The 56,915-nt window shown below is 72.1% G+C and carries 49 protein-coding genes and 3 pseudogenes (1 of these 52 running past the window's edge); 32 read left to right on the forward strand and 20 right to left on the reverse strand.

Features of this window, described 5'->3' with window-relative positions; translation table 11 throughout:
- Positions 1–124: 124 nt before the first annotated feature.
- Positions 125–1,489 (reverse strand): M14 family metallopeptidase, encoded by a 1,365-nt coding sequence (locus tag ACFCY1_RS31930; protein ID WP_375876797.1) that lies wholly within the window; start codon positions 1,487–1,489, stop codon positions 125–127.
- A gap of 416 nt (positions 1,490–1,905) precedes the next feature.
- On the opposite strand from ACFCY1_RS31930, the gene ACFCY1_RS31935 reads away from it, so the two are divergent.
- From ACFCY1_RS31935 to ACFCY1_RS31945, 3 genes are all read left to right on the forward strand, one after another.
- Positions 1,906–2,487, forward strand: coding sequence for a hypothetical protein (locus ACFCY1_RS31935; RefSeq protein WP_375876798.1), 582 nt, complete (start codon positions 1,906–1,908; stop codon positions 2,485–2,487).
- 147 nt (positions 2,488–2,634) lie between these two features.
- Positions 2,635–3,483, forward strand: a complete 849-nt coding sequence (locus ACFCY1_RS31940; protein ID WP_375876799.1) for a DUF4389 domain-containing protein — start codon at positions 2,635–2,637, stop codon at positions 3,481–3,483.
- 154 nt (positions 3,484–3,637) lie between these two features.
- Positions 3,638–4,270, forward strand: coding sequence for a peptidase inhibitor family I36 protein (locus ACFCY1_RS31945; RefSeq protein ID WP_375876800.1), 633 nt, complete (start codon positions 3,638–3,640; stop codon positions 4,268–4,270).
- Between the two features lie 40 nt (positions 4,271–4,310).
- Here the strand turns inward: ACFCY1_RS31945 and ACFCY1_RS31950 are convergent, their stop codons facing one another.
- Positions 4,311–4,502: a hypothetical protein gene (locus ACFCY1_RS31950; RefSeq protein WP_049652898.1), complete on the reverse strand. Its 192-nt coding sequence runs from the start codon at positions 4,500–4,502 to the stop codon at positions 4,311–4,313.
- A gap of 152 nt (positions 4,503–4,654) precedes the next feature.
- Here ACFCY1_RS31950 and ACFCY1_RS31955 point away from each other — a divergent pair, with 152 nt between their 5' ends.
- Together ACFCY1_RS31955 and ACFCY1_RS31960 are read left to right on the forward strand one after the other, a co-directional pair.
- Entirely contained in the window at positions 4,655–6,013 is a 1,359-nt protein-coding gene (locus tag ACFCY1_RS31955; protein WP_375876801.1) for a hypothetical protein, read from the forward strand.
- A gap of 66 nt (positions 6,014–6,079) precedes the next feature.
- Positions 6,080–7,375: a hypothetical protein gene (locus ACFCY1_RS31960; RefSeq protein WP_375876802.1), complete on the forward strand. Its 1,296-nt coding sequence runs from the start codon at positions 6,080–6,082 to the stop codon at positions 7,373–7,375.
- Between the two features lie 124 nt (positions 7,376–7,499).
- Here the strand turns inward: ACFCY1_RS31960 and ACFCY1_RS31965 are convergent, their stop codons facing one another.
- The 3 genes from ACFCY1_RS31965 to ACFCY1_RS31975 form a co-directional block, all read right to left on the reverse strand.
- Entirely contained in the window at positions 7,500–8,798 is a 1,299-nt protein-coding gene (locus tag ACFCY1_RS31965) for a nucleotidyl transferase AbiEii/AbiGii toxin family protein (protein ID WP_181970421.1), read from the reverse strand.
- On the reverse strand, positions 8,795–9,526 hold the full coding sequence (locus tag ACFCY1_RS31970) for a hypothetical protein (protein ID WP_117486152.1): 732 nt from the start codon (positions 9,524–9,526) through the stop codon (positions 8,795–8,797). Before ACFCY1_RS31970 ends, ACFCY1_RS31965 begins: the two co-directional genes overlap by 4 nt.
- A gap of 145 nt (positions 9,527–9,671) precedes the next feature.
- Complete coding sequence (locus ACFCY1_RS31975) at positions 9,672–10,079, reverse strand: RidA family protein (RefSeq protein WP_375876803.1); 408 nt, start codon at positions 10,077–10,079, stop codon at positions 9,672–9,674.
- Positions 10,080–10,307: 228 nt separating this feature from the next.
- On the opposite strand from ACFCY1_RS31975, the gene ACFCY1_RS31980 reads away from it, so the two are divergent.
- On the forward strand, positions 10,308–10,934 hold the full coding sequence (locus ACFCY1_RS31980) for a C40 family peptidase (protein ID WP_375876804.1): 627 nt from the start codon (positions 10,308–10,310) through the stop codon (positions 10,932–10,934).
- Between the two features lie 22 nt (positions 10,935–10,956).
- Here the strand turns inward: ACFCY1_RS31980 and ACFCY1_RS31985 are convergent, their stop codons facing one another.
- A complete protein-coding gene (locus ACFCY1_RS31985; protein ID WP_375876805.1) occupies positions 10,957–11,454 on the reverse strand; it encodes a MarR family winged helix-turn-helix transcriptional regulator in 498 nt (165 codons plus the stop codon).
- Between the two features lie 81 nt (positions 11,455–11,535).
- Between ACFCY1_RS31985 and ACFCY1_RS31990 the strand changes: the two genes are divergently transcribed.
- Complete coding sequence (locus ACFCY1_RS31990; RefSeq protein ID WP_117486156.1) at positions 11,536–11,964, forward strand: VOC family protein; 429 nt, start codon at positions 11,536–11,538, stop codon at positions 11,962–11,964.
- A gap of 69 nt (positions 11,965–12,033) precedes the next feature.
- On the opposite strand, the gene ACFCY1_RS31995 is transcribed toward ACFCY1_RS31990, so the two are convergent.
- From ACFCY1_RS31995 to ACFCY1_RS32025, 7 genes are all read right to left on the reverse strand, one after another.
- Entirely contained in the window at positions 12,034–12,318 is a 285-nt protein-coding gene (locus tag ACFCY1_RS31995; RefSeq protein ID WP_375876806.1) for a hypothetical protein, read from the reverse strand.
- 230 nt (positions 12,319–12,548) lie between these two features.
- The gene (gene thrS / locus ACFCY1_RS32000; protein ID WP_375876807.1) at positions 12,549–13,850 is read right to left on the reverse strand and encodes a threonine--tRNA ligase; all 1,302 of its coding nucleotides are present in this window, start codon (positions 13,848–13,850) and stop codon (positions 12,549–12,551) included.
- 224 nt (positions 13,851–14,074) lie between these two features.
- Positions 14,075–14,797 (reverse strand): leucine-rich repeat domain-containing protein, encoded by a 723-nt coding sequence (locus ACFCY1_RS32005; protein ID WP_375876808.1) that lies wholly within the window; start codon positions 14,795–14,797, stop codon positions 14,075–14,077.
- 23 nt (positions 14,798–14,820) lie between these two features.
- Positions 14,821–15,372 carry a GNAT family N-acetyltransferase gene (locus ACFCY1_RS32010; RefSeq protein WP_375876809.1) on the reverse strand — a complete coding sequence of 184 codons (552 nt, stop codon included), beginning with the start codon at positions 15,370–15,372 and terminating at the stop codon, positions 14,821–14,823.
- A gap of 151 nt (positions 15,373–15,523) precedes the next feature.
- The gene (locus tag ACFCY1_RS32015) at positions 15,524–16,321 is read right to left on the reverse strand and encodes a hypothetical protein (RefSeq protein ID WP_375876810.1); all 798 of its coding nucleotides are present in this window, start codon (positions 16,319–16,321) and stop codon (positions 15,524–15,526) included.
- Between the two features lie 153 nt (positions 16,322–16,474).
- Positions 16,475–17,734 (reverse strand): serine hydrolase domain-containing protein, encoded by a 1,260-nt coding sequence (locus ACFCY1_RS32020; RefSeq protein WP_375876811.1) that lies wholly within the window; start codon positions 17,732–17,734, stop codon positions 16,475–16,477.
- Positions 17,735–17,903: 169 nt separating this feature from the next.
- Complete coding sequence (locus ACFCY1_RS32025) at positions 17,904–18,392, reverse strand: carboxymuconolactone decarboxylase family protein (protein WP_074002918.1); 489 nt, start codon at positions 18,390–18,392, stop codon at positions 17,904–17,906.
- A gap of 93 nt (positions 18,393–18,485) precedes the next feature.
- Between ACFCY1_RS32025 and ACFCY1_RS32030 the strand changes: the two genes are divergently transcribed.
- The 3 genes from ACFCY1_RS32030 (at position 18,486) to ACFCY1_RS32040 (ending at position 21,282) form a co-directional block, all read left to right on the forward strand.
- Positions 18,486–19,445 (forward strand): pirin family protein, encoded by a 960-nt coding sequence (locus tag ACFCY1_RS32030; protein ID WP_375876812.1) that lies wholly within the window; start codon positions 18,486–18,488, stop codon positions 19,443–19,445.
- Between the two features lie 469 nt (positions 19,446–19,914).
- Positions 19,915–20,970, forward strand: coding sequence for a site-specific integrase (locus tag ACFCY1_RS32035; RefSeq protein ID WP_375876813.1), 1,056 nt, complete (start codon positions 19,915–19,917; stop codon positions 20,968–20,970).
- A 69-nt stretch (positions 20,971–21,039) separates the two neighbouring features.
- Positions 21,040–21,282 (forward strand): hypothetical protein, encoded by a 243-nt coding sequence (locus ACFCY1_RS32040; RefSeq protein WP_375876814.1) that lies wholly within the window; start codon positions 21,040–21,042, stop codon positions 21,280–21,282.
- 292 nt (positions 21,283–21,574) lie between these two features.
- Here the strand turns inward: ACFCY1_RS32040 and ACFCY1_RS32045 are convergent, their stop codons facing one another.
- On the reverse strand, positions 21,575–22,264 hold the full coding sequence (locus ACFCY1_RS32045; RefSeq protein WP_375876815.1) for a hypothetical protein: 690 nt from the start codon (positions 22,262–22,264) through the stop codon (positions 21,575–21,577).
- On the opposite strand from ACFCY1_RS32045, the gene ACFCY1_RS32050 reads away from it, so the two are divergent.
- Positions 22,224–22,484: a hypothetical protein gene (locus ACFCY1_RS32050; RefSeq protein WP_375876816.1), complete on the forward strand. Its 261-nt coding sequence runs from the start codon at positions 22,224–22,226 to the stop codon at positions 22,482–22,484. The two genes, ACFCY1_RS32045 and ACFCY1_RS32050, sit on opposite strands and share 41 nt — an antisense overlap.
- 426 nt (positions 22,485–22,910) lie before the next feature.
- Here the strand turns inward: ACFCY1_RS32050 and ACFCY1_RS32055 are convergent, their stop codons facing one another.
- The 4 genes from ACFCY1_RS32055 to ACFCY1_RS32070 form a co-directional block, all read right to left on the reverse strand.
- Positions 22,911–24,635, reverse strand: coding sequence for a hypothetical protein (locus ACFCY1_RS32055; protein ID WP_375876817.1), 1,725 nt, complete (start codon positions 24,633–24,635; stop codon positions 22,911–22,913).
- Positions 24,636–24,736: 101 nt separating this feature from the next.
- Positions 24,737–28,732: a discoidin domain-containing protein gene (locus tag ACFCY1_RS32060; protein ID WP_375876818.1), complete on the reverse strand. Its 3,996-nt coding sequence runs from the start codon at positions 28,730–28,732 to the stop codon at positions 24,737–24,739.
- 15 nt (positions 28,733–28,747) lie between these two features.
- Positions 28,748–30,946, reverse strand: a complete 2,199-nt coding sequence (locus ACFCY1_RS32065; RefSeq protein ID WP_375876819.1) for a hypothetical protein — start codon at positions 30,944–30,946, stop codon at positions 28,748–28,750.
- A gap of 35 nt (positions 30,947–30,981) precedes the next feature.
- On the reverse strand, positions 30,982–34,932 hold the full coding sequence (locus ACFCY1_RS32070) for a DUF6603 domain-containing protein (protein WP_375876820.1): 3,951 nt from the start codon (positions 34,930–34,932) through the stop codon (positions 30,982–30,984).
- 655 nt (positions 34,933–35,587) lie between these two features.
- Here ACFCY1_RS32070 and ACFCY1_RS32075 point away from each other — a divergent pair.
- Together ACFCY1_RS32075 and ACFCY1_RS32080 are read left to right on the forward strand one after the other, a co-directional pair.
- Positions 35,588–36,619: a tyrosine-type recombinase/integrase gene (locus ACFCY1_RS32075; protein ID WP_375876850.1), complete on the forward strand. Its 1,032-nt coding sequence runs from the start codon at positions 35,588–35,590 to the stop codon at positions 36,617–36,619.
- Positions 36,574–36,906 (forward strand): annotated as a pseudogene (locus ACFCY1_RS32080) (restriction endonuclease); the annotation flags it as partial. The gene ACFCY1_RS32075 and the pseudogene ACFCY1_RS32080, both read left to right, overlap by 46 nt.
- A gap of 634 nt (positions 36,907–37,540) precedes the next feature.
- On the opposite strand, the gene ACFCY1_RS32085 reads toward ACFCY1_RS32080, so the two are convergent.
- A complete protein-coding gene (locus ACFCY1_RS32085) occupies positions 37,541–38,245 on the reverse strand; it encodes a DNA-methyltransferase (protein ID WP_375876821.1) in 705 nt (234 codons plus the stop codon).
- Positions 38,246–38,819: 574 nt separating this feature from the next.
- Here ACFCY1_RS32085 and ACFCY1_RS32090 point away from each other — a divergent pair.
- The 16 genes and pseudogenes from ACFCY1_RS32090 to ACFCY1_RS32165 all read left to right on the forward strand — a co-directional run bounded on the left by ACFCY1_RS32090 (position 38,820) and on the right by ACFCY1_RS32165 (position 54,473).
- Positions 38,820–40,001, forward strand: coding sequence for a C40 family peptidase (locus tag ACFCY1_RS32090; protein WP_375876822.1), 1,182 nt, complete (start codon positions 38,820–38,822; stop codon positions 39,999–40,001).
- Positions 40,002–40,076: 75 nt separating this feature from the next.
- Positions 40,077–40,385: a DUF6112 family protein gene (locus tag ACFCY1_RS32095; protein WP_063346628.1), complete on the forward strand. Its 309-nt coding sequence runs from the start codon at positions 40,077–40,079 to the stop codon at positions 40,383–40,385.
- Positions 40,385–41,080, forward strand: a complete 696-nt coding sequence (locus ACFCY1_RS32100; RefSeq protein ID WP_375876823.1) for a hypothetical protein — start codon at positions 40,385–40,387, stop codon at positions 41,078–41,080. Before ACFCY1_RS32095 ends, ACFCY1_RS32100 begins: the two co-directional genes overlap by 1 nt.
- A 15-nt stretch (positions 41,081–41,095) precedes the next feature.
- Positions 41,096–42,544 (forward strand): ATP-binding protein, encoded by a 1,449-nt coding sequence (locus ACFCY1_RS32105; RefSeq protein ID WP_375876824.1) that lies wholly within the window; start codon positions 41,096–41,098, stop codon positions 42,542–42,544.
- A 143-nt stretch (positions 42,545–42,687) separates the two neighbouring features.
- Positions 42,688–44,157: an SCO6880 family protein gene (locus ACFCY1_RS32110; RefSeq protein ID WP_375876825.1), complete on the forward strand. Its 1,470-nt coding sequence runs from the start codon at positions 42,688–42,690 to the stop codon at positions 44,155–44,157.
- Positions 44,158–44,193: 36 nt separating this feature from the next.
- Positions 44,194–44,643, forward strand: a complete 450-nt coding sequence (locus tag ACFCY1_RS32115; protein ID WP_375876826.1) for a DUF6238 family protein — start codon at positions 44,194–44,196, stop codon at positions 44,641–44,643.
- Positions 44,644–44,666: 23 nt separating this feature from the next.
- Positions 44,667–46,172 (forward strand): ATP-binding protein, encoded by a 1,506-nt coding sequence (locus ACFCY1_RS32120; RefSeq protein WP_375876827.1) that lies wholly within the window; start codon positions 44,667–44,669, stop codon positions 46,170–46,172.
- Between the two features lie 240 nt (positions 46,173–46,412).
- On the forward strand, positions 46,413–47,120 hold the full coding sequence (locus tag ACFCY1_RS32125) for a hypothetical protein (RefSeq protein WP_375876828.1): 708 nt from the start codon (positions 46,413–46,415) through the stop codon (positions 47,118–47,120).
- 28 nt (positions 47,121–47,148) lie between these two features.
- A complete protein-coding gene (locus tag ACFCY1_RS32130; protein WP_375876829.1) occupies positions 47,149–47,646 on the forward strand; it encodes a hypothetical protein in 498 nt (165 codons plus the stop codon).
- Between the two features lie 76 nt (positions 47,647–47,722).
- Positions 47,723–48,232, forward strand: a complete 510-nt coding sequence (locus ACFCY1_RS32135; RefSeq protein WP_375876830.1) for a hypothetical protein — start codon at positions 47,723–47,725, stop codon at positions 48,230–48,232.
- Positions 48,233–48,310: 78 nt separating this feature from the next.
- Positions 48,311–49,588 (forward strand): hypothetical protein, encoded by a 1,278-nt coding sequence (locus ACFCY1_RS32140; protein ID WP_375876831.1) that lies wholly within the window; start codon positions 48,311–48,313, stop codon positions 49,586–49,588.
- Between the two features lie 42 nt (positions 49,589–49,630).
- Positions 49,631–50,050, forward strand: a complete 420-nt coding sequence (locus ACFCY1_RS32145) for a hypothetical protein (RefSeq protein WP_375876832.1) — start codon at positions 49,631–49,633, stop codon at positions 50,048–50,050.
- Positions 50,051–50,150: 100 nt separating this feature from the next.
- Positions 50,151–51,942: pseudogene (locus ACFCY1_RS32150) on the forward strand (type IV secretory system conjugative DNA transfer family protein).
- Between the two features lie 193 nt (positions 51,943–52,135).
- Entirely contained in the window at positions 52,136–53,011 is an 876-nt protein-coding gene (locus ACFCY1_RS32155) for a hypothetical protein (protein ID WP_375876851.1), read from the forward strand.
- A 62-nt stretch (positions 53,012–53,073) separates the two neighbouring features.
- Entirely contained in the window at positions 53,074–53,298 is a 225-nt protein-coding gene (locus ACFCY1_RS32160) for a hypothetical protein (protein ID WP_375876833.1), read from the forward strand.
- Complete coding sequence (locus tag ACFCY1_RS32165; protein WP_375876834.1) at positions 53,298–54,473, forward strand: DnaB-like helicase N-terminal domain-containing protein; 1,176 nt, start codon at positions 53,298–53,300, stop codon at positions 54,471–54,473. The genes ACFCY1_RS32160 and ACFCY1_RS32165 overlap by 1 nt, the downstream gene beginning before the upstream one ends.
- Here the strand turns inward: ACFCY1_RS32165 and ACFCY1_RS32170 are convergent.
- Positions 54,455–54,880 carry a hypothetical protein gene (locus tag ACFCY1_RS32170; RefSeq protein WP_375876835.1) on the reverse strand — a complete coding sequence of 142 codons (426 nt, stop codon included), beginning with the start codon at positions 54,878–54,880 and terminating at the stop codon, positions 54,455–54,457. The two genes, ACFCY1_RS32165 and ACFCY1_RS32170, sit on opposite strands and share 19 nt — an antisense overlap.
- Positions 54,881–55,053: 173 nt before the next feature.
- Between ACFCY1_RS32170 and ACFCY1_RS32175 the strand changes: the two are divergent.
- The 3 genes and pseudogenes from ACFCY1_RS32175 to ACFCY1_RS32185 all read left to right on the forward strand — a co-directional run.
- Positions 55,054–55,236: pseudogene (locus ACFCY1_RS32175) on the forward strand (DNA cytosine methyltransferase); the annotation flags it as partial.
- A complete protein-coding gene (locus ACFCY1_RS32180) occupies positions 55,151–56,260 on the forward strand; it encodes a DNA cytosine methyltransferase (RefSeq protein ID WP_375876852.1) in 1,110 nt (369 codons plus the stop codon). The pseudogene ACFCY1_RS32175 and the gene ACFCY1_RS32180, both read left to right, overlap by 86 nt.
- A 155-nt stretch (positions 56,261–56,415) precedes the next feature.
- Positions 56,416–56,915, forward strand: the 5' end (the start) of a protein-coding gene (locus tag ACFCY1_RS32185) for an MFS transporter (RefSeq protein WP_375876836.1). 706 nt of this gene lie beyond the right edge of the window; only the first 500 of its 1,206 coding nucleotides appear in the window; its start codon is at positions 56,416–56,418; its stop codon lies beyond the right edge, outside the window.

Raw genomic sequence — 56,915 nt, forward strand, 5'->3', positions numbered from 1 at the left:
GGTCGTACACCGGCCCGGCCAGGCCCGCGCCGCCTCCGTCGCCTCCGTCGCCGTAGCGGGGGCCGGGCAGCGCGACGGGCGACCAGCCGAGCGCACGCGGAGTGCGCGTGCCGAGGGCGGGTGCTCAGGCGGAGACGCCGCAGTACTGCTGCTGCTTGCCGATCGCGCGGTAGACGCAGTCGGCCGTCTCCACCAGGCGCAGGACCGCTTCGCGGTTGCGGGCGGTCTCGCGGCCGATGACCTCGTCGGGCGGGTAGAAGCCGCTGCCGCCGTTCGGGCCGGGGTACATCTCGAAGGTGTAGGCGAAGACCCGCTGGGCGCCCCACAGCCAGTCGTCGATCGCGCCGTCGGTGATGTAGAGCTCGCTGGACTGCTCGGGCGTGTAGCCGTTGGTGCCGGCCATGTCCCGGCCGATGGTGGCGAAGGTGTTGTACTCGTCGGCGGTCATGCCGGGGACGGTCTCGGCGGTGGTCCAGCCGAACGGCCAGAGCACCAGTTCGCTGTAGGTGTGGAAGTCGATGGCGGCGGTGATCTGCTGCTTGCCGCCGACGACCCGGCTGCGGACGAAGTCGGCGACCACCTTGGTCTCCTTGGCGGACTCCGGGGCGCTGCCCCGGTAGGTCTCGTTGGAGGTGGAGCCGGAGGAGCCGCCGCAACAGCCCCACTTGTAGTTCCAGTTGCGGTTGAGGTCGGTGCCGACGCTGTTGCTGCCGGAGTTCGGCTGGCGGTCCTTGCGCCAGCTGCGGTAGCGGCCGGTGGCGATGTCGTACTCGCCGCCGTCCGGGTTGAGGTCGGGGATCACCCAGATCTCGCGGCTGTTGACGGCGTTGGCGATGCGGCTGTCGGTGGCGTACTTGTCGCCGAACTCGTGCAGCAGGTAGAGCGCCATCTCGACGGTGAGGTGCTCGCGGGCGTGCTGGTGGGCGGTGAACAGCACCTCGGGCTCGTCCTCGTCGGTGCCGACGTTGTCGCTGATCTTCACCGCGACGATCGGACGGCCCTCGTAGGAGGTGCCGATGACGCGCTTGCTCATGATGTCCGGGTGCGCGGCGACGACGGCGTCGATGTCGGCGGTGGCCTCGGCGTAGTTGTGGTAGCCGGAGTCGGCCGGCGGGAAGTCGTACACCGGCCCGGCCAGGCCCGCGCCGCCTCCGTCGCCTCCGTCGCCGTAGCGGGGGCCGGGCAGCGCGACGGGCGACCAGCCGAGCGTCCGCAGCCGGGCGGCCTCGGCGGGGGTGGCGGTGACCACCACCGCGTCGGGCAGGACGGCGTCGACGGAGGCACCGGTGGCGGCGACGGCGGTGCGCTCGGCGACGGTGCGGGGGCCGTCGAGCCGGTACTGCCGCACTCCGTCGTTGTCGGCGGCACCGACGGTGAACGGGACAGGGGTGCCGGTGTCGGCGGCACTGGCGGTGAGCGGGGTGGCGAGGGCGAGGGCCAGCAGGACGGCGGTGGCCGCGGCGGGCTTCCCTCGACGGGGCAGTCGCATGACTGTCCTCCTGTGGGGGTCCGTGGGGGGCGGAACGGTGGAGGAGGTTCGGCGCGCGCCAGCTTGATGGTCCGCCAGTGTCATGGGTTCGTCAAGACATCGGAAAGCCCGCGATCCGGCGACGGCCGGCACGGGCGAAGCAGAAGGCCCGACGGACCCCACAGGTCGCCAACCCGCACCGGCGCCGCCGGCCGCTCGCGTCCAGGAGGAGGTCGTCAAACGCTTACCGATGGACCTGACGCCGTCCCTCCTGCCCCACGGGTGAACAACCGGAGAGCGAGCACTGGCTCGGGACACGGATCGCCCAGCGGGAGGCTTCGGGCGGCGGCGGCCCGGGGATCGTGGTGAGAATCCGGTCGGGGGCGACCGCCAGGCTGGGCCCCCGCACATCCGACACCTCGCCAGGAGGACCGATCATGCGAAGAATCCTGCTCACTGCCGCGGCCACGGCGCTGGCCGCCGTCACGGGTCTGGCGGCCGCTCCGGCCGGCGCCGCGACCGTCCCGCCCGCCTCCGCCGCTTCCTCTGCCGCTTCCTCCGACGCGCCCGGGGCCGTCGCCGGTCAGGGCGGGTGGGAGGCGTGGCCCACGCCGGCGTCCGACCTCCCGGCCGGCTCCCGCTGCGACTTCCCCGTGCACCTGGAGCCCGTCATCGACGAGGGGCAGCGGCGGGTGCTGGAGTACGCCCCCGACGGCACCACCGTGCGGCGCGCCGCCTTCCGGGGCGCCCTCGTCCTGCTGATCACCAACACGACGACCGGCGCCTCGTACGTCGCGGACGCCGGCGGCCGGGCCGTCGTCGACTACCGCGCCGACAGGTCCCAGACCTGGCACGCCCACGGCCCGGTCCTGCTCGGCGTCGGCCCGAACGGCGGCAACCTGCCCCGCGACCTCTACCTCGTCGACGGCGTCTACACCATCGACATCGGCTCCACCGGCTACAAGACGCTGACCCTCGGGCACGGCTCCGCCGAACCGCTCTGCGCGAAGCTCGCCTGACAGCCACAGGAGCATCCCGCCACTCCTGCGGCTGCCCCGTCCGGCGCAGCGTGGCGCGCGCCGCGGGCGGGGGGCTGCGATCTTCGGAGGGCACCCGGTCGCCGCCCGACGGCCGGGTCCCGTCGTCCCGAGACCGTGGAGGCCCGGATGTGGCAGGCTCCTCCCGCCCCCGTCAGCCGTGAGTGGCTCCCGGTGCTGGACATGCCGGCGCCCGCCCCGCAGAACCGCTGGACGGTGCTGCTGCGCGCGCTGCTGCTGATCCCCCAGTTCGTGGTGGTGTGGGTGCTGTCGGTGGTGGCGTTCTTCGTCACCGTCGTCGGCTGGTTCGGCGCGCTGGTGCTCGGCCGGCTGCCCGACTTCGTGGCGGACTACCTCACCGTGTTCGTCCCGTACGACACCCGCGTCACCGCGTACCTGATGCTCACCGTGGACCGCTACCCGCCGTTCCGGTTCGAGGTCCCCGAGTACCCGGTGCAGGTGGAGCTGCGGCCGGGCGAGCTGAACCGGCTGGCCGTGCTGTTCCGCATCGTCCTGGTCGTCCCGGCCTCGATCGTGCAGGGCCTGGTGTACGCGGGGTGGTGGACGGTGTCGTTCGTCCTCTGGCTGGTGGTGCTGGTCCTCGGCCGGATGCCGCGGCCGCTGTACGAGGCGACGGCCGCGATCCTGCGCTACCGGGTGCGCTACACCGCCTATCTGACGATGATCTCGTCCGCCTACCCCAAGCGCCTGTTCGGCGACGAGCCGGGCAGCGAGCCTGCGGGCCCGGTCTCGGCCACCCGCCCGCTGGTCCTGAGCGGTGCCGCGCGCGGCCTGCTCATCCTCTTCCTGCTCCTCGGGCTGGCCTCCTCGCTGACGGGCTCGATCACCGCCTCGGTGACCTCGGACGACGACGACAGCGACGACAACGACAGCACCGCGCCGACCCAGCGCGTCACCGCGCCCCTCGTGCCGGGCCCCGCCGACCGTACTCCTCGGGGGCCGCTCGGCGAGGCGTAGCGAGTAGCAGGTAGCAGGTAGCGGGTGACGGGTAGCGGGTAGCGGGTACGCCCGATCCGGGGGCGCGTACGCACCGGCGCACCGCTGCCGCGTACGCGCCGTCTGATCGAGAAAGCAAGGTTACCGGCGGTATGTGCGCGGCTACGTTTGGCATATGACGCACTCTCGAGTCCGCCGACTCCTCGTCCGTACCGCCGGGGCCCTCGTGCTCCTGGTCGCTCCCCTCGGGGCGCAGGCCGCCGCCGCGCCCAGCCAGGCCGGGGACCAGAGAGCCATCATCACCTCCCTGAGCGACGGCGACCGCGACGTGCTGCAGCAGGCGGTGGACGCCCAGCTCGCCGCGGGCAAGGGCGGCCGGCAGACCGCCGCCAACGAGATCACCTTCCCGGACGGAGCGGTGCTGGTGCTCCCGCTGCCCGGGCAGGCGCAGGCGCCGCCGTGGAGCGGCGACCACCGCCGCCGCACCGTCCGGAGCCCGGACTGGAAGCACTGCCCCACCCCGGTCAGCGAGCCGTCCTACTACTGCTTCTACGCCGACCGGAACTGGGGCGGCCGCCGGCTCCAGTTCAACCTCTTCCACGAGGACGCCGCCGTGTACTTCACCGACTACGGCTTCCGCGACCAGGCGAGCAGCTGGGTGAACACGGCGCGCGGCCTGGAGGTGATCGTGGACAACGACCCGGGCGACGGCCAGTGGCAGATGCTCTGGAAGGAGCCGGCGGAGTCACTGTCCGCGTCGGTCGCGTACGACAACATGGCCGACCGGTTCTGGGCGGTCCGGCAGTAACGGCCGCCCCCGCCTCCGGACACCGGCCGCCCGCTACCGGCTACCGGCTACCGGCCGAGGCAGCCGAGGCCGGGGGCGAGACCGCGCCGGTGGCGACCGGCTCCGGCGTGACCGTGATGTAGGTCGGCGCCGGAGCGGTCTGCCGGGAGTCCGCCGCGAACCAGCCGGCACCGAACGCGACGATGCCGAGCAGGAGGCCCGCGAGGACCAGCGTGACGATGTGCTGTTTCATGGCCCAAGGGTAGGGGCGGAGCGTCCAACTTCCTTGCAAACACGGCCCGCTGGGCACGGTAGGCGTCAATCGGCGTTGACGCTGCGGCGGCCGCCGCCCCGCTCGGCGGGACCCGTCCGCGGACCGTCGCCGCCGACTGGGAGAATCTCCGCATGACCTCCCCGCTCCACCCCGTCCGCGTCCTCCGGGTCTTCGGCGACCGCCCGTTCGCCGAGGTCGGCCGCCCCGTCCTCGCCGTGCCCGACGAGGCGCGCGGCCTGCTCGCCGTCGCGGGCGAGCGCGCGTTCGCCCGGACCGCGACGGTGGGGGTGTACGGAACGGGGGACCTCGACTGCCGGGCCGTGCTCCGGACGCGTTTCCCGGTGCACGCGCTGGCCTTCCACCCCACCGCGCCCCTTCTCGCCGTCGGCACCGGCGCGTACGACGGCGGCTACTTCTTCGAGGGCGAGCTGCTCCTGCTCGACTGGGAGACGGGCACGACCACCTCGCTCATCGAGCACGACTTCGGCCGCAGGGTCCTCGGACTGACCTGGCTCGACGACCAGGCCCTGCGCGTGCTGATGTCACCGCCGGACGACTGGAAGGACCGGAAGGCGCACGTCGAGGGCCACGTCGCCGTCGTACGGCGGCCCGACTGGCGCACCGCCGCGCCCCGTTCGCTCACGTTCGACGACCTGGCCGGCCCGCGGGTCCCGGCCCCGCGGGCCGACGGACGCGAGGAGGCCCACCGGGCGCTCTCCGCCCTGAGCCCGGACTGGGAGCCCCGGCGGCACGTCCTCGCCGTCGAGGAACGACCGGACGGCGCGGTCCTGGCCACCCTCGCCCGCGAGGAGGACGACGAGGAGGGCGACCAGGACGACGCCCCGGAGCAGCCCGGGGGCACCACGCTCCCCGACGGCCTGCTGCTCCGGCACCGCACCGTCCCGTACCTCGACGTGCACGACCGCCTGCGGATCCGGCGCGGGAGCCGGGACTACGTCAACCAGGCCCCGCCGCCGGGCCGTCGGGAGACGGAGCCGTACGTGCTCTCGGTGCGCTCCCCCGACGGGGCGGACCTCCAACCCCTGTTCCCGTTCTCCTGGGAGCCCGGGGAGACGCACTTCCCCGGCCCGGGCGTGGAGACCGCCGACGGCGACCTGGTGTACGCCGGCACCGTCTACAGCGGCCACGGGCTGCAGCCCGGCGGCTCCTTCGTCGTCCGCCGCTCGGGCACCGACGGCACGCCGCGCTGGGTGTTCCGGACCGACCACGTCGCCCTCGACCTCGACACCGACCCGGACACCGCCCACGTCGCCTACCGCGACGGCGAGCTCCTGGCCCTCGACCTCCGCACCGGCGCCCTCCGCCGGCGCCACCGGCTGACCGTCGCCGGTGTCCCCGTCGTCCCGACCGCGCTCACCGCCACCGGGGCCGGCCGCCTGCTCGTCGGCACGGCCGACGGCCGGGTCCTGGAGTGCACGACCGGTTGGCCCTCCGGGCCCGGGGCGGCGGACCGGGAGGGCACCGTCTGAGCTTTCCTCCGGCATCGGCGAACTCCCCTTGTATAAAGGGACGGAGGGGACCGAGGAGGTCGCAGCATGCACTCGAGCGAACAGCCGCAGAAGGCCGGGCCGCCTCATCGCGACGCGGGCCCGGCCCGGCGCCCCGGCACCGGAGCACGCTCCGAAGGGGACACGCCCGCGCGGGGCGCCGCGGCCCTGCAGCGCACCGTCGGCAACGCGGCGACGGCGCGCATGATCGCGGAGCAGCGGGACGGCACCGGCCGGGACGACCGCCGGGCGGCCGTGGGACTCCAGCGCGCACCGGGCGACCAGGCCGCCCCGCGCCGGCCCCGGGTGCAGCTGGACCAGAACAACGTGCTGAGGATCTGCGAGGCCGCCACGCCCGACGGGCAGGCCGCCTCCGGCGGACGGGCGGCCGACCTGCGGACCATCGTGTGGGAGGACCACTGGGCCGCCATCTCCGAGGTGTGCCGGAAGCACAAGTACACCATCGCCGTGCGGGAGACCGGGGAGCACTCGATCCGGCGCATCGCGGAGGGCGCCAAGCCCAAGCCGCACACCATCCTGGAGAAGTCCATCAAGCCCTCCTCCGTCCGCAAGAAGTACGGCGCCGGGCCCGGGCAGGCCGAGGGCGACCCGGCGACGGTGCTGCGCTGGCTGCAGGCCCAGGACCTGAGCGGCTTCGTCGGCCACTGGAACGACCAGGGCCTGGCCGGCATCCGGATCGACCGCCCGCCCCGGTCCGTCCTGGACCTGGGCATCGTGCAGACCGGCCCCGGGGGCGAGCAGTACGTGCCGATCGACCTGCGGACACAGGACGGCGGCCCGGCGCTGACCCGGCTGAAGGCCGATCCGCACTGGAAGCGCTACCTCTACACCGGGGACTACGACCTGCACGAGGTGTACTCCGCGCAGGGCGGCACGGGCGGCGGCCAGATCCCGGAGGCCACCCCCGAGAAGGCCAAGCTGCTGGACCGGCTCAACGCCGGGATCGCCGGGACGGCCCAGGAGGGCGAGGTGGTGCGCAGCGGCAAGGTGGCCATGGAGCACGGCCGGCTGCACATGGCGGGCGGCTCGGAGTACGCCATGTTCCAGCACGGCGACCAGGCCACCTACCGGATGAACCAGTACCTGGAGGCGCTGGAGGGCGAGGTGGCCCGGCACGCGGCGCAGCTGGTGCGGGCGGTGGCCACGGAGGCCGACGAGCCGCTGGCCTGGTGCCGCATGGGGCAGTGGTACGTGACCAGGAACCGCGAGGAGCACGCCGTCCTGCGCGCCCGCTGGAAGCTGGCCGTGCCGCACACCTGGGGCGCCGACGAGGTGGACCGCACCGCCCGCGGCGGCTACCGCACGGCCGGCTACATCGACTGACCGCGGAGCGGGCCGCACCGGCCTTGCCGCCGTACCGGCCGTACCGGGGCCGCGTCCCGTGCGGCGGCCCCGGCGGCCGGGCGGCCTGTCCTGACGGTCGGTCGTGCGGCTGTCAGGCGGGGTGTCAGCTGTCGGAACCGCCTCCCGTCCCGTGGCCGTCGGAGAGTTCGGCGGCGTAGCGGTCGGCGGCCTCCGCGAGCTGGTGGGTCATCCGGTCCACCTGGCTGCCGAGGTGGCCGGAGACGATGCGGTGGGCGCCGTCGAGGTCCCCGCCGAGCAGTTCACTGGTGATCACCAGGGTGTTGTCCGGGAGCATGCGGCGTCCGGACATCCGCCGCTGGACCTCGTCCATGCCGGCGTCCGCCAGCGTCTGCCGCAGCTCCTCGGTCAGCGGGGCGAGCCAGCGGGCGCGCAGCGCGTACTCGCCGTGGTCGGCGAAGGTCGGGTGGAGCCGGGTGAGGAGCTGCGCGGGGTACTCCTCGCCGTGGTCGGCGAACTGCGGGTAGTCCTTGGCGAATTCGTCCCAGTCGACGTCGAGTCCGGTGATCTGCTCCGGGAAGACCGGCCAGTACAGGCAGTTCGGGTCGGGCTGGGTGAAGACCTCCCGGAGCAGCTCGTAGGGGACCTCGGCGGTGCGCGAGAGCAGGACCGCGTCGTACAGGTCCTTGCCCTGCGGGTGGATGTCCGAGACGAGCCAGAGGATCTTCCAGGCGAGGGAGAGCTCGGGCGTGGCGCCGAGCAGCGGGCCGGTGACGCCGGGGAGCAGGTAGGGCTGCGGCGGGACGGGCAGGTGCTCGGTGAAGACGAAGTCGAGCTGGACCGACCCGCCCGGAACGCCCGGGGCCGTCCACGGCAGGACGAGCCGGCGCCCGGGCACCCGGTCGTAGGTCCAGATCTCGTCGCTGACCGCCTGGTCGGCGTGCACCCGCACGGTGCCCGAGAGCCGTTCGGCGCCGGCGGCGAGCTCCCGGAACATCCGGCCAGTGCGCTCGTCGGCCAGCTCCCAGTCCGTCGGGCGGACCACGAAGTCGAGGTCGCCCGGCTCCCGTGCCTGCTCGCCGTACCAGGCGCGCAGCAGGACGCTGCCGCGCAGCACCAGGTGGTCGGCCCACGGCGAGTCGGCGACGGCGGAGAGCACGGTGGCCAGCGCCTCGCGCCGGGCGGCGAGCCAGCGTTCGGCGAGCCGCGGGTCGGCGAAGGCCGGCTCGCTGGGCCGGAGGGCCCGGGCGTACCCGGCGAGGGCGGGGTCGAAGACCGGCTGCTGGCTGACCGCCTCGTCGTCGACCGGCCGGATGGTCCTGGGCAGGTCCCGGTCCTCACGGACCTCCTCCGACGGCGGCCGCTTGGGCAGCACCACGTTCTGCCACGGCCCCCACTGCAGTTCCTCCCACGCCACCGGCGACGGGGACTTGCCCTCGGTCATCCCTGCTCTCCTTCTCCGTCTCCGTACGGCCGGGCGCCGTGCCCGTGCTCGCTGATCCATCCCGCGTCCAGGTCCTCGTGGCTGTCCACGACGACGAACTCGCGCTCCACGGACACCACCTCGCGGCCGTCGGCGGCGAGGTCCCGCAGGAGCGCCTCCAGCCGGCGGCCAGCGGTGTCCAGGCCCACCGAGCGGCACCGCTGGGTCACGAACCACTCGCACCGGCCGTCCGCGCGCACCCGGCGCGGATTGCGCGACAGGTGCGCACCGTGCCGGACGGCCAGCTCGGTGAGGGTGGCGAGGCGCGCGTCGTCCGCCTCGGACACCGGGCCCGGGAGCAGCAGCTTGACGTGGTGTTCGAAGTACCGGCTGGCTCCGTGCGGCACGGCGTCCTCGTCCGAGGCCGGGACGCCGTGTGCCCACGGCGCTGCCTCGATCTTCGCCCGCAGGACGGTGAACCCGGCTCGGGCCAGCCCGTCGGCCGTCCGGGACGTCACCGCGGCGACCTCCGCCAGCGTGCCGTCGGCGCGCAGGGTGAGCATCGGCTGCGAGGGCGCCGCACCGCGGGCCAGCAGGATGTGGGTGAACTTCACGTCGTGGCCCCGCGCCCACGCGGCCAGCGCCTCGGCGGCTCCGGGCTCCACGGTCAGGTGGACCTCGAAGTCGCCCCGGACGTCGGGAGGCGCGGGCCGGTCGTCACGGCGCTGGTCGGAACGGGTCAGGAGCATGGGGAGCATCCTGCCAAGCCGCTCTGACAACGCCGCGGGCGCCCCGGTGCCGCCGCGGCCCTCCTCCGCCGGGACGGCCGGGCGGGGCCCGCCGGCCCCGTCGACTCCGGTCGGCACCGGTCGACTCCGCTCGGATGAGGACGACTCAGGAGGGCAGGACGGCCACGGCCTCCACCTCCACCAGCTGGTCGCGGTACCCGAGCACGGCGACGCCGAGCAGGGTGCTCGGGGCGTCGTGCTCCCCCATGTAGGCGCGGTAGACGTTCCACACCTTCACCAGGTCCGCCTGGTCGGCGGAGGCCACGTAGACCGTCGTCCGGGCGATGTCGGTGAGGGAGGCGCCGGACTCCTCCAGCACGGTTATCAGGTTCCGCATCACCTGGTGGGCCTGGGCCTCGAAGTCGCCGACGGCGACCGTCCGCCCCTCCTCGTCGAGCGGGCAGGCCCCGGCCAGCCAGAGCGAGCGGACCGGGGCGTCGACCTCCGCCGCGTAGGCGTAGTCCACCGCCCTGGTCAGCCGCGTGGTGCGGATCAGTTTGACGGCGCTGCTCATGTGGTCCTCCGACGGTCCCGACCGAACGTTCGCGCCCATCGTTGGCCTCTCCTGAGCGACCGTCAAACCATTTAACCGGTGAACTCCCTTCCGTTCCGGGCCTCCTGCGTCCACGATTCACCGTTGCGGGGGATGGCGGACCGGCCCGCCGGAGCGCCATCCTGGTGCCTGCGCCCGGGGACCACGCCCCCGGGCGCTCATCCACCTCCAGCCCCGGGAGGCACCGCCATGGAGCCCCAACCGTCCGGCCGCGACCAGGCCTCCGGAGTCCGTCGGCGCCGCATGCTCGGACTCGCGCTCGGGGCGGGCCTCGTCCCGGCGCTCGGCCCGGCGGCCCAGGCGGCGTCCGACGCCCCGCCGGAGACGGCCGGGTCGCTGCCGGCCGCAGCGCTGGGCCGCCGGGTCGCCGCCGTGGCCGCGAGCCAGCTCGGCGTGCCGTACGCCTGGGGCGGCGGCGACCGGCTGGGCGCGAGCCTCGGCTTCTGCGACGAGGACAACGGCTGGTTGAACGGCGTGTGCATGGGCGAGAAGACGGTCGGCTTCGACTGCAGCGGCCTGTCGCTCTACTGCTGGTACCGGGCCAGCCACGGCACCGTGGAGCTCGGGCACTACACCGTCGCCCAGTTCAACCTCAGCGCCCCGGTGGAGCGCGACGCGCTCGCCCCGGGCGACCTGCTCTTCTTCTCCCGCCCCGACGCCCCCCTGCACCACGTCGGGATCCACGTCGGCGAGGGCGCGATGATCCACGCCGAGCGGACCGGCACCCTCGTCGCCCGGGTCGAGAACGTGCTCGACGTCCCGCGCTGGGCGGGCGAGTTCGCCGGTGCCCGCCGCCCGGGGCAGCCCACCTCCTGAGCCGGTCAAGCCGACCGGCTGTTCACGGGCCGCCGCGCCGTTCCCCCATCCCGTGGTGCACCCGCAGCAGCAGCTCCTGCAGCGTCCGCCGCTCCCCCGCGTCCAGCGGCGCGAGCACCTCGTCCTGCACCGCCCGCGCCTGGGCGTCGAGTTCGGCGAGCAGCGCCCGTCCGGCGTCGGTGACGGAGACCGAGACCCGCCGCCGGTCGGTCTGGTCCCTGGCACGCTCGACGTACCCGGCGGCGGCGAGCTGGTCGGCGACCTTGGCCAGGTCGCTCGGGTCGATGGCCAGCCGCCGCACCAGGTCCCGCTGGGCCTGCGGGCCGAAGTCGGCGAGCGCGGCCAGCACCGCCATGTCCCAGAGCCGCAGGCCGCGTTCGGCCAACCGCTCGGCGAACCGGCCGCGCGCCACCTTGCCGACCCGGGAGAGCAGGTAGGTGGTGAGGTCCAGCAGGGTCGGGGGGAGCCCGGCGGCGGACTGGGGGTTCTCGGTGGCGTGCTGGGGATTCTCGGAGGCCATGGCGACAGTCTAGGGTCCGTCCCTATAGTGGGTGCCGACCCACTGATTCGGAACCGCCGCCCCCTTGCCAGGAGTTCGCCCGTGGACGCCCTGTACCCCCGCCTGCTCGTCACCCGCTTCGCCGAGTGCTTCGGCTTCTACCGCGCCGTCCTCCCGCCGCTCACCGGCGCCACCCTGGTCAAGGGCTCGCCCGAGGGCCCGTACGCCAACTGGGACCTCGCCGACCAGGCCCTGCTCGCCCTCTTCGACCGCTCCGCGCTGGCCGCCGCCCTCGGCACCGCCGAGCCGCCCGGGCACACCGGCACACCCACCGCGCCCGCCGCCCTCGCACAGGACACCGCGATGCTGGTCCTGCGGGTGGCCGACGTGGACGCCGCCCTCGACCTCTGCCTGCGCCACGGCGGCACCCCGGTCGCACCCGCGACCGACCGCCCGGAGTGGGGCCCCACCCTGCGCAGCGCCCATCTGCGCGACCCGGACGGCCGCCTGGTCGAGCTCCAGTCCTACTGACCGACCCGCGCCGCGCGGGGCCTCGGACTCCAGCGGCGCGGGTCGTTCGACGGAACGTCCCGGCCTGGCCTACTCCATCGGCAGCGAGGGCTGGCCTGTCGGCCCGGACGCCGCGAAGTCACGTTCGGCCTGGGCGAGTTGCTCGGCCCGGTAGTCCGAGGAGCAGGCCCGCCCGAGGGCCTGCGAAGCGGCATCGGCGCCCGGGACGTGCCCGAGTACGGCGGCACAGTACTGGACGGCGGGGCTGGGCAGCGGCCGCAGCTCGGCCGAGCCGGCCGGGGTGGCGGCCACCGCCCCGGCAAGGGCGAGCGAGCCGGCCAGGACGGGAGCGGCGAGGCCGCGGGGAATGCGCATCGGGGTACCTCCGGACGGGTGGGGACAGCGGCGGTGGACTCGGCCGCCCGGCCCATTCGACGGGCGTCCGCCACCCGCGGCCCGGCCGACACACCGTGCACCGCACTAGTCGTACGTACGCCACCGGCGCGGCGGCCGACGGAGCCGACGGCCGCCACCCCCTCGATCACAGCCGCCACCCCCCTCGATCACGGCCGCCACCTCCCCGTTCCCGGCCGCCGCCCCGGCGATCAGCTCTCCGGCCGCCCCGAGGCGCCCTCCGGCCACAGCTCCGCGTCGCACGCCGCCACCAGCGCGCCGATCCGCGCCCACGCCTCCTCGGCCGGCAGCGGCTCCAGCCGGCGGCCGTCCCGCAGCCGCAGCGCGACCCGGTCGTCGACGGCCTCCTTCGCCCCGATCACCGCCTGGTACGGCACCAGCCGGGCCGCGCGGATCCGGGCGCCGAGGCTGCCGTGCTCGGGGCCGGCGACCTCGGCGCGCAGCCCGAGGTCCAGGCAGCGCTGCCGGAACCGCTCGGCCTGCGGCAGTTCGGCCTCGGAGACGGGCAGCAGCACCACCTGGACGGGTGCCAGCCAGGCCGGGAACGCGCCCCCGTACAGCTCGATCAGGTGGGCGACCACCCGCTCGACGCTGCCGATCACGCTGCGGTGCACCATCACCGGGCGGTGCTTGGCGCCGTCCGCGCCGATGTAGTGCAGGTTGAACCGCTCGGGCTGGTGGAAGTCGATCTGCACGGTGGAGAGGGTGAACTCGCGCCCGGCGCCGTCGGCGATCTGCACGTCGATCTTGGGACCGTAGAACGCCGCCTCGCCCTCCGCCGCCTCGAACGGCACCCCGGAGCGCTCCAGCACCTCGGTGAGCAGGGCGACGGCACGCTCCCAGAGCGCCGGGTCGGCGACGTACTTGCCGCCCGCGCCGGGCAGCGAGAGCCGGTAGCGGACCGGGACAATACCCAGTGCCCGGTGCGCCTCGCGGATCAACTCCAGTGCGGCGACGGCCTCGTCGGCCGCCTGCTCCGGGGTGCAGAAGATGTGGGCGTCGTTCAGCTGGATCGCCCGGACCCTGGTCAGCCCGCCCAGTACCCCGGACAGCTCGGACCGGTACATGCCGCCCAACTCGGCCATGCGCAGCGGCAGTTCCCGGTAGCTGTGGGAGCGTGAGCGGTAGATCAGCGCATGGTGCGGACAGAGGCTGGGGCGCAGCACCATCTCCTCGGAGCCCAGCTCCATGGGCGGGAACATGTCCTCGCGGTAGTGCGCCCAGTGGCCGGAGATCTCGTACAGCTCGCGCTTGCCGAGCACCGGGGAGTAGACGTGGCGGTAGCCGGCCCGGCGCTCGCGGCCGCGGATGAACTCCTCCAGGGAGTGCCGGATCGCGGCGCCGTCGGGGAGCCAGTACGGCAGGCCGGAGCCCATCAGCGGGTCGGTGTCGAAGAGGTCGAGTTCACGGCCGAGCTTGCGATGGTCGTGGGCCGGGTGGCCGTGGGACTCGTGGTCGTGGGCCGCGTTGTCGTGCGAGGGCTGGTTACGCATGGTGGTCTCCACTCGGTCTGCGGGCGAGTGGGACCGGAAACGGCGAAGCCCCGGGGCACTCGCCCCGGGGCTTCGGACTAGGTCAGCAGTCAGCGCGCCGGGACTCTCTCCGGCGTCGTCGTGGCGAGTGCAGCGCGCTTCATACGTTCCACGGTAACAGCTCCGGTCCGCCGGCGGTGATCTTTTCCGAAGCGGGATCGGGGCCCGGATCCCGGCCCGGCGGCTCAGAAGAGCGTGACGCACCCGCGTGCGGCCAGCGCCGCCAGCAGCCGGGCCGGCGGCCGCACGTCGTTCCACCGGAGGTCCAGCTTCTCCAGCGCGGGCAGCGCCCCCGGGTCGGCCAGCCAGTCGGGTAGTTCGGTGACCCGGTTGCCGCGCAGGTCGAGGCGGCGCAGTCGCGGAAGCCCGGCGAGTACGGCGGGCAGTTCGGTGAGGGCGTTCTCCCGGAGTTCCAGCTCGCGCAGCTCCGCGAGGCCGCCGACCGAGTCCGGCACTCCGGTCAACTCGTTGCCGCGCAGCCAGAGTTCACGCAGCGCACCGAGTCCGCCGATCGACTCCGGCAGGGCGGTGAGCCGGTTCTGCTGGGCGCGCAGCTCGACCAACGAGGCCAGTCCGCCGATGGTGGCGGGGAGTTCGGTGAGCCGGTTCTCACCGACGTTGAGGTAGCGCAGCGCAGTGAGCCGGCCGAGCCCCTCGGGCAGGGCGGTCAGCGCGTTGTCGTGAAGGTAGAGGAAGTCCCGGAGCGCGGTGAGGCCACAGAGCTCGACGGGCAGCGCGGCGAGCCGGTTGTGCCCGAGGTCGAGGGTCCGCAGCCCGGTCAACCGGCCGATGCCGGGCGGGAGTTCCCGGATGCCGGTCTCGGCGAGGATGAGCACGGTCAGCTCGGTCCGGTCCCACACCTCGGCCGGCACCTCGTCGAGCGGCCGGCGCCAGAGGTTGAGCGTCACGTCCGCCGTTCCTCCCCCCGCTGTCATGCCTGCCCGCCCTGGGCCGGGCCGATGCGGAACTCCGCCAGCTCCCGGCCGTACCAGCGGTCGGTCAGTCCGGCACTGGTCATCCCGAGGCGCCGGCAGACCGCCGCCGACCGGGTGTTGTCCGGGGCGAGGATGGCGCGGATCTCGGTCAGGCCGTCGGCGAAGCCCTTGGCCAGGACGGCCCGGGCGGCCTCGGTGGCGATGCCCCGGCCCCAGCTGTCCGGGTGGAGGTGCCAGCCGATCTCGACCTCGCCGTCCCCGTCCGGCACGGGAAGCAGCAGGACCGCTCCCGCGACCACGCCGGTGTCCCGCCGTTCGACCGCCCAGACCCCGTACCGGGGGCCGGTGGAGCGCCCACGGCAGTGCTCGATGTACTGGCGGGCCTCCTCGGGGTGGGCCAGGGCGCGCGGCGTCCGGCCGAGCCACTGAGCGACCTCCCAGCGGGAGTAGATGTCGAACGCGCGCTCCTGGTCCGCCACCGTCCACTGACGCACCACCAGTCGTTCGGTGGTCAGCACCGTCTCCGAGCCGTCTTCCGTCCCCGCCATGGCGCGCACCCCTCTCCGATGATGTGTGTGGATCACCGTACGCACACCACGCCTCCGACGGGAACTCCGAAGCCCGCCCGGCCCCCTGTTGCCGAGACAGGCCGTAGCGCAGATCAGGTCGCGGTCGCAGCTCAGGCCGTGGACCCGCAGCTCAGGTCGCGGGCGGGAGTTGGGAGGCGGCCGCCAGCCCGGCCACCGTCCGGAGCTTGGCGAAGTACTCGCGGCAGTACTGCTCGTCGATCAGGGGCACGATCTTGTCGAGGTCCGCGATGCGGTGCCAGAGGTCGGAGATGCTCCGGTGGTCGAATCCGCCGTTCTGTTCCCGGAGTACGGCGGAGGCGACGGCGTCCTCCAGGAGGATCAGGCACACCCCGGCGATCTCCACCCCGAGGAAGCTCCTGGGGAACGGCGCCCGCTGGTGCTCCTCCCAGAGCCGGTCGAGCCGCTCCCGGGCCGACTCCCCGTCCGCGGCCCTGCCGGTGGCGTCGGCCACCACGGGCGGGCGGAGGAGCGCGGACACCGCGTCGAAAACGGCGCGCACCAGCTGGACGGCCGGCGCCGGGCTCACTTCGTCGCTCGCCACGGTGCCCCGTGCGAGCCGGTCGCGCAGCCGTAGGCAGGGGTCGAGTCCGGTCGCGAGCCCCTCCCCGAGGAGCCCCTGGGCGTCGGCCCGCCCGACCAGGTCCCGGAGCGGTTCCTCTACGGCCAGCCGTTCGACGAGGACCTGCTCCAGGGCGAACAGCGCGTGGGTGACGGCGACGGTGGCGAACTCGTACCGGTAGTAGGAGTGCCGGATGAGCTCCCGGGAGGTCTCCAGCGCGGTCATGACGCCCATCGGAGCTCCGGCGGGCACCTCCAGGTCGGCGACCAGGTCCCGCATCCCCGGATAGTCCGGGGCGACGGACCAGGCGCGGGGGTCCTGGGCAGGGGACAACGGCGAGGGGATCACCGGTGCATTCTCACCGCCGACGGAGGCCGGAGCCACCGATTTTCCCCCGGGCGCCCGCCTCCGTGCTGAGGGCCTCCCGTCGGCGGAAGCGCCGCCGCTCCGCCCGGTCCGCGCAGTCGGTCCTGTGCACGGACGAACCGGAGCGGCGGGCAGTCAGCCCAGCTTCGGCGCCACGGCGGCCGGGCCCCGCCCCGCCCCCTTCGCCGTCCCGCAGAAGGCCTGCTCCAGGAAGCCGCCCTCCGCCTGCAGCTGCGCCACGAACTCCGCCTCGCCGCCGCGCGGGGTGACGGACATCGACACCTGCCGGTCGCCCGAGCTCCACATCTCGGTGCTGTACCCGGGCACCGAGCCGTTGTGCCCGTAGACCGGGCCGCAGGAGAGCTGCCAGCTGGCCATCCCGAGCCCGTAGCCCAGCCCGGTCGGCGTGCCGTCGACCTCGATGGGGGTCGTCGTGGTCATCTCCTTCAGCAGCGCCGGCGGCAGCAGCCGGCCGCCCTGGAGAGCCTTGTCGAAGCGGTTCAGGTCGCCCAGGGTGGAGATCACCTCGCCGGCCGAGTTCGCCCAGGTGACGCTCGCCACCGTCACGTCCCGGTCGCTGCGGTCCGCCGGGCCGGGGCCCTCGGGCACCGTCCAGTAGCCGTGGGCGTGCGGGCCCCGGATGCCGGTGGCCGTGCCCGGGAAGTACGTGTCGGTGAGGCCGAGCGGGTGCAGGATGCGCGCGGTGGCCTCCTGGGCGTAGCCGTGCCCGGTCACCTTCTCGATGACCATGCCGAGCAGGGTGTAGTTGGTGTTGGAGTAGCTGTACCCGGTGCCCGGCGGGAAGTTGGGCGCGTGCGCCACCGAGGAGGCCACCACCTGGGCCGGGGTGATGTGCCGGGTCAGGCCGCCCTGGTCGAGCCAGTTCCGGACGACCGCCGCGTCCGTCCAGTCGGGGAACACCCCGCCCTTCTCGTTGGTGGGGTCCCAGAGGCCGGAGCGGTGGCTCAGGAGGTGGCGGACGGTGATGTGGCCACCGTTCGGGACCAGCCCGGGCAGGTACCGCTCGACCGGGTCGTCCAGGCCGATCCGCCCCTCCCCGACCAGTTGGAGCACCGTGGTGGAGACGAACACCTTGGTGACGCTGCCGACCCGGAACCGCCCGTCGGCGCGGACCGGCGCGCCGGTGGCCAGGTCGGAGACGCCGGACGCCCCGCGCCAGACCCCGTTCCCGTCCCTGACCTCCGCGATCGCCGCGACCGCACCCGCACCGGTCACCGCCCGCAGCGCCGCCGCCCTCGGGTCGCCGGAGCCCGGCCGCGCGTCGGCGGCCCCGGCGGCCCCGGCGGCCCCGGCGGCCCCGGCGGAGACCACGGGCCCGGCCAGTGTCAGACAGACCGCCCCCACCAACGCGGAAACAAACGTACGACGTGCCATGCGACCCCACCTTCGCAGTCGGCGAGCAGCTCCTCGCCTTCGTCGCCCAGCCTCGCCGCACCGTTGACGGCCCGTCATCCTCCGCCAGGAGGAGTCGGTCGTACACCGCACAACGGAGGGCGTCCGCCGGAAGGCGGAGGTCCGCACCGGGCGCTACGACCGCGCGCGGCTACCGGGCCGGGGCCGGGCGGACCGGGTGCTTGCTCAGGATCGACACCCGGTTGAAGGCGTTGATGGCGATCGACACCCAGACCGCCGCCGAGATCTCCTCGTCGCTCAGCACCTCGCGCGCCACGCCGTACGCGGCCTCCTGGAGCGCCGCGTCCGCCGGGGCGGTGGTCGCCTCGGCCAGCCCGAGCGCGGCGCGCTCGCGGTCGCTGAACACCTCGGTGTCCCGCCAGGCCGCGAGCACGCCCAGGCGCTGGGCGGTCTCGCCCTCGCGGATCGCGGCCCTGGTGTGCACGTGCAGGCAGTAGGCGCAGCCGTTGATCTGCGACACCCGGAGGTTGACCAGCTCGATCAGCCGGCGGTCCAGTCCGGCCGCGGCCGCGACCTCGCGCGCCGCCTCGGCGGCGGCCAGGAACGCCTTGTACGCCTGGGGGCTCTGCTTGTCGATGAACACCCGCCGGTCCGTCGGAACCGCCGCCACATCACTCACCTGGACTCCTTAGGCTGATCGGGCTGTCGTGCGCCACTCTGCCATGGCATGATAGTTGAATATAGAACTAATTGCACCTGGGAGGGACCACCCGTGAGCACCGCCGAGACCGACCGCGCCGCCACCCCCGCCGCCGACCCGCGGGTGGAGGTCCTGCCCGCCCGGGACGTGCCGCTCGGCGGCCCGCGCGCGATGACCGTACGCCGCACCCTGCCCCAGCGCTCCCGCAGCACCATCGGCGCCTGGTGCTTCGTCGACCACTACGGTCCCGACGACGTCGCGAGCACCGGCGGCATGGACGTCGCCCCGCACCCGCACACCGGACTGCAGACCGTGAGCTGGCTCTTCACCGGCGAGATCGAGCACCGCGACAGCCTCGGCGTCCACGCGTACGTCCGGCCCGGCGAGGTCAACCTGATGACCTCGGGCCGCGGCATCGCCCACTCCGAGGTCTCCACCCCGGCCACCACCGTCCTCCACGGCGTCCAGCTGTGGGTCGCCCTGCCCGAGGAACACCGGCACACCGGGCGCGACTTCCACCACCACGTGCCCGCCCCCGTCGCCCTGGACGGCGGCGAGGCCCGGGTCTTCCTCGGCACCCTCGCCGGCGACACCTCCCCCGTCCCCACCTTCACCCCCCTGCTCGGCGCCGAGCTGACCCTGCACCCCGGGGCCACCGTCACCCTCGACGTCGACCCCGCCTTCGAGCACGGCCTGCTGGTCGACAGCGGACACGTCCGCCTCCTCGGCACCCCGCTGCGCCCCGCCGAACTCGGCTACGCCGCCCCCGGCCGCGACACCCTCACCCTCACCAACACCGGCGACACCGACGCCCGCCTGGTCCTGCTCGGCGGCACGCCCTTCGAGGAGCAGATCGTCATGTGGTGGAACTTCATCGGGCGCTCTCACGAAGACATTACCCGAGCCCGCGAGGAGTGGATGAGCTCCGCGAACCCCGACCGCTTCGGCGCCGTCGAGGGCTACCCGGGCGACCGCTTGCCCGCCCCAGAGCTCCCGGGAATCCCCCTCAAGCCCCGTGGAAACGTGCGCTGACCTGGGTAGTTACCAGTCAGGGGTGCGACGGCCAGCTCCGCCGCACCCCCGAGCCGGAGTCCCCCTACGCCCACCTTGAAGCGCTCCTGTCGACACTCGACTCGGCACTCGACACGTGACACTGTTCGACCATCCGCGACAGCGCCTGACAGGACCAATGCTGACTCAATGCTGAGTTTGCTGACGGCCCATCAGAAATGACCGGGGCACTCACGGAGCCCGGGGCGTCATCGCCGGGTGCCGCCGCGAGAACCGGCGGAGGCCCTGCCACGGCCCCCTCGCCGGCCGCCGAAGGACGGTCACCACCAGAGCGGCGCGGGCCGGAGAAGACAGCAACCATGCCGTCCGTTGCCCTCACCGACGATCTTGCTTCAAGCCAGTTATTAGACCCGGGCCCTGCGGGCATTCCCAGCCCCCTCTGTCGGCAAGAGCCCGCCGACCCGCCCCGACCCGGCGCTAGGGTGACCTCATGGCGGACGCCCCGACGACAGCAGCACCCTCGGTCGAGGCGCTGGACGCCCTCGTCGAGCGTGCCTGCGAACCGCCGACCGGCAGGTCTCGGGCGAAGCAACTGCGCTGGGTCGCCGGCGAACTGCGCACCGCCCTGGAGCGGGGCGCGATCGTACCCACGGCCGCCGGCTCACTCGCCCTGCTCTTCACGCCGGACACCCTCGCCGACTACCTCAAAGCCGCCGAGCAGGGCCTGCTGCGACGCAAGCCCACTGCACGACCGGGCCACGCCTCACCAGCGTCCATGCGCGTCCGCGAGGACTGCCTCCGCATCCTCGGTGCCCGGGCCGGCATCACCGCCACGATTCCGGACCGCAACCCGCCACCGGTGGAACTCCGGCCCGTAGTCGCCGCCCGCCCACGCAGCGTCCTCCTCGGCCACCTGGAACACTCGGCCCGCCCTGGCCGGTCCGAGTCCCGCAGCCGGATCCTCGCGATCATCGGCACCGTGCTGGACACCGGCTGCCGCGCCGGCGAACTCTGCGCCCTGCGCACGGACGACGTCGACCTGCAGCGCGGCACGATCCGCCTCACCCACCTCCCCCAGCACCGCAACCCGCGCACCGCGCCCGCCACCATGACGGTCGGCCTGTCCGGCCCCACCCGGGCCGCGATGCGCCACTGGCTCACCGTCCGCGGCCACCTCGTCACACGCGACACCACCCAACCCGTCGGCCCGGGCAACGAGACCACCGACGCCCTGTGGGTGAGCATCGCCCCCAGCGGCCACCCCCGCCCCGGCCTACCCCTGCACTTCCGCGGCCTGGCCCGCGCCTACGCCCGCGCAATCAACGACCTCAACACCGACATGGCCGCAGAACCCGGCTGGCACCCGCTACCTCAACGCATGGAACAACTACGCCGCGCCATCGAACTCGAACCCGCCGACCCCGACGGTACGGCCCTCCTCCGCCGCGCCCGCACACCTGCGGACGACCCCAAAGCGACGGCACCGGATAGTCGGGTCAGCCCAATGAACCGGCCCTCTGCCGCAATCGGTGGCAACGAAGCGTGACGGGCGTCCTTGCCAGGCCATGCGAGATGCCAACGAGCCTACGGGAAAGGCCTTTTCCGGGTTTCGGCATTGGCTGTCGAGAGTTACCTGGATGGCGACGACGTGCCCGGTTCGCCAGCCACCGCCGGCGAACCCAACACAGAGATCTTCACCTCGGTCGGCACCATCATCGATCCCCTGGACGAGATGATCATGATCCTCCAGCAGTGTGCGCAGAGCGTTGACTCCGGCTCGCTCGATCTTCCGGCTCGCGCTGATGATTGCCACGTTGAACACCTCACCCGACACGTCCTGCTAGCCGCTGCAACGTAACCATCGGGACTGACAACGGTGCCGGACACCCAAGGCTGACCCCCAGACAACGGGCTCGCGGACACCCGAGGCCATTGTCAGCGAACCTGGGATCGAGCGGTCCCAGCTGCCCACCGCACCGCAACCGCAACGGTGCTGCACCAGGAGGGTACGGAGGCGCCAACTTCGGGTCCTCCTCGCGGGACGCAGTGCAGCTACCTTCCAGTCATCGTCGGGTGAACCTGGTACGGGACGGCGTCCCTCGACAACAGCTTCGTCACCCGCTCCGTGTGACCGGCCGGGGCCACCAACATCAGGAGCGCCTGCGCTCGGGACGCCCCGACGTAGAGAACGCGCCTGGCTTCGGTCTGGAACCCGAACTCCCAGTCGTCGAGGACCGTCCGGCCGGTGCGTCCTTGCGCATCCTCGTCGGCAGGGTCAGCGCGACGGCCGGGAACTCCTGGCCCTTCACACCATGGATCGTCGAGGACAAGAGCTCGGATACGGCTTCTGCCTTGAGAAGTTTGTCCCAGTCCTCGGTCTTGGGGGCTCGGACGCGGGAGCTGTTGACCGTCAGCTGCGGGGGCCAGTCCAGTTGGGCAACCCTCGATCGGAGTTCTGCACTGAATTGGGATGCGGTCTTGTCCCATGGCTCCAGGGGCTGACAAAGACGGATGGTCGTGTCCCGCAGCCATCGGCGCTCGATTCCGTTGGCGTCCAGCACGGCGTCCAGCACGGCGTCCAGCACGGCGTCCAGGGACAACTCGTCGAGGGCGTCGCCGGCCACTACCTCGACCAGGTACCGTTCGACCCGCGCGAGTGCGGCAACTCGGGACTTTCCGTCGGAGCCGGTCCTGAGCTTGTGGCCAGCCTCGACAACGGCGGCGACACGGTTGGCGCCGACCAGGTCGGTCCCGGCAGCGCCGACTGCCCGTAGGGCATCGGCTCCTCCGTGCGAGACGATGATCGTCTGGCTGGCGGAGAGCCCGTTCTCCGCCGCCACGGACAGCACCAGGGGCATCGCCGCTGGCATCCCCCTCGCCGTCGTCTCCAAGACCCTGCGTCACTCCAATCTCGCCATCACCGTCGACCTCTACGGCCACCTCCTCAAGGATTCCGCCGATGAAGCCGTCAAAGCGCTCTCCGCCGCCCTCGACCGCGCAGACGCCCAGTGCGCAGACCGCATCTCCGGGAGCGTCCCCGACGCCTGCCTGGCCGCATAGATCCGGACACCTGGTACCCGGCCGCACCGAACAAGTGCCGGGAACCGCTTGACCGCGCCGTCATCCAGCACATCCCTGGCCGTCCGGCAGCTGCCCTGCGCTTCGCACGTGAGCGGCGGACCGGCAGCCGCGGGGTGCTGACGGCCCGCCTCGTGTCGGGCTCGGAAAGTCACAGCCACACAGATCGTCCACCAGTCGGCCCACCAACCAAGACCATCACAGCCCTGGACAGGCGGACCAGTTCGGCCACGTGCCACGTGCGGGGCTGATCCCGACACTCGTCGCCAGCCGCAGCACGAGCACGTACGGACGTACCGGTGTTCGTAATCCTGCAGCGTCATTGACTGGTTGTGTCCGGAGATGAGCGTCCGCCGATCAGCGTTCCGTTACACCTGTCGCCGAGACCGGCCTTGTCTCCATCCGGTTCTAGAAGATCGCGTAGAGTTTATTCTGGTAGACCGTGAGTACAGGTGCACGTGGGACCGAGGACGGGTCGCTGATTTCGACCGCTTCAGGCCAGTTCTCCGTGCTGGTGCTGGACCAGACAAGTGCTCCGTTCATGGTCGTGATGAGGGCGTGCAGCTTCCCGTCGAAGGCGGCCAGGGCGGGGCGGAATCGCGACCTCCAGTTGTTCAGCGGGCTCGGGTTCAACCAGTCGCGGGAGCAGTGCACCGCGTTTTCGGCACCGATGAACAGACAGGTCAGGGCATTGTTGAACCGGGCGAGGCCGACCCCGCTCAAGGCACCCCAGGGCAGTTGAACCGGAGAGTCCTGGGACAGAACGTAGCTGTCGGTGGTCCGGCGATATTCGGCCCGGTTCACGATTCCTTCGGGAGAGACGAAAAGGACGAACTCTTCCATTTTGGTCAGTGATTGGCTAGACGACCAGGCCCTTTTGATCCCATCCGGCAGGCCGTCCATGTGACCTCCGCGGTCCATGTACACGGGTCGGCCTGCGCCCCGGATGTCAACGCCGGGAGCGCAGCTACTGTACCTATATTCGCTATAGCGATCATTCCATCCTGCCACCCAGCTGACCCCGTCGAAGAGCATCTCGTTTCGTTCGTCGCCGTCGGCATAGATGCAGAGAATGCGGTCACCGAAGGCTCCGGCGGCCAGGGTGAGGTCTGTGATCGGTACTTTGGGCGGGGAAATGGGGATGGGGATCAGTTCGGGGGCGCTCCAGGTTGTCGACCCTTGTTCGAGGACGCAGAACCGCAGGTACCTTCCCCTCAGGATGAGGTCATCGGTCTCCAGCCACCCCTTGACGGTGGTTGTGCTGCCGAGGGCGATTCGGTGGCCGCTCGACGGGTCGATGGTGTTGGTGCGGAGCGTCCCGCCGGGGTCGATCTCGACGTCCCCACGTGCGGTGATGGTGCCGTGGACGATGAGTTCGCCGACTTCGAGGTCGGGCCGCCAGACCGTGACTGCGGTGGTGAGGGTGTGGACCATGGTGGCGTCGGTGGTGGAGGTGGCTTGCACCATGAAGCCGGTGGTGTTGTACAGCGGCCCCGACTCCCATTCCCGATCGTCGACCTGTTCGGAGAGTTTGTCCCAGAACACACGGCACGTCGCGTTCTGGACCTCCCACGTCAGTTTCACCGTCTCGCCGTTGTCGACCATGATCTTGCTCGGCCGCAGGTTGCGGAAGAGGAAGCCGGCGGGGAACTTCTCCACCGTGACGACGGCGGATTTGGGCGTGTAGTTGCTGTCGGTGGGTGAGGTCTCCTCGATGATCTCGATGGGGACCCTGCCCGTGACGGTGTTGATCTCGATCTGGGAGATGACGAGGGTGATGACCCAGGAGCCGTCGAACTGGGGCCACTCATCGGGTTTGAAGGTGAAGACGCGTTTGCCGTCCTCGGTGGTGGGGGTGAGGGCGTCCCAGCCGCCGCCGTGTTCGGGTTCGGTGCCGCCGATGACGCCCGGTTTGATGCCGGAATACGTGTTGGTCAGCTCGTTGCTGTTGGGGCCGATGGGGATTTTCACGGTGATCTTGCGGCAGTAGGCGGGCTGCGTCATGTTCCGGCCGACCGTCAGTTCGAGCTTGGCGACGGTGATGTCCTTGTCGGTGCTGGCCGTCAGGGGGTCGGGATCGGTTGTCGGGGTGTAGGTGAGCAGGGCGTCGGTGGCTTGCAGTCGGATGGTCATGCTGCGGCTCCTTGGCGGTGGTTGCTCAGAATGCGGCAGGCTCGGCGGGTGCGCCGGGTGGTGTGGGCCTGCGGCGGTCGGCTGTCCCGTCCGGGTGGGGGCTAAGCGTCGTGGGCGGGGGACAGCTGGAGGTAGCCGGCGCGGGCCTGCGGGACGGGGTCGTCGGGGTGGGCGGTGTTGTCGGACTGGACGATGGGCAGCTCGCCCCAGTCGGGGACCTGTGCGGTGGTGACGTGGGGTTCGGCCCAGGTCCAGTCGCCGTGCCAGGAAGCGGGGCGGGGCATGACCAGTCCGCTGCCGGGGGCGTCGGTGGCGACCGTGAACGCGCGCAGGGCCACCGGGTGGCCCTGCGCGGCGGTGAAGCGCAGCCGGATCAGCCTGGCCTGAACCGTGGTGTCGTGGTGGATTTCCTGTCGGGCGGCGTAGGTGCCCAGCTCGGTCCAGGAGGCGGTGTCCGGGGTGCCGTCGGTGGAGCACTCCAGCACGGTGGCCGGGGTGGAGAATCCGCCCGTCAGGTCGCCGGGGAGGATGTCGATCCGGTGGACGGTGCGCTGCTTGCCGAGGTCGACCAGGACCCAGCCTCCCTGGGCGACGTGTTCGCGGCTCAACCAGTAGGTGCCGAGGTTGCCGTCCAGGAGCCGGGCGATCGGGTGGCCGTCGGTGCTGCCCAGCGGCGACTCCGCCTCCTGGTCGACGGTGCGGGCCGGGGCGAGGAGCGGGTCGAGACGGAAGGAGGCGCGGATGCGCGCCAGGGCCTGGTGGACGAGGTCGGCGTCCAGCGCCAGGGCGGCGACGGGCAGGATGCCGGTGGTGGCGTGGACGGGAACGTGGGGGTCGGCGAGGAGGGTGAGGTGGTGGGTGACCGCATCGTCGCCGGGGCGGGCCGGCAGGGCGAGGTCGTAGCCGAACTCGATGGGCTGGACGTAGTCGCTGCCGGATTCGGGGGCGACGGCGTTCAGGACGGTGTAGTCGGTGGCGCCGCCAGGGCCGCTGGAGCTGGCGAAGTAGCCGATCAGGCCGTCCGTGAGCCGCTGCGGATCGCCGAGCCTGATGGGCCACCGGTAGTCGGGGTACTCGGGGTGGGGTGGGTCGAGAACGTCCCAGCTGGGGCTGGTCAGTGGGGCGCCGCGCAGCTCGATGTCGAGAGCCGCGCGGATGAGGGCGACCGGGCGGCCGATGAGCCGGGTGGGGCTGCGGTCTTCCTGGGCGTCGGGGTCGGTGATGGTGGCCAGGGTGGCGTCGATGGTGTCGACGAGCTGGTCGAACGCTGCGGGTGGCTTGGCCAGCAGTTTGACGAGCATGCGTGAAAGCTGGGGGAAGTCCTCCGCGAAGTCCTCGGGGCAGGCGTGGGGAGCGTGCGGCAGGGCGTTCCAGGCGGTGCGGCTCTGGTCGCCGACGACGCGCAGTTCGCCCAGGGGTGCGCCGTCAGGGGCGTAGACCAGCATGGTGCGGTCGAGGTGGTTGAGCATCAGCCACCCGACGACCGGGCTTGTGTCGACGGTGGAGGCGTCCACGACGCCGGTGTAGCGGGCGCTGTCGCCGGCGTGTGCGGGGTCGAACCGCACCCGGGAGTCCTGCAACAAGCGGGGCGGGAGCTGGAAGAACCGTTTGAGGGCGCGGACGCCTTCGTAGAGGGGAGCGTCGGGTTTGACGCTGTCGGCGTGGACGGTGTCGAGCTTCTGGTAGTTCTCCTGCACCAGGTTGGTGATGTCGCAGAAGCGGGAGAAGCGGTCGATGATCCGCAAGGAGGCGAAGAAGAACTGCCCGGCCCGCACCGGCTGGAAGCGGTCCTGGTCTTCGGTGAAGTCGGCCGCCGGTCCGGGGTTGGGCACGGACTGCGGGTCTCCGAAGAGCGCCGCCTGGCTGCCCGCGGGGGTCATCATGCGGGCGGCGCCGTCCTGTTGGAGCAGCCAGTCGTTGAACCCGTCGAGGGTCTGCGAGAGCAGGTGCATCTCCTCGTAGTCGTCTCGCAGTTGTTGCAGGCCGGCAGTGTCGCTGGTGGGGTAGGTGTCCAGGTAGCGCTTGATCTGTCCGCGTAGCACATACGGGACGGTGGGGGTGAGGAAGGCGCGGTCGCGGAAGACGAGCCAGCGCATCTGGGCGTCGCCTGTGGAGTTTTCGCCGCTGCGTTCGGCGCCGGTGCCCTTCCAGACGTAGTCGCTGCCGTCGAACTCCCAGTGATCGGTGCCGTCGCTGTGGTACGGGGTAGGGCAGTAGCGCAGTTCCCACTGCAGATACATCGGTGCCCACGGCTGCTTCCAGACAGCGGTGTATTCGGCCAGGGTGCCGTCGACCTTGTTGTCGGGGTCGGAGAGGGCGTCCGCGAGTGCGTTGCCACTGCTGCTGTCGGAAGGGGCGCGGAACGCTTGGTCCAGCAGGTCGCATTCGGCGATCAGAGCACGGCAGACGGCGGGCAGGTCGGCCAGGTTCGGGGCGAGCGGACTGGCGGGTACCGGCTTCCAGTTGCCGTCGACATGGACGCGCCGAAGGAGCCGGGAGGGGATGCGGCAGGGCAGGGGGTCGTCGGCGTCCCGGGAGAGGGGCTCGGTGGTGCCGGCACCCTCGATGACGACGACCGGGTCGGCGGGATGGTGGAACGGCTCGCGGGCCGTACGCCGCAGCTCCAGGGCGTTTGGGAGCGGGTGGGCGGGGTCGCGGACGTAGGCGTCGATGGCCTCCTGCAGTTCCTCGGGGGTCAGGCCGTGGGGGACCTGGCGAAGGAGCTGGGCGGCTTGGGCGAGCAGGGTGCGTGTCCGGGCGGCCAGGCTGCCTGCGTCGTCGAGGTCGAGCGCGGCGTCGGCGACCGCGGCGTCGAACTGAGCCGGGTGCTCGCCGCTGTGGTGGCGCAGCCACCACAGCGTCCACAACCTGCTCTGCGCCTGCTGGAGGGTGATCGACAGGGCGTCGTGCTGCGCTTGGCGGGCGTTGAGTTCGGCCAGCCACCCCGGGACGGGCGGGAGTTCGACGGGCTCGTCGGAGGGGCGGGGGGTGATCTGCCAGACGTAGCCGCCGTCGTGGCCGGCGAACCAGGCGCTGCGCAGGGCTTCGTCGAGGGCGATGTCGCCTTCGACGGTGCCGTAGGTGTCGATGGTGCCTTCGAACAGTGCGCGGATCAGGTCGCCGGTGCGCGGGTTGCGGGTCTGCCGGGTCACGAGGGCGCCAGCGGCGTCGGCGGTGCTGTGGCCGATGGCGACCGTCTGGGTGAGCGGGTCTGGCATGTCGGATTCGGGGTAGAAGTTGCGTTGCTTCCAGGGGATGCCCAGGCTGGTGCCCGCGTAGAAGGTGCGTTGCGCGGCGGGCGCGTCATGGGGGGCGGACCAGCCCAGCGCGGTGAGGATGTCGGCCGGTGTGTGGTCGGGGGGCAGCAGGCCGGGAATGTCGGGGGCCTGGGCGAGGATGTCCCGGCCGGGGTCGGAGTACCAGCCGATGACCTGGTAGCTGATCTCGGTGTTGGGCGGGTAGGTGTTGAGCGGGTCTTCGGCTTTGATGTCTTCCAGGGTGTCGTGGAGCATGAAGACGTCCTGGTGGAACGGGGCGAAGGCGGCGAAGGCCGGGATGCCCGGGCCGACCGCGGTCAGGAACAGCTCACGGGACTCCGGCTCCCGCCATGGCCCGTTGGCGAGGTCGTGTTTGCGGCCGATCCGGTCGGCGTGCGGCTCCGGGTTGCGGCCGCGGGTGGTGGCGAAGCGGGAGGTGCCGTGTCCCAGGCCGGCATCCGGGTAGTCGCTTTCTTTCAGGTAGTCGCTGTGCACCACCCACCCTGCTGCCTTGCGGACTTGGTCCTTGGGTGAGAAGAAGTAGCGCACCACCAGCCACCGGTTGGGCACCAGTGGAAAGGCGGTCTCGCCGGTTTCGGGGTCGTAGTGGCCGCGGGTCAGGGCTTCGGGTAGCTCCCACTGCACCCGCAGCCCGAAGGACAGGTCGTAGTTCTCCCTGCCCACCGGGGGCTCCGCCGGAGCGCGCTCGCCGATCATCGCGGTGAAGTTCAGGTTCCAGTGGCAGAACCCGTCGCTGTCCTTGACCTTGTCGTTGACCATCAGGGTGCGCACCCGCACCGGCACGATCAGGTCGGTGTCGGAAGCTGGAACGTTGGTCATGGTGTGCGGGTCTCCTCAGGCGCGGGGCAGCAGCAGTTGTTCCAGCGGGGCGTTGACCAGTTGCACGGCGAACTCACTCGCGTTCAGCTGCGGGCCGGTGCGAAGCGCCTGGGTGAGGGCAGGGACCAGGCCGCCGTTGCCGAGCAGGTGCAGCACGTCGTTGCCGCCGGGACGCAGGAAGCGGTCGAAGATCGAGCTGCCGTCGTCGGGGAAGTCACGGCCCAACGACGCACCCAGTGGCGAGGTGGCGTTGGGTGTGAGCTGGCGCAGGCCGATCACGGGCCTGCCCTGCTCGTCGTCGATGCCGAAGTGGATGCCCTGGCCCGGCTCGCGGATCGTGACGTTGTCCGGGATGCCGTCGAAGAGCACCAGCAGGGTGTCAGGGGCGAGCCGGGCACGGCGCAGTTCGGCGCGCTGGGAGCCGGCGCTGTGCGCGGTGATGGTCATCGCGGGCCAGGCGGGGACGAGTTGGGAGCGGATCAGGATGCCGGCGGCGGGGCGGGCGCCGGTGCTGCGGGCTGTGGTGGCCGCGCGCAGGGCGTCGTCGAGCTGGGCGTCCATGGAGGTGTGGATGCCCACGCTCGCCGCCCCGTCGATCAGGGCGTTGATCCAGCCCGGATCCACGGCGAAGACCCGCAGGGATTCCTCGGGGAGCATGTCGGGGTGGGGGACGAGGTAGTGGAAGGGGACGCCGTCCAGCAGGTTGAGTTTGTCCAGCCAGGTGGGCAGGGAGGCGATGTGCTGGTCGGCGGTCGCACGCAGGGCGCTCTGGGCGGCCTTGGTGCGCAGAGTCGCCCGGGCTTCGGCCCGGGACAGCGGGATGCGTCCGGTGGCGCGCGGCACCTCGGCGGCGTCCACCGGTGGCGCGGCAAGGGCGCTGACCACGGATGCGGCGGCGAGGGTGTGGAGCCACTCCAGTCCGGGCCGGGGAACAGGCTGGTCCGTGGTGGTGCGGGCGGCGCGGGCCGGGTCCGAGGCCAGCGCGATCATCGTGGCGGCCTGGTTGGCGAGGTGGCGGCGGGCCCGGGTCACGTCACCGGCGTAGTCGGGATCCGACAGTGCGATAGCCCGCCCCAGCGTCCACGCCGCGGCGTAGCCGACGTCGAACAGGCCGTGGTCCTCTTCGTAGATCAGGAGGTGGTCGGCGGTGGTGTGGTGCTCCGGGGTGGCGGGTACCCGCCGCGCGCCCACGGGGGTGAACGGCCCCCGGTACCAGGCGTAGCCGAGCTCGCCGGACAGGACCCGGTGCGGGACGGGCACGTAGCCGAGCGCCAGGCGCTGGGTGACGTAGGTGTCCTCCGCGTCACCGCCGGTGCCGGTTGCCGCTGGTTCCAGGCGCAGGGTGAGCCGGTGGGGGTCGGCGATGCCGGGTGCGGTCATGTTCCGCAGCAGTCCGCGGGCGTCCAGGCCGGCTTCGGGGTCGCTGCTGAACGACCAGGTCCACAGCGAGCACAGCCGAAGGTGCGTGGTGCCGGGCGCGATGGTCCCGGCGAGTGGCTTGTCGTGGCCCTCCAGGGACACCAGGTGGCAGGTGTAGGCGCCGGCGGTACGGGGGAAGCGGTTGGCGTTGACGACGGCGAAGTCGCCCTCGGTGAGGACTTCTCCTTCGAAGCGCCGCTGGGCTTTCTCGACCTTGCGGACGTGGGCGAGGTAGTAGAGCTCGTCCTCGGTGGGGATCAGCCGCCGGAAGAGATCGACGGGAACGTCGATGGTGCGGCAGGTGCTCTCCAGCGTCTCGGCCGGCAGGCCGGTGATGGCGGGGCCGAGGACGCCCGCCTCACCCGGTCGGCACAGCTCGGCGACCCGGCGGGAGGTGGCCAGTCCCATCGCGTCCGGATCCTCCGCCAACTCGCCCTCCCGGAAGACCATCAGGGCCAGCCAGGGGGCGCGGGCCTCGGCGCGCGACCACTTCGGTTCCCGTTCCCACGGCAGGATCGGGCGGTTGAGGGTGATGTGCGGCAGGACGAGGTGGTAGTCGCCGCTGGCACCGTTGCCGGGGAAGACCGCGTGCACGGAGGAGGCGTCCAGGACGAACTGCACGGCCCGGATCTCGAACGCCTCACTGGCGCGCGGCAGCGGTTCGTCCCGGTCGATGGGGGTGCCGTTGGCATCCTTCAGGACGTGCTGGACGTCGACGGTGTAGGTACCGGGGGTGGCGATGGGCAGTTCGTCGTCGTGGAAGGTGATGTCGAATTTGGGCTGCTGGGTCGGCATGAAGGGAATCCCTCGCAGGCGGGAGGACGGGCGGGTCAGCCGGCGGCGGTGAGCAGCGGCGAGGAGACGAGCGTGTCGGCGGCGATGTCGGCGTACCGGTTCCGCGGGCCGTTGACGCCGGGGGCGACGCCGAGCCGGACCATCGCCGTGTAGGCGGCGTCCCGCCGAGACTGCTTGTCGGCGATGGTGGAGGCGATGGTGTCGATGCTGGTGGACGATGCCACTGGTGCGGGCCCGGCAGCCCGCCCTGGCCGGGTGGACAGTGCCCCGTCCGGGGTGACCTTCTCGGCCCCGAGCGCCTTGGAGGTGACCGGGCCGACCTTCGCCTTGCTCAGCTCCGGCGGTGGGACCTCGAAGTCGATGCCGATCGCGCGCCGCAGCAGCGGAACCTCGTCCAGCGCATCCCCCGGCTGCTGCAAGGGTGCGCCCCACATGGACGTGGCGACCTTCTGGTACGCGACCTCGATCTTCCAGTCGTTCAGGTTGGGCTTGCGACCGTTGTGTTCGATGGTGACGCGGTGTTCGGAGACCACACCCGTCTTGCGCATCGGACGGATCCCGACCCCACCGGGGTCAACGCCCAGCCGCGCTTCGTTGAGGTAGACGGCGGTGGCGGGGATCGCGGAGGTGGTGGAGAACGCGAACCCGTAGGCGGAGGCCAGCACCGGTGCCGCGATCGAGCGGCGCGCGGCCACCTCCCCGGCGTCCACGTCGGCGAGCAGACCGCGCTGCGGGGTCACGGCGACGGGCGCCGGCAACTGGGCACGCATCTCCGGCCACGGAATCGCGGGCGGACTCGTACGCCCGGAGCCGATGTTGAAGCTGAACGAGACGAACCAGACCTTGACCGTCACCCGCCCGCCGAACGGCGGTGTCCACAACGCCAGATCGATGCCCACCGTGATGGACACTCGCACCTTGACGAACCACACCTTGATGGTGAACGCCACCCCGATGCTGATGCCCAGCGCCATGTCCAGGTAGAACGGCTTCCACTGGATCAGCACGTCCAGGTACGCGGTGAACCAGGCCGACAGCAGACCCGAGGTGTAGCTGGCCTCCAGGCGCCCGCCGACCATGAACGCGCTCGGGGTGAGCGCGGTGTACCCCTGCGCCTTGACGACGATCTTGTTGTCCGGGGTCCACACGAACCCGAGGCGGGCCGGAACCGGATAGTGGCCGGGAACCCGGTAGCGGGGGTGGTAGCCGCCGACACTGATCACGAAGTCACCGGCCTGCGGCCCGGCCGTCCAGACGTACACCGCGATCCCGCCGGTGAGCCGGCAGGCCGGGTCGAAGATGAACGAGCCCGCACCGACCGCCACGTCCAGCGACAGCAGGCCCTGGGACTGCTGGTAGGCGAGCTTGAGGTCCAGGTCCAGGCGGGCGTGGACCTTCTTACCGGGCTCCGCGTTGCGCGGGAACGTGATGGAGGTGCGGCCCAGCAGCATCACGTTCAGCTCGCGGCCGAACTCCACCAGCGCCAGCGCCTTGGTGTCGATGAACTTGAACGTGGTGAACTGGACGCCGACCGCGCCCCAGTACTGGCCATCGGCCGGCCGCACCCAGTCGGTCAGATCCTTCAGGATCTTCTCCGGAGTGGCCTCCGGGCGCCCGTCCAGGCGGGCGATCAACGGGAAAACGGGGAGTTCCTCGATCTTCGGCACCCGCACCGAGCTGTTGACACCGAAGCCACCCGACAGGCCGGTCACGGTGAACGCCGGCGGACCGAACAGCGCCGCACCGCCCTTCGCCGCCGCCTCACCGAACAGGAACACCGACGCCCAGCCGCCCCTGCTGCGCGCGTAACTTCCCGCCGCCTGCATCGCGAAGAGCCCGGCCTCCACCGCCACCAGGCCCGCGATGTACACCTCGTACGCGTCGTCGTTGCGTACCTCCAGCACGCCGGTGACCTTCAGCGGCGGAACCGCGATCCGCACCCCTGCCCCGGCCAGCACCGGTGTGACCGTGAAGTCCTGGTCCACCGCCAGGCCCAGACCGATCATGTCCAGCGCCACCGGCCCGAGCGTCAGGGTGGCGTCGAAGGCGACGAACAGCCGGCCTTTCGCGTAGCCCAGGCTCACCCGGCGGATCCGCACCGGCCCGAAGACCTGATCCAGCTCCTGGGCCGAATCGCTGCGCTGTTGCCCCGCAACAGCGGCACGTTCGCGCCCCAGCACCACCGCGCCCTCGGACGTGTCCAGCGGCACCAAGCCATCAGTCCCACCCTGCAACAGGGCAGCGGCCGTGGTGCTGTTCGGCCGCCGGACCAATGGCGCCAGCGCTCGGCCACCCATCGTCAGCAGCCCCCAGACGAGCAGGCCGCGTTGCAGCGCCTCGTCCATCAGCACCGGCAGCAGCCCCTGCGCGGCCCCGGGCAGACCCGCGACCACGGCGTTCAGCTCCCGGACCTGAGCGAGAGGCCAGGCACGATCCGCATGGCAGAAATTCACTCCTGTCACGACCACATCGCGATCCGCGGGGATGCTCTCCCCCACCAGCGGCAGATCGGATGCCCGGGCCCCCACCACCCCTCGGACCGCCACCAGACGAGCGGCCCCCGGCCCCGCGCCCTCGGGCACCGAAGCCACCACCACCCCCACCCGGCCGACGACCGCCGACACCACCAGCGCCCCCGCCGCGGCGGTCCCCACGGGAAGGCGATAGACGAACGACACCGAGCCGAACGATGGAACGAAGGGCCGCAGATCCGCAGGGATATCGATTCCGACGGCCGCGGCCAGGTGAGCCAGCGTCAAGGGCTGGCCGTCGTCCTCCAGGGACGCGCTCAGTTCCCAGGCCCCTGAGCTCGTCTTGGCGATCGCGCCGCTGAACCACAGTCGGGTCTCCGCACCCTCTACGCCGGCGGTGAAACCGGCGTCCGCGGACAGCGAGAACGCCGGGGCCCCGCCGGCGGGCGGGGTCGAACGCCGGAAGCAGACGAGCAGGTCCATCACCGTGTCACCGAGGCGGACTTCGGTGGCTGCGGTGAACTCCCATTCCTCCGGGCCGCCGGGGCTCGTCAGCACCTCGATCGTCAGGTACTGAAGGTCGAAACTCCGCAAGCCCTCCGGAATTTCACCGGCCACTCCCCAGTTCTCGCCGAACCAATCGAGCAGGTCGGCCATCCGAACGTTCTCCGCGGTGACCCCGCGAAGCACGTAGCCGCTCTCATCGGACCAGGTTTCCAGATCCAGCCGGATACCGCCGATGATGACGAAATCAACCCGCTGCGGCATGCCCAGTGCCGGTGCGTCGGCCGGCGGCTCCGCCACCATGCCAGACAGGGCCCCGACGGGCCGGATGCGGTACTTGGCGCCCGCCGGCTCCCAGTCGGCGGCCTTCAGCGGCCATACCCGGTCCGGGGTGAAAGCCTCGATGAGGCCCTTGAAACCCTGCACGCCATCGCTTTCCATCCCCCCGCCCTTTGGCTTCTTACTGAACCGGTCCAGACTGGCGAAGGCCGCGGTCCGCTTGGTAAACGCCTCCTGGCTAATGATCCGTGCGCTGCCGCTTTCGACCTTCGAGCCGGGATCATCGGTTCGGTTCTGCCTGTTCGGGCCGACGAACAGGTTTCCCGGCAGCCAAGTGAGGATGCTGTGGATGTCGTCCAGACCCTCCGGAGTGATACCAGCAGGGTCATAGCTGGAATCCGGGTGTTTGAACGTCTCCATGAACTCCTTGATGCGAGGGAAATTGAGCTTCCCCTTGTCCGTGTAGTCCAAGGTCTCAAGTTTCCCGACCCACGTTTCGGCGAACTCCTCCAGCCCAGCCCTGAGACTGGACCCCTTGACGTTGTACGCGTTTTCGATGGCCGCGTTCCATGCTTTGACGAGCGTTTCGGAAGGGATGACGTGATGGCGTGCCAGCTCGATCCCCCCGACCGGCTGCGACTGGTCGAGGTCGTCCGGTTTGCGGTTGACCAGCGCATCCGCGAACGGATACCTACCGCGCCCTTCGAGCAACAGCTTCATACGCTCGGCCACTGTCCAGCCTCCTCGGCTTGTGCGACTACTCAGGCCCTTGTGTGACCTGGGAAGGATCGGCTCGCCGGCCTGCTCCTGGGTCCGGCGAAGCGCCGGCGCAGCGATCCGGCAGCCGACGTCGGCCTCGGGCGGCCGCGGTCAGTCGAGCTGAAGAGACGGCTCGCCGTACGCCGGCCCTCAACAGCTCGTGCAGATCAGGAAGTTCGATCAGGCCCAGGCGCAGGAACAAGTCCTCCCCGGATGTCGGAACATGGTGAGCAGACCCGCAACGAACACCGACATGCGAGATCCCCTCGCCACCGGCACGAGCGCCACAGCTGGAAGCGCCCAACCGTCAACCGAACAGACGCAGGCCATGACTCACCCCACTGGCACCGAACAGCAGGCATAGATCATCGTCATCAGGACCCTCGGCCTGACAGGAACCGATCACATCACACTTAGTGATCGTCTTGTGCCTCAACGCGATATTTCGCCAACGCGCGGCCGAATCGAGCTGTCGCTCGACGCCTCAACCCGAGAGAGCACACCTGCGCCCTGCCAAGGGAGAACTGCAGGTCAGAAAGCAGATTTCGCCCTGGTGGTCGCACGGTGGTCGCGGATGGACGCAGGCTGGAGGGGAATGACCCGCACACGACCTTCCGAGGCGATCACCATGCGCCGCTCACCCACTCCCGACAGAGACCGAGGAAGCGTCTACCGGCGCTGCGGCTGCCGTGACGACCACCGCCGACAGCTCGGCACCCGCTGCCCGCACCTCGCCGCAGATCCCCACCACGGCAGCTGGGCCTTCGCCGTCGACGCACCCTCCACCGACAGCCACCGTCACACCGTGCGACGCGGCGACTTCCCGGACGAACTCGACGCCCGCATCGCGCTGAGGCGCTTCAACGAGTCCCTGCCCCTCGGCGTCGTCACCGACCCGCGGCAGAGCACCGCCGACTACCTCAGCAACTGGCTGGCCGAGAAGGCCCTCCGCCTCAAACCCACCACCATCGCCCGCTATCGCGACTACATCACCCAGGACCTCATCCCCGCCCTCGGCGCCATCCCCCTCGACGACCTCACCCGCCAGCACCCCGCCTTCGTCACCGACCAGTTGCGCCGGCAACGGGGCAGGGTCACCGTCCACCGAATCATGTCCACCCTCTCCAGCGCCCTCGCCACCGCCGTCGACACCGAACGCCTGGCCCGCAACCCCGCGAAACCCCCGCTCATCCCCAGGCCCGCGGCGGCCGAGCGGCACCTGTGGACCGAGGAGCAGGCGGCCCGCTTCCTGCGCTTCACCCATCTCGTCGACCCGCTGTACGCCGACCTCGCCGAGCTGATGATCGGCACCGGCATGCGCAAGGGCGAGGTCCTGGCCCTGCGCTGGGACGACATCCACCTGCCCGAGCGCACCCTGTTCATCCGCGCGACGCTCTCCGCGATCGACAACAACCAGCTCCTGCTGACCGCACCGAAGACCAAGGGCAATCGTGCCTGGGTCGCCCTGTCCGACCGCGTCGTCGAAGCCCTCGACGAGCGAACGGACTCACGCGCCTTCGGCCAGATCACCCCCGCCGGCGGCTACGTCTTCCACCGCCACGGCCGCCCCCTGCACCTCAAGACCGTCCTCGACCGCTTCCACCTGCTCTGCGACAAAGCCGGCGTCCCCCGCCCGGCGGAAAGGTCGGCTCCCCGGTGATGTACCAGGTCAAGGGCACCGCCGGCCCCGTCCACGGTGCCGACATCGCCGTCGTGGTCACCAACGGCTCCTTCACCCGCGACGCCAAGGCATGGGGCGACCAGCACCAGGTGCGCTGGGTCGACCGCGACCGGCTCCGTCTGTGGGCCGAGCACGGCGTGGCCCTCCACGAACTGCTGCACCTGCCGGCCCGAATGCCTCGGCGGCGAGTCCGCCGCCCCGCAGCCCGGCCGGTCCGGCCCCGGCGCCCCGAGACGACACAGGAGAGGCCGCACAGTGCGCCATGACGGCACATTCGATCCGCTGCTGAAGGTGCTCGCGGCCCGCCTCCTCGCCCCACGCGGATACGTCCGCTACGTGGAGGACGACTTCGACAACGAGACCCCGGCCATCCTGACGTACGGGGTCCATCACCTGGACGCAATGGAGGCCACGGAGTTCGAGCGGGCGTGCGCCGCCCTGCTCGCCCGAGACGGCTTCACCCGGGTCCAGCACTCCGGCCGCGCCGGGGGACCTCGGCGCGGACGCAGGCCGGGCTCTCGACCCCGGGTGAAGTCGGGCTGCGGCCGACGCCGAGGACCGGCGGGGAACACAGGGTGGGCCGTACCGGTCACGCGGCGGATGTCCGCAAGTCGTCGCGCAGCCTCGTCGGGCAGCGGCAGCTCCCGACGGCGGGCCTTGCCCGGATCCAATTCCACGGATCCGCCGACGGCAACCGCGGCCTTCATGCCTGCGACCTCCTGCGTGCGCACACCCTGCAGGACCAGACCGAGGACGCGGTCGGTGGAGGTATGGGAGGCCTGGTCGACCGTCGCCTTCGCCGCCCCGGCCGGGAGGATCAGCGGGTCCCGCTCGGCCTCGTCCCGGCGTCGCGCCCGGCCTCGAAGTACCTCTTCCGCCCGCTGCCGCGCATCCTCATGCTCACGCCTCCGGTCCGGCGAGGACGAAGTCGTGCTGGGTGAGTTCGGCGCGCAGTCGCTGTTCGGCGATGTCGGCGTAGTGCGGGTTGAGTTCGATGCCGAGGAAGTGCCGGCCTTCGCGCAGGGCGGCGACGCCGATGGAGCCGTTGCCGGTGAAGGGGTCGAGGACCGTACCGCCTTCGGGGCAGATCTGGACGAGCTGCTGCATGATCTCCAGCGGCTTCTGGGTGATGTGGTCCTGGTCCTTGCCGACCTGGGTGGCGGTGAAGTGGCCGGGCAGGTAGAGGTCGCGGCTGTTGTCGAGGGAGCCCTTGACCCCCCAGGTGATGAAGTCGGCGGACTGCTCAAAGCCGCCCTTGCGGGCCTGGCTGACGGACTTGATCCAGGGGATGGTGCCTTGCCAGATCCAGCCGGCCATCCTGAGCGCCTCGCTGATGTCGGGCTTCTGCCGCCATTCGGAGACGAGCATTGCGACCGAGTGCTCGGTGCTTGCCCGGTATGCCTCGGCGAGTAGTTCGGTGAGCCAGGAGAGCTGGTCGCGGTTCTCGTCGGGGAAGGTCTTGAGGTCGTGGACGCCGCTGCGGGCGTCGCGGTTGGTGCGCCCAGCGTTGTTGTCCGGCGGGTCGGTGATGACGGCGTTGACGGACCCGTCCGCGAGGGTCTTCATCACGGTGAGGGCATCGCCTCGGTGCAGCTGGTAGCTCATGGTCTTCCTTCGACAGGACGCTTGGGCCCGCTCCGGGCGGCGTCCGACAGCAGCAGCCGGGAGCGGGGATGCCGGGGAAGGTAGCCGCAATCGGCGGCCGTACCTAATGAACGGCGACGGGGTGCCGGGCTCGGCCGGGGGTCGTTTGGTGCGGCCGACTTTCGCGTCTACTGTCTCGCCATGCCGACCGGGCAGCAGGCCAAACGGCCCTGGCCCGGCGCGTGTTGGTTCGTGCTGCCCCGTGCAGGCGCGATCACGTGCGGGCAGCTTCCCTGTCCCCCTGTCTCCTGAGGAGCGCCGTCGTGTTCCGGCTGAGATTACGAGCGCGGCTGGCTGCCGCGCGTGACCTGAGACCGGCGTCCTGGAGCTACCAACTCCCTTGACCCGGGCCCGCTCTGAGCAAGGGCGGTTTCACCACCGGCGCGGTGCCGGCGACTTCTTCGCACGAGAGGCCGGCACCGCGTTCTCCTACGAATCCCCGAGGAGCCGCTGCGATGCAGCATGCCCTGGCACACCCGTGCCCTCATCCTCTTACGCCACCCGGTCGGCCGCTGTCCGGTGACCGGGGGCCGTCGTGAAGAAGACGGTCGGCGCGCTCGTCGGCGTCGTCGCCTGCGGTCCGCTGGTGCTGGCCTTGCCCGTCGCGATCGTCGGCGCGGGCAGTGCCTCGGCCTCCACGTCCAGTTCCTGCCCTCCCGGGGGAAGTCCACAGGGTGTGGATTCCTCGGCGGTGGCGGCGCAGGTCGAGGCGATCCTCAAGGGCTCCAGTCCGCTGTCGGCTCCGGCCGTGGCCGGGCTGAGCAAGCCGTCCGAGCAGATCCCCAACGCCCGGACGATCCAGGCCACCGGTGTCGCGATGCACATCCCCGTGCGCGGGCAGGTCGTCGCCCTGGCAACGGCGCTGCAGGAGAGCGAACTTCGCAACGTCAATGGCGGCGACCGGGACTCGCTGGGCCTCTTCCAGCAGCGGCCCTCGCAGGGCTGGGGCACGCCGGAGCAGATCATGCAGCCGGTGTACGCCTCGACGAAGTTCTACGAGGCGCTGCAGAAGGTCAGCGGCTGGGAGTCGATGACCGTCACCCAGGCCGCCCAGGCGGTGCAGCGCTCCGGCTTCCCCGACGCCTACGCCAAGTGGCAGCCCCTGGCGGAGGCGCTCCAGAAGGCCCTCGCGCCGCTGCTCGCCCCCGCTCCCGGCGCCTCACCCACGGCGAACCCGACGCCGGCACCGACGCCAACGGCCAGCACGAGCGCCAGTCCGACAGCGGGGAGTGGCTGCGGGACGCCCACGGCGGGCGGCGACGGCAGCGACTTCGGCACCATCCCCGCGGGCTCACTGCCCAACGGCTACACGATCCCGGCCGATGCGCCCCAGCCGGTGCAAACCGCGATCCGCTGGGCACTTGGCCAGTTGGGCACGCCGTACCAGTGGGGAGGCACGTGCGCGTCCTCGCACGGCGCGGACCCGATGGGCAGGTGTGACTGTTCCTCGCTGATGCAGATGGCCTACCGCGCGGCCGGCGTCTCGCTGGAGCGGACCACGTACGACCAGGTCAAGCAGGGCAGCGCCGTGTCGGCGGACTCGCTCAAGCCTGGCGACCTGCTGTTCACCCGGGGCAGCGCCGCCGTGCCGGAGCACGTGGGCATGTTCATCGGCAGCGGGCTGATCGTGCACGCGCCGAAGACCGGTGACGTGGTCAAGATCTCGACCTTGGCCTCGTGGCGGCCGGAGATCCTCGCCGCCCGCCGGGTCGCCTGACCGGCTCCTCCCCTCCCCTCTTCTCCCCTTTCTCCGGGCTGCCTTCGCGCGCCCTGAAACGCTCTGGAGCTTCCCTTGTATCTCGCCGACGCAGTCGTACAGCTCGCCTACGACCCCGGCATCACCCCCAACGAGGGCGGTCTGCCTGGCCTTTCGGTCCTCAAGCAGGTGATGGGCAGCCTGAACTTGTTCGGGATCATCGCGGTTGTCGGAGCCCTGGCCGTCAGCGCCGGGGTGTGGGCCTGGGGCCATCACTCCGGCGGCCACCAGGCCGAGGCCAACGGCAAGAAGGGCGTGCTCGTGAGCGCGGGTGCTGCCCTGCTGCTGGGCGCCGCGAACGGCGTCGTGTCGTTCTTCTCGACGCTCGGAAGCCAGGTCAAGTGATGCAGAAACGTTCCTTCTTCTCGAGCCCTCACCCAGGTGGCTCCGGCGGCGCGCTGGTGCGCCGCCGGGCGCTGTTGGGCTCGCTCGTCCTGGTGGTGCTCGTCGCCGCTGCCGGTGTCCTGGCCTACGTCACCCGGGACGGGCGCGAGGCCGCCAACCCGGCTGCCGCGGCTGCGGGTTCGGCCGCGCCCTCCGCGCCGGTGGGTTCGCCGTCGCCGGGCGGGCATGCGAAGTCGCTGCCGGCTCCGCCTTCGACGCACGATCCGATCGCGTTCGCGAAGGCGGCGGCGGTGGCTGTGTGGTCGTACGACACCCGTTCCTCCTCGCAGCCTGAGCTGGTGGCCTCCCTGCACCGGTGGCTGACCGGCGAGGGGCAGTACCTCGACGCCGACTCGGTGGAGCGTCTGGTGCCCTCGCCGGTGCTGTGGGGGCGGATGGCCGACTCCGGGCAGTTCGCCACCGCGACCGCGGACGAGGCGCACTTCCCGGACCGGTTCACCAAGGCGCTGCAGGCCGATCCTGGGGCGATCACGCAGGCGTACGTCTACGCCGTGACCGTCTCCGGGAAGCAGTCGATCGCCTGGAACGGTGCCCCGCAAGGCGGGGCCGAGGACCGTTCGGCCACCCTCGCCGTCCAGTGCCGTCCTGACCGCCCGTGTGCCCTGGCCGGTGTGCTGCCGGCCGTGGCGCCCTGACCTGGGGAGTTCCTCGTGGATATCTGCAACCTCCCGATGGTCGCCCAGGTCTGCGACATCGTCGACGGCATCAACTTCGTCAGCGACCCGGGCAAGAGCATCACGGACGGCATCGGCGCGTGGATCGCCAAGAGCATGGGCGAGCTTGCGGCCAGCGCCGTCGACCTGTGCGCGAAGGCGGTCGACGAGACCACGGCCATCGACCTGTCCGCGCCGTGGTTCAGGGACAACTACCAGCTGATCCTGCCGATCGGGCTGATCCTGACCGTGGGTACCTTCTGCGCGCAGCTGGTCCTGGCCGCCTGGCGGCGGGACGAACGGGCGCTGGCCAAGGCCGCTTGGGGCACGATGACCGGCGTGTTGTTCGCCTTCGGTGCGATCAGCTTCACGGCGGTCGCGGTCACCGTGGTCGACGCCCTGTCGGCCGGGCTGTTCCAAGCCGCGCACACCAGCGTCGCCGACGCGGTCAGGCGCATGATCAAGGTGTCCCAGTTCGGCCCCATGTTCGCCCTCGGCTGGGCGATCCCCGCCCTGGTCGCGGTCGGCAGCGCGATCGGGGCGTTCCTCTACTGGTGCGTGATGGTCGCCCGCAAGGTCGGCGTGCTGATCCTGGTGGTGCTCGCCGCCTTCGCCGGTGCCGGCGGCGGCTGGGAGGTCGCCCAGCGGTGGCGGCGCGGCTGGATCGAGGCCACCGCCACCCTGATCGTCTCCAAGCTGCTGATGACCGTGGTCTTCCTCGTCGGCGTCTCCGCGCTCGGCAAGACGGACGCCAAGGACGGCATGGCCGCCCTGTCCGACGCCATGGCCGGTGTCGTGATCATGGTCATGGTGCTGCTGTGCCCGTACGCCGTCTACAAGTTCGTCCACTGGGCGACGGACGGCAGCGGCCACGACGACACGCACCGCACCGGCATGGCCGGCATGGCGGTCGCGGCCGGGGCGGCGAAGACCGCCGGTTCTCTGGCCATGCAGATGAGCACCGGCGTCCCGGCGCCGCAGGGCCCGGCCCAGGTCCCGGGTGCGGGAGGTGGCGGCGCCGCCTCCGGCATCGACCCGACCGGCCGGATCAGCAAGGAGGGGATCGACGCCGGCCCCGCGCAGCAGCCGACGAAGTTCCGCTTCGGCGAGGACCCGAGCGCGGGAGGCGACCGCGGGCGCGCCCTGGTCACCCGGCCCGGCATCCCTGCCCTGATCACCCGGGCCTCCCCCGGCAGCGGTGGTGACCAGTCGGCGTCCGGCGGCGGTCAGGACGGCGTCGCGGCCCAGCCCTCCGCTCCGTCCGTACCGGGCGTCTCGACCGCTCCGGCCGCTCCCGCGCCCTCGGCGCCCGGTCCGGCCCCGGCGGGCCCCGGTGTACCGGCACCGCCCGCACCGGCGAGCGCAGGACCGGCCCCGGGCGGAGCACCGACTCCGGCACCGGCACGGTTCGTCTACCCGAACAGTCCCACCCAGCCCGGCTCCTGACCGGCGCCCCCACGCCCTGGGGCGGGCGGCAGCCCGCCGCCCGCCCCGGGCCCCGACCACCAGGGAAGGAGCATCCGCGATGACGTCCAGAAGAGTGCCGCGCCCCCGCCCGCCGCCCGCCCGCTCATCCCTCTGGAACACCGATGTCCTCCTCGACGCCCGACGCCACCCCTGCGTCCGTCAAGTTCCCCCACCGCAGCCGCCGAGGCGTGCTGCTCGGCCTGAGCGCCCCGCAGCTCATCACCACCTCCGCCACCGGCCTGCTGCTGCTCGGCGTGCTCGTCACCCGGGGCGTCACCGGCGCCCTGCAGCTCATACCCCTGTGGGCCGGTGTCGCCGCCCTGGTGCTCATCCGCTACCGGGGCCGCACCCTCGCTGACTGGGCGCCCGTCGCCGCCCGCTACGGCCTGCGCCGCCTACGCGGCCAGCTGGTCTGGCTCACCCGCCCCTCCTCCCGCCCGGTGCGCGAGGGCCTGCTCCACCTGCCCGGCAGCGCGGCCAGCCTGCGCGTGGTCACCGCGCCCGATGGCCGCTACGGCGCCGTCCACGACCCGCACAACGGCACCCTCACCGCGATCGTCAAGGTCTCCTCCCACGCCTACGCGCTGCTCGACCCCGGCACCCAGAACGCCAACGTCAACGGGTGGGGGCGCTCCCTGGCCGCGCTCGCCCGCACCGGCCAGGTCGCCCGCATCCAGGTGATCGAGCGGACCGTCCCGGACACCGGCGACGCGCTGCGCCGGTACTGGGAGGAACACGGGCGCCCCGACGCGCCGCTGGCCGGTGAGCTGTACGGGGAGCTGATCCGCGGCGCCGGTCCGGCCGCCGCACCGCACGAGGCGTACGTCGCCATCGCCCTCGATTTCAAGGGCGCCCGGCGGCTGATCAACCAGGCCGGAGGCGGCCTGACCGGTGGTTTCGCGGTCCTGGCCCAGCTCACCTCCGCGTTCGAGCAGTCCGCCCGCACCGCCGGCCTCACCCCGACCGGCTGGCTGTCCGCGGGCAAGATCGCCGCCGTGGCCCGCACCGCCTACGACCCGAAGTCCCGTGCGGCGCTGGACCGCTGGTCCGAGGAGGGGCGTCCGTCCGCCGACCCGGCCGCCGCCGGCCCGGTGGTCGTGGTGGAGAAGGCCGACCACATCTCGACCGACTCCGCCCACCACACCACCTACTGGGTGGAGAACTGGCCGAGGACGGAGGTCAACGCCGGTTTCCTGCACCAGGTCATGTTTGCCTCCGGCGTGCGCCGCACCGTCTCCCTGGCCTACGAGCCGCAGGACCTCGACTCGGCGCTGCGCGACGTGCGCCGCAAGAAGGCCAGCGTGATCGCCGACTCCGCCGAGCGTGCCCGCAAGGGCCAGGTCTCCAGCGAGGCCGACTCCGTGGAGTACCAGGACATCCAGAACCGCGAGCGCCAGCTGATCGCCGGCCACGCCGACGTCGCCCTCACCGGGCTTCTGACCGTCTCCGCCGACACCGAGGACGAGCTGCGCTCCGCCTGCGCCGTGGTGGAGACCGCCGCCGTGGGCGCGCAGCTCGACCTGCGCCCGCTTACCTGGCAGCAGGCGACCGCGTTCACCGCCTCCGCGCTGCCGTTCGCCCTCGCCGCCTGATGCCGGCCCTCCCTCCCCTCGAAAGAGCACCCCCCGATGCCGGCCACCCCCGCCACCACGCAGGACTTCGTCCCCTACGCGACCGCCGCGATCGACTTCCACCGCGCGCTCAACATCCCCACCGGCCCGCTGGTCGCCTCCCGCGCCGAACTCGACTCGCTGCACGAGCACCTGGTCGCCCTGCACGGCCTCCTGGACGCCCACGCCCAGCGCACCGCGCCGCTGCTGCCGGCCGAGGGCGACCATCTCAAGGCCGCCCGCACCCGCCTGTGGCAGGCAGCCGACCACCTCCACGCCGCCTACCACGCCTCGCCCCGGCCCGGCAGCGGCGAGGTCCCCGGCCCCGACGCCTGCCGCGCCCGCCTGCCCGAGGGCGCGCCGGAGCTGAGCGTCTGCCGCCGCCACCAGGAGACCGCGCACCTGGTGCGCCGCCGCACCACCCCCGCCGACCTGCACTCCCCGTTCACCGGCCTCGTCCGCCGCTGACCCTTCACCCCGGATTCGAGACCATGCCCAGGAACCGCGCCACCGCCTCCCACCTGTTCGTCCCGAGCAAGAGCACCCGCGCCCAACAGCGCGCCGCACGAGCCGAGTTCGCCCAGGCCCGCACCAAGGCCCGCCACGCGCAGCCCACCTCCGAGCGGCCCCGGAACAGCGTCACCGACGCGGATCTCCAGCCCGTCTACCCGGCTACCGGCCGGCCGGGCCCCGCTTCCGCCCGCGGCGGCAAGCTCCGACTTCCCAAACACCGCCTGACCACCGCCACCGCCTCGGGGGCCTATCCCTTCCTCGCGGAGGCCGGCCTCGGCGCCGAGGGTATCTTCATCGGCCGCGACCTCCACGCCGAAGGGTCGTTCTGCTACGACCCGTTCGCCCTCTACAACTCCGGCCGAATAGAGGGGTTCACGAACCCGAACGCGATCCTGTGCGGCGTCATCGGCATGGGCAAGAGCGCGCTGGCCAAGTCCATCGCCACCCGCGCCATCGCCCACAGGTACAAGATCTACGTGCCGTCCGATCCGAAGGGTGAGTGGTCGGGGCTGGCCGAGGCGCTCGGCGGGCAGACCATCGCGCTGGGCCCCGGTCTCCCGGGGAGGCTGAACCCGCTGGACGCCCCGCAGCGCCCGGCTGGGGTGAGTGAGGAGGACTGGACCGGCGAGGTCCGCAAGCGCCGCCTTCTGCTGCTGGCCAGCCTCGCGGCCACCGTGCTCAAGCGCGACCTGCTGCCGATGGAGCACACCGGCCTCGACGTCGCCCTGGACCTGGTCGTCGCCGACGCCGACGCGGCCGGCACGGTGCCGCTGCTCGGCGACATCGCCCACGTCCTCGGCCGCCCCGACCGCCTCGACGCCGCCCTCGGCGGCCAGGCCGGAAGCCTCGGCCACGCCACCGACGACCTCGCCCACGCCCTGCGCCGCCTGGTCCACGGTGACCTCAGCGGGATGTTCGACGCGCCGTCCACCGTCAGGTTCGACCCGGACGCGCCGATGCTCTCCATCGACCTGTCCCGCCTCGGCAGCAGCGGCGACGACACCGCCCTCGTCCTCGCGATGACCTGCGCGAGCGCGTGGATGGAGGCCGCCCTCGCCGACCCGGGCGCTGGCAGGCGGTGGGTGATCTACGACGAGGCATGGCGGATCATGCGGCACGTCGGTCTGCTGGAGCGGATGCAGCAGCAGTGGAAGCTCAGCCGCGGGCTGGGCATCGCCAACCTGCTGATCCTCCACCGGCTTTCCGACCTGCTATCCGCGGGCGACGCCGGCTCACGCGGGCGCGTCCTCGCCGAGGGTCTCCTGGCCGACTGCTCGACCCGGATCATCTACCGCCAGGAACCGGACCAGATCCCCGCCGCCATGGCCCTGCTGGGCCTGACCGGGGTCGAGGCCCAGGCCATCGCCGCCCTCACCCGCGGCCGGGGCCTGTGGAAGGTCGCCTCACTCTCCTTCATCGTCCAGCACCTCCTCCACAGCCGCGAACGGGCTCTCTACGACACCGACTTCCGCATGGCCGCGTAAACCACTGGGTTCGAGAATCCTGAACCCACGGGTCCACCACGGACGGCTCGCTCCTCGTACCGGACGGCAAGGAGCGGGTCGCATCTGCCCTGCCTCCGAGGCCGGAGTGCCCCGGTCCTGCGCTCTACCAGCAGATTCCGGCCGAGCCAAACTCCCGCTTCTCCGCATCATCAGCTCCGCCGGAAGCCGTCCTCACGGCCCCGGCCACCACAGCCCGTACCAGCGAAGCGGAGCCCCACCGTGCCTGCCGCCGAACCCATCCCGCTGCCCGACGTCGCCATCGGGCACCACCCGACCCACGGCGTCGTCGCCTCCCTGCCCACCCAGTCGGCCGCCGCCGAGTGGATGCTGGAACGCCTCGACTTCCAGCGCCTACCCGGCAACCCGAAGCTCTTCACGCTTACCGACCAGCACCGCGAAGCCCCCGAGCGCACCGCCTGGGCCGCCAAGCTCCTCACCGGCGCCGGTTACCGCGTCGACACCGACATGACCCTGGCCGCAAGGAACACCGACCGGCAGCAGCGGGTGCAAGAGCGGCAGGCCCAGGCCGCTCCAGGCGCCGGTCCGGACGTCGCCATCGCCGAGCACCCTAGCCTGGGCATCGTCGCCGCCGTCAACGACGACCTGCCCTTCAACCCGGGCATATTCCTGGTGACCGATGGCTGGCGCCACCACCGGGACCTGGACGTCTACCTCCCCCCGCCCGGCACCCGGGCCGAGGCGCTCGACGCGGTGGCCCGCACCACGGTCGGGCTGCAGCGCGGCAACTTCCAGGTGGCCATGCTGCCCGGCCTCGCCGAGGAGGTCTCCGCCCACCGCGCACCGGTCCAGCAGGCGTTCACCACGCGCAAGTTCCGCGTCGACGAGGCCGCGCTCAAGGCGCCCGCCCCCGTGAGCCCGCCGCCGGCAGCGGTCGACCCGCGCATCGCGTTCGCCCGCGCCCGCTGACCACCCCCACCCCGAAGGAGCAGAGCACATGGCCGTGAAGAAGGTCTGGCAGATCACCCACTCGTGCGGGCACGAGGCCGAACGCGACCTCGGCGACCGTCCGGCCGACCGCCGGGCCGGCTTCGCCGAGTGGCTGGCCAAGCAGGAGTGCACCGACTGCTGGCGCGCGGCGAAGGCCGGTGACGACACGGAGAAGGCGGCGTGGCTGGAGGCCAAGCGCGCCGCCGAGCAGGCCGAATCGGACGACTGGTCCAAGCAGTACCGGATGCCGCCACTGGAGGGCACCGAGAAGGGCATCGCCTGGGGCGTCCGGTGCCGCCACCAGGTCCTCGCCGCCGCGTACACCGCGCTCGTCCTCGACGCCGGCATGGCGGAACCCGAGTGGGAGCTGATCGAGGACCAGGCTCGCACGATCACCCGCGCCGGCTGGTGGATCGACCAGCGCGCCTGCGAACCCGGAGACCTGCCCGAGCTGCTGGAGGCGGCCGCGGACACCGACCGGCCGACCGAGAATCCCTTCGTCTGACCTGCTGGCGCCTTCCCCCGGCGCAGCGAACCTCACCAACTCCCGCCCCCTTCACCACGATCCGAAAGCCCCCGCGATGTCCTCCTCCCCGCTGTCCTGCACCGTGCGGCGCACCGAGAGCACCACCGATCTGCTCGCCGTGCTGAACGGCGCCGATCCCGGTTTCGAGTCCTACCTGCTGGCGTCGTGGTCGCCCGGCCCGCCCGACCAGGAGGACATCGTCCTGCCGGACCTGGCGGCGCTGCTGGACGAGCCGCTGGCGCTGCGCAAGCCGCGCACCGGCCACACCCCGTCCCGACTCCTGACCTGGCACTGCTCGATCCTCAGCAACGGCCGGGCCGCGCTCACCGACGACCAGTGGTTCGAACTGACGTGGAAGGTGCTGGACGCCACCGGCATCGAACCGGACGACGACCCCGACGCCTGCCGATGGGTGGCCCTGCGCAACACCGGCGACCGGCTCGACCTCGTCGCCACCGTCATCCGCCAGGACGGCCGCTGGGCCCGGCTGCACAACGACCAGCGCTGGGCGCGTTTCGCCTGCGAGGACTTCGCCCGTGACCACGGGCTCACCGCTCGGCGCTGACGCTCGCGTAAGCACGCGGCCGACCGCAGCTCCCAGCCTGGCCACCGGGGCCCGCCACCACCGTCGAGAGGGGACGCCGTGATCGCCCACCTGCAGCGCGCCGCCACCACGACCGCGCTGATCCCCGCCCTCTACGGCCCGGACGACCCCCGCCACCGACTGCGTCCGAGGCTGATCGGCGCCGAGTACCGGGGCGCCGACAATCAGCTGCCCCTGGTCGGCGACCCTCAGGATGTCCTGGGCGGCGACGTGCTGGACGCCCCCGCCCAGCGGATCGGCGCCCGCGCACCGGAGCAGCCGGTGTGGCTGTGCTCGGTGCGCTCCGACCCCCGGCACCCGGACCTGAGCGACACCCAGTGGGCCGACGTCGCCCAGCGCCTGGTCACCGCCGCCGGGCTTGCCCCCGCCGGCGACCCGAACGGCTGCCGGTGGGCCGCGATCCGCGCCTTCGACCACTCGGTGCACATCGTCGCCACCGTCGTGCGGGAGGACGGCCGCATCCACAGCACCTACCGCGACGCCTTCCACGTGCAGGCCGAGTGCAACCGCATCGCCGCCGAACTCGGCCACCTCCCCCGGAGCGTCCCCTCCGTCACCACCGCCAAGGACTACCGGATGCCCGCCCCGTACATCACCATCGGCACCGAACCGAGCGGCAGTGTCGTCGCCAAGGGCTCCAGCGACGACCTGTCGGCCACCCTGCTGCGCCACGCCGGGTTCAAGCAGATCCAGGACTGGCACGGGCGCCGGCACCGGCTGCCCACCACCACGACCCGTGCCGACCGAATCGCCGTCGCCACGCACGCCGCCGAGATGCTGCGTGCCGCCCGCTACAACGTCGACCTCGACCCGAAGCTCGACAGCGGCCTCCTGACCACCCCCACCGATCCGCAGGGTCTCAAGGTCGCGGGCCGGCAAGTTCTGGAGCTGGCCGACCAGATCCGCGGCGCCTCCAGCGCTGCCGACGCCGCCACGGCGGTGGACCAGCTCCTCGACCCCGACGACGGCGTCCTCACCCGGCTGCGGGAAGCACTGGAAGCGGCGGCCGAACAGGTCGCCGGCCTGGCCCCCGACAAGTACGAGCTGTCCGACCGCCTCTCCTCCGGCGCCGAACTGATCAGCACCGCCGAGGCCGAACTCGCCGACACCCTCAGCGACCTGCGAACCCTCGGCACTGCGCCCGCACAGCCCGGACCGGGCCACCCGGTACAGCCGCCCGAACTCCTGCGCACCCGGGCAGCTCTCGCCCGCAGCGCCACCACCCCAGCACCCACGTCCACCGGCCCACTCGCCGCCCCCGCCCGCATGCCGTCCGTACCGGCCACATCCGCAGGGCCTGCCGGCCGAGCCCACTGAAACCGCCTGCCCCACTGACCGAACCGAAGGAAGCACACGATCATGCGCACCCTGGCCGACGCGTTCGGCACCGACGTCGAGATCGTCCGCCGCTCGGACGAGGTGGTCCGGGCCCACTGCCGCACCGGCGCCCCGGAGCAGATCCACGACGTCCTGCGCCAGTGCGGCTTCACCGCCGCCGACCCGCATGGCTCCTGCTGCTACCACCTGCCCCCGGACACTCCCGGCGCCGACCAGCCCGCTGCGGCCTCCACGGCAGCCACCATGCTGGACGACGCCGGGTACCGGGTCGGAATCGACCCTCACCTGGTCGTCGGGTACGTCGGCCAGAACTGCATCGTCCAGTCCGAGGAGCAGCGGCTCGCCGCCACCCGCCGTACCTCCGCCGCTGCCAAGGCCGCCCCCGCCCGGGCCGGCACACCCGCGGTGGTGCCGGTCCGGCCTGGCGCCCGCACCCGCTGAAACGTTCCGCCAGTCCCGCCTCCGGAGGAGAGCACCGTGATTCGTACGAGAGCCGAGCGTGCCCCGCCCGCCGCCCGCTCGCACCCTCTTGGACGCTCTCTTGCCCACCCCGCGCACCGGCGCGCCGTCGACGACCTCCGGCTCGGACGCGCTCCTCTATCTCCTGTTCGCCGTCGTCGGCGCCGCCCTCGCCTTCGGCTCCCTCGCCTGGCTGACCGGCAACCTGACCAACTACCTTGTCGGGTCTGGTGATTGGGCGCCGTTCCACGCCGCCGAAGCCCTCCTTCATCCTGAGCGGCTGTGGCCCCACCTCGGTCCGGCCGCAGTCCTGGTCGGCGCCCGCATCGTCCCCGGCGCGCTCACCCTCGCCACCAGCGTCACCGTCCTGGTGCTGTGGCTGCGCCACCGCTCGGGCGCCAGGAGCGGCCTGGCCCGCAAGGCGGACATAGCGCCGCTCCTGGACGCGGAGATCACCAAGAAGGCCCGCAGCCTGCGGCCGAGCCTGAACGGCCGGGAGTGTAAAAGAGGTCGAGCCGAACGACCGGGGCATCCTGATCGGCACGCTCTCCCCGGGCAAGGCCGAGGTCCGCGCGAGCTGGGAGGACGTGATGGTCGCCATCATGGCGCCCCGCTCCGGCAAGACGAGCGGCATCGCGATTCCCGCGATCCTTGCCGCCCCCGGGCCGGTGTTGCTGACCAGTAACAAGGCAGCGAACGACGCCTTCACCGCCTGTGCCGATGCCCGCGCGAAGGTCGGCACGGTCTGGACGCTCGACCCGCAGCAGATCGCGCACCACCCGCGCGAGATGTGGTGGGACATCCTGGCGGACGCCCGCGACCTCGCCGGCGCCAAGCGCCTGGCCGGGCACTTCGTCACCGCCTCCGTCGACGAGTCCAGCGGCTCCGACTTCTGGTCGACCGCGGCGAGCAACACGCTCGGGTCGCTGTTCCTGGCCGCCGCGAGCCACCGCCGCCCGATCACCGACGTGCTGGCCTGGCTCGCCTCCCCCTCCGACCGCACTCCCGTCGACCTGTTGACCGATGCAGGCCACCACGCGGTCGCCGCCCAGCTCCAGGGCACCGTCACCGGCGCCACCGAGACCAGGGATGGGATTTTTGAAACGGCGAGGCAGTACGCCAGCTGCCTGCTGGACCCGGAGATCGCCGCCTGGGTCACCCCCACCAAGGGCCTGCCGGAGTTCAAGCCGTTCGACTTCGCCTCCAGCCGGGACACTTTGTTCCTGCTCAGCAAGGACGGCGGCGGCAGTGCCTCGGCGATCATCGCGGCTGCTGCCGACGCGGTGATGCGCGCGGCCGTCATCGTCGCCGAACGCTCCGGCGGCCGACTCGACCCGCCCGCCCTGTGCGTCCTCGACGAGGCCGCCAACGTGTGCAAGATCAGTGACTTGCCGGACCTCTACTCCCACCTCGGCAGCCGGGGCGTCATCCCGATCACCATCCTGCAGTCCTACCGGCAGGGCCAGCGCTGCTGGGGAGAGGCCGGCATGGACGCCCTGTGGTCCGCGGCCACCGTCAAGGTCATCGGCAGCGGCATCGACGACGCCGACTTCGCGGACAAGCTGTCGAGGCAGATCGGCGAGCACGACGTGCAGACCGTCTCCGTCTCCGACTCCGGGAGTGGCAAGTCGACTTCGGTGTCGATGCGCACCGAGCGCATCCTGCCCCCGGACGAGATCCGCGCGCTCCCCAAGGGCAAGATCCTGCTCTTCGCGACCGGCATGAAGGTGGCGATGCTCGACCTCAAGCCCTGGTACAAGGAGCGCTCCGCCAAGGAGATCGGCCCGGCCTCCTCCCGCGCCACCAAGGCCATCACCGAACGCGCCCTCGCCAAGGGCAGCACCGGCCTCGACGACCTCACCCTCTCGGCCTGACCCACCCCCACCCCGGCGGCGCCGACCCGGAGTCCACCCGTCTTCGACCGGCGCCGCCCCAGCCGCTTCTCCTCCTCCGCTTCGCCCGGGTGTGCCACGTCCACCCGCCCACACCAAGGACACCTCCGTGACCACAACGACCGCTCCCGCCCTGCGAGTTCTCTCACTCGGCGCCGGAGTACAGAGCAGTGCGCTGCTACTCCTGGCTGCCGAAGGCCACCTGCCCGGCCTCGACGCCGCAATCTTCGCCGACACCGGCTGGGAACCGCGCGCCGTCTACGAGCACCTCGACCGGATCGAGCGGGAGGTCGCCGAGCCCGCCGGCATCCCGATCCTGCGGGTCTCCTCCGGCAACATCCGCGACGACGCCCTCGACCCGACGAAGCGCTTCGCGTCGATGCCGCTGCACATCCTCAACCCCCAAGGCACCGCGGGGCTTTCACGTCGCCAGCGCACGGGCCAGTACAAGATCAAGCCGATCAAGGAGCAGGTCCGTGCCATGCTCGGCCACCCGTACCCGCAGCGGGTGCCGGCCGGGGTGTTCGTGGAGCAGTGGATCGGTATCTCCACGGACGAGTTCCACCGGGCGAAGGACGCCGATGTCGCCTATATGAAGAATCGTTTCCCTCTGATCGAGGAGGGGTTCTCCCGCGCGGACTGCCTGCGGCTGCTGCGCTCGCGCGGCTTCGAGTCCACGCCGAAGTCGAGCTGCCTGGGGTGCCCGTTCCACGGCAACGCCCAGTGGCGGGCCCTGCGCGACGGCTCGCCCGAGGAGTGGCAGGACGTCGTCGAGTTCGACCGCGCCATCCGCAACGGCAACGCGCGGGCGACCGCCGAGGGCACCCCGCTGCTGGGGCAGGCGTACCTGCACCGCAGCCGCCGACCCCTGGACGAGGCGCCGATCGACCGGGTCACCGCGCACGAGTGGGCGGGCCGTCAGACCGACGTCTTCGACGCGCTCGCGGACGCCGAGCTGGAAGTCGGCGACGCGGACGGCTGCTCGCCCTGGGCCTGCCGCGCCGGCCAGCCGGTCAGCACCGACCTCGACTCCTTCGGGCTGGCGGCATGAGCCTCAGGGACGTTCCCGCCGCCGCCCCTGTCCGCTGACCGCTCGACTCCCGGAAGGTCCTCATGTCCGACACCAACTCGTCTGCTGCCCACCACCGTCCGGCCCCGCTGGCCGGGTCGCCGGTCGTCCGCCGGGGCGGCCAGTGGTGGCTGATCACCGGCGAAGGCTCCATCCTGGCCACCGACCCGACGTTCACCGGTGAGCTGGACCGCTTCGCCGCCGCGAAGGCCGCCGCCGACCTCGCAGTGGCCCAGCTCCGCGGCGCCCGTCGCCGCCGGAGCCGGTGATGGACCCGCTGCTCCAGGGCGAGCAGGCCGTCCTCGGAGCGGTTCTGCTCGACCCCCGCCAGCTTGGCGGCCTCGACTGGCTGGAGCCGCGCGACTTCTACCGGCCCGGCCATCAGGCTCTGTTCGCCGCGCTGCGCAAGCTCCGGGCCGAGGACCACCCGGCCCTCGGCACGGAGGGCGCGGTGCCGGTGGCGTGGCTGACCGACACCCTCACTGAGGCCGGCCAGCAGGTGCGCGGCCTCACCGCCTCCTACGTGCACACCCTCGTCGCCGCTTGCCCGCGCCCCGCCCACGCGCCGCTGTATGGGCGGATGGTGCTGGAGGGGTCGGTCCACCGCACCGTCGCCGAGCACGCCGACCGCCTGCTCGCCGTCGCCCGGGAGGACGCCGGGCAGAACGAGGTCCACGGCACCGCCGCCCAGGCCGACGTGCTCTCGGGCGTCCTGGACGACCTCGCGAAGCGCTGGGGAACCCACCCCCGGGCCACCGCCCCGAGGACACCTCCCCTCTCTGCCCCCGGACAGCCGCCCGCAACGGCCCAGGCGGAAGACGAGCAGTTCCTGCTGTCCCTGCTCGTCCACCAGAACGGCGCGATCGGCGAGGTCTTCGACTGGCTGCGCCCCCAGGACTTCGCCCATCCCGGCCACGGCCAGCTCTACCGCTGCCTCGGGGCGCTCCACCACCGGGGCGAGCCGATCGACCCGGTCACCACGCTGTGGGAGGTCCAGCGGCGCGGCCTGCTCGCCGAAGGCACGCTCACCGAGGAGCAGCTCGCGCCGGTGTTGCGCGACGGGGCGGCGGGTTCGGCCGAGTGGCTGGGCGAGCAGCTCCTGCGCTCCTCCCTCACCCGCACCGCCGCCGGCGCCGCGCAGCAGATCGCCGCCCATGCCGACGACCGGCGCCTCGCCCCCGGGCAGCTGATCGGCCACGCGCTCCACGCCCTCGGCCCGCTGGACGAGGTACGGGCCCGCTGGCGCACCGCCACCTCACCTCCCGCACCGCCCCCGGCTGGCATCGACCAGGCCGCTCGCGTCCAGGCCGCGCTCGCGCGAAGCCCCGTCCGTCCCCGTACGCGCGCGAGCCCGGTACCGGATCGTGCAACGGCCGCCGCGCCGGCCTCACTCCATGCCCGTGAGCGCACCAACCCGCCCCACCCTCACCGGAGTCTCTTGTGAACACCCCCGTCAGCGAGGCGCTCGCCCTCCACGCCCGGGCGTGCGCCCTGCAGCAGCAGGAAGCACTGCTTCCCGCCGCCGGACAGGCCGAGGTGCCGGATGCCGTGCAGATCGGTCGGCAGATAGTCGCGCTCGGCACGCTCATCCGAGAGCTGGGCGGCGACTTCGCCGCCCGTGCCGCCAAGCAGCCCGTGCACCTCGATACGACCCGCGCCGCCATGTCGTACGCCGAAGCCGTCACCAGCCTCGGCGAAGCCTCCGCCGCCCTCGGAACGGTCGCCCGGCAGCTCGCCTTCCTCAGTCACACTGTCGAACAACACCAGCACCCCGTGGTTCGAAAGGCCCATACGGAGGCGGTACGGACGATCGAGCGCGCCGTCGAAACCGCCCGCGAAGAACTTCGCCACGGCGCCCAGACCCTGCCCCGGACTGCCCGGCACATCCCGCCACCGTCCGCCGGTCCTCGCCAGCAAGCCGCTGCCAGCCGATCGGTCAACGCCAGCCCGTCCGTTCCAGCAGATCTGAACGGCCCCCTGCCCGCCTCTCCCGCACCTTCGGCTCACACCGCCCGGAGCCAGCGATGACGCCGATACTCACGGCTGCCCGCCCCGGGCCGCTGATCGGCAGTCTGTGTTCTGGGTATGGGGGGCTCGACCTGGGGGTCCTGGCCGCGTTCGGTGGCTCCGTCGCGTGGCACGCCGAGGTCGACCCGGGCGCCTCCAAGATTCTGGCCCGGCACTGGCCGGACGTGCCGAACCTGGGCGACGTCACCACGGTCAACTGGGCCGACGTTCCGCGGGTGTGCGTCCTCACGGCGGGCTTCCCCTGTCAAAGACGTCTCGGTCGCCGGCCGTCGCGCCGGACTCAACGCCGAAACCCGATCGGGTCTTTGGCTGCACGTAGCGCGTGCGGTCGAGGCCCTGCGTCCGCACCTCCTGGTGGTCGAGAATGTACGAGGACTGCTCACCTCCCCTGCCGTCGCCGCCTCCGCTGGCGACGTGGAACGCTGCCCGTGGTGTCTGGGAGACGACCCAGCTCAGTCTGATCTGCGGGCACTTGGCGCCGTACTCGGCACCCTGGCCCAGCTCAGGTACGACGCGCGATGGCTCGTGCTTCGCGCCTCCGACGTCGGCGCACCCCACCACCGGGCCAGGGTCTTCCTCACAGCCTGGCCCGCCGACCACGGCACTGCTGAAAACCCCGACCAGCAACATCGCGACGAACGGCGGCAGCCAGCATCCGGCGAAGCGGAAACGCGGTGGTCACGGCCCGAATCTGGCGGACGAGGTGGAGTGGCTGCTGCCCACCCCGAAGGCGTCGGACGGGATCAAGGGCTCGCCGAACCAGCGGCACGGCGGCGGGGACCTGAGCCTGCCCTCGGCAGCGGCCTCGCTCCGGCCCTCCTCCGCCCGCAACCCGGCCTCGCGCTCCCGCAGGCGGCCGACCACGCTCGTGACGGAAGCGGTGGCACTGCCACTGTGGGGGGAGGCCGGGCCGCAGGACGGCTCGACCCCGGACGGTGGGGACCGTACGCCGGCGCCGTCGCCCGATGGGAGACGCTCACCCGCCCGGCACCGCTGCCCACCGACGAAGGCGGGCGGCTGCGCGCGGAGTTCGTCGAGTGGATGCAAGGGCTTGAGCCGGGCTGGGTGACCGCCACCCCAGGACTCGGCCGACCGGCCCAGCTCACCGCACTCGGCAACGGCGTTGTCCCCCAACAGGCGGCCAGGGCAATGGAATTGCTCGCACCGGCCTTCGCCCGCTGCCCGCGCTGCCGAACCGGCTGAGGGGCTCCTACCCCTTTTCCCCGGCCGTGCCAAATCCCGGAATCAGCGGACTCTTCTCCCGCAGCCGCACCGACCCGAGGGGGCTGTCATGCCTGCGCATGCCCCGGTCCGGCGCGCCAGCGCGCCGCCGGCCGTACGACCGAAGGACGTTCTCCTTGAGCACCACCACCGCCTGCGGCCCTGCCCAGGACAGCGCCTATCGCGCTGTCCTGGGTTCGCCGCACGTCGCCCGCCTGCTGGGCGGCACCCTGATCGGCCGCCTGCCCACCGGCATGGCGCCGATCGCGATCCTGCTGCTGGTACGCGCCGAGCACGGCCCGCTCGCCCTTGCCGGAGCCCTCGGCGCCCTGTACGGCCTCGCTTCCGCGCTCGGGCAGCCGCTGCTCGGGCGCCTGGTCGACCGTCACGGCCAGACCCAGGTCCTCGTCGCCGCCACGGCCACGGCGAGTACGGCGTTCCTGCTGCTGCCGTGCACCGGTCCGGTGCGCCACCCGGTGCTCGCCGCGCTCACCGTGCTGGTGGCGGGGCTGGCGACGCCGCCGCTGGAGGCGGGCCTTCGGGCACTGTGGCCGGTGCTGCTGCCCGCCGCCGAACGCCAGCGCACCGCTCTCTCGCTGGACAGCAGCACCCAGGGCCTGGTGTTCGTCGCAGGGCC

The sequence above is a fragment of the Kitasatospora sp. NPDC056273 genome (assembly GCF_042268845.1).
In the GTDB taxonomy this organism is placed as follows: domain Bacteria; phylum Actinomycetota; class Actinomycetes; order Streptomycetales; family Streptomycetaceae; genus Kitasatospora.

Excerpts from the sequence above, each read along its gene's own strand:
- ACFCY1_RS31975 (WP_375876803.1), bottom strand. The coding sequence starts at position 10,079 with ATGAGCAGCGCCGTCAAACTGATCCGCACCACGCGGCTGACCAGGGCG.
- ACFCY1_RS32120 (WP_375876827.1), top strand. The coding sequence starts at position 44,667 with ATGCCCAGGAACCGCGCCACCGCCTCCCACCTGTTCGTCCCGAGCAAG.
- ACFCY1_RS31935 (WP_375876798.1), top strand. The coding sequence starts at position 1,906 with ATGCGAAGAATCCTGCTCACTGCCGCGGCCACGGCGCTGGCCGCCGTC.
- ACFCY1_RS32035 (WP_375876813.1), top strand. The coding sequence starts at position 19,915 with ATGGCGGACGCCCCGACGACAGCAGCACCCTCGGTCGAGGCGCTGGAC.
- ACFCY1_RS32010 (WP_375876809.1), bottom strand. The coding sequence starts at position 15,372 with ATGGCGGGGACGGAAGACGGCTCGGAGACGGTGCTGACCACCGAACGA.
- thrS (WP_375876807.1), bottom strand. The coding sequence starts at position 13,850 with ATGCGTAACCAGCCCTCGCACGACAACGCGGCCCACGACCACGAGTCC.
- ACFCY1_RS32110 (WP_375876825.1), top strand. The coding sequence starts at position 42,688 with ATGTCCTCCTCGACGCCCGACGCCACCCCTGCGTCCGTCAAGTTCCCC.
- ACFCY1_RS31985 (WP_375876805.1), bottom strand. The coding sequence starts at position 11,454 with ATGGCCTCCGAGAATCCCCAGCACGCCACCGAGAACCCCCAGTCCGCC.
- ACFCY1_RS31960 (WP_375876802.1), top strand. The coding sequence starts at position 6,080 with ATGCACTCGAGCGAACAGCCGCAGAAGGCCGGGCCGCCTCATCGCGAC.
- ACFCY1_RS32075 (WP_375876850.1), top strand. The coding sequence starts at position 35,588 with ATGCGCCGCTCACCCACTCCCGACAGAGACCGAGGAAGCGTCTACCGG.
- ACFCY1_RS32020 (WP_375876811.1), bottom strand. The coding sequence starts at position 17,734 with ATGGCACGTCGTACGTTTGTTTCCGCGTTGGTGGGGGCGGTCTGTCTG.
- ACFCY1_RS31995 (WP_375876806.1), bottom strand. The coding sequence starts at position 12,318 with ATGCGCATTCCCCGCGGCCTCGCCGCTCCCGTCCTGGCCGGCTCGCTC.
- ACFCY1_RS31980 (WP_375876804.1), top strand. The coding sequence starts at position 10,308 with ATGGAGCCCCAACCGTCCGGCCGCGACCAGGCCTCCGGAGTCCGTCGG.
- ACFCY1_RS31940 (WP_375876799.1), top strand. The coding sequence starts at position 2,635 with ATGTGGCAGGCTCCTCCCGCCCCCGTCAGCCGTGAGTGGCTCCCGGTG.
- ACFCY1_RS32135 (WP_375876830.1), top strand. The coding sequence starts at position 47,723 with ATGTCCTCCTCCCCGCTGTCCTGCACCGTGCGGCGCACCGAGAGCACC.
- ACFCY1_RS31955 (WP_375876801.1), top strand. The coding sequence starts at position 4,655 with ATGACCTCCCCGCTCCACCCCGTCCGCGTCCTCCGGGTCTTCGGCGAC.
- ACFCY1_RS32065 (WP_375876819.1), bottom strand. The coding sequence starts at position 30,946 with ATGCCGACCCAGCAGCCCAAATTCGACATCACCTTCCACGACGACGAA.
- ACFCY1_RS31950 (WP_049652898.1), bottom strand. The coding sequence starts at position 4,502 with ATGAAACAGCACATCGTCACGCTGGTCCTCGCGGGCCTCCTGCTCGGC.
- ACFCY1_RS32060 (WP_375876818.1), bottom strand. The coding sequence starts at position 28,732 with ATGACCAACGTTCCAGCTTCCGACACCGACCTGATCGTGCCGGTGCGG.
- ACFCY1_RS32145 (WP_375876832.1), top strand. The coding sequence starts at position 49,631 with ATGCGCACCCTGGCCGACGCGTTCGGCACCGACGTCGAGATCGTCCGC.
- ACFCY1_RS31930 (WP_375876797.1), bottom strand. The coding sequence starts at position 1,489 with ATGCGACTGCCCCGTCGAGGGAAGCCCGCCGCGGCCACCGCCGTCCTG.
- ACFCY1_RS32115 (WP_375876826.1), top strand. The coding sequence starts at position 44,194 with ATGCCGGCCACCCCCGCCACCACGCAGGACTTCGTCCCCTACGCGACC.
- ACFCY1_RS32050 (WP_375876816.1), top strand. The coding sequence starts at position 22,224 with ATGATCGTCTGGCTGGCGGAGAGCCCGTTCTCCGCCGCCACGGACAGC.
- ACFCY1_RS31945 (WP_375876800.1), top strand. The coding sequence starts at position 3,638 with ATGACGCACTCTCGAGTCCGCCGACTCCTCGTCCGTACCGCCGGGGCC.
- ACFCY1_RS31965 (WP_181970421.1), bottom strand. The coding sequence starts at position 8,798 with ATGACCGAGGGCAAGTCCCCGTCGCCGGTGGCGTGGGAGGAACTGCAG.
- ACFCY1_RS32055 (WP_375876817.1), bottom strand. The coding sequence starts at position 24,635 with ATGACCATCCGACTGCAAGCCACCGACGCCCTGCTCACCTACACCCCG.
- ACFCY1_RS32160 (WP_375876833.1), top strand. The coding sequence starts at position 53,074 with ATGTCCGACACCAACTCGTCTGCTGCCCACCACCGTCCGGCCCCGCTG.
- ACFCY1_RS32165 (WP_375876834.1), top strand. The coding sequence starts at position 53,298 with ATGGACCCGCTGCTCCAGGGCGAGCAGGCCGTCCTCGGAGCGGTTCTG.
- ACFCY1_RS32100 (WP_375876823.1), top strand. The coding sequence starts at position 40,385 with ATGCAGAAACGTTCCTTCTTCTCGAGCCCTCACCCAGGTGGCTCCGGC.
- ACFCY1_RS32085 (WP_375876821.1), bottom strand. The coding sequence starts at position 38,245 with ATGAGCTACCAGCTGCACCGAGGCGATGCCCTCACCGTGATGAAGACC.
- ACFCY1_RS31970 (WP_117486152.1), bottom strand. The coding sequence starts at position 9,526 with ATGCTCCTGACCCGTTCCGACCAGCGCCGTGACGACCGGCCCGCGCCT.
- ACFCY1_RS32130 (WP_375876829.1), top strand. The coding sequence starts at position 47,149 with ATGGCCGTGAAGAAGGTCTGGCAGATCACCCACTCGTGCGGGCACGAG.